This window comes from Streptomyces sp. NPDC057854, from assembly GCF_042797055.1.
Classification (GTDB): domain Bacteria; phylum Actinomycetota; class Actinomycetes; order Streptomycetales; family Streptomycetaceae; genus Streptomyces.
On record NZ_JBHVMF010000010.1, the window covers coordinates 225,338 to 266,061 of the forward strand.

34 protein-coding genes and 1 pseudogene (1 of these 35 cut by a window edge) are annotated in these 40,724 nt (G+C 74.4%); 19 read left to right on the forward strand and 16 right to left on the reverse strand.

From position 1 onward, the window contains the following. The 3 genes from ACFVQZ_RS17220 to ACFVQZ_RS17230 form a co-directional block, all read right to left on the reverse strand. Positions 1-177, reverse strand: the start of a protein-coding gene (locus ACFVQZ_RS17220; protein ID WP_030492900.1) for a branched-chain amino acid ABC transporter substrate-binding protein. The gene continues 1,068 nt to the left of window position 1, outside the view; the window shows 177 of its 1,245 coding nt (coding positions 1-177); its start codon is at positions 175-177; its stop codon lies off the left edge, out of view. Between the two features lie 750 nt (positions 178-927). Next, complete coding sequence (locus ACFVQZ_RS17225) at positions 928-1,431, reverse strand: hotdog fold thioesterase (protein WP_036413751.1); 504 nt, start codon at positions 1,429-1,431, stop codon at positions 928-930. Positions 1,432-1,495: 64 nt separating this feature from the next. Next, a complete protein-coding gene (locus ACFVQZ_RS17230; RefSeq protein WP_030492898.1) occupies positions 1,496-3,784 on the reverse strand; it encodes an FdhF/YdeP family oxidoreductase in 2,289 nt (762 codons plus the stop codon). A 134-nt stretch (positions 3,785-3,918) separates the two neighbouring features. Here ACFVQZ_RS17230 and polA point away from each other — a divergent pair, with 134 nt between their 5' ends. Together polA and ACFVQZ_RS17240 are read left to right on the forward strand one after the other, a co-directional pair. Then, positions 3,919-6,630 (forward strand): DNA polymerase I, encoded by a 2,712-nt coding sequence (polA, locus tag ACFVQZ_RS17235; RefSeq protein ID WP_383623334.1) that lies wholly within the window; start codon positions 3,919-3,921, stop codon positions 6,628-6,630. 486 nt (positions 6,631-7,116) lie between these two features. Beyond that, a pseudogene (locus ACFVQZ_RS17240) lies at positions 7,117-7,446 on the forward strand (serine hydrolase); the annotation flags it as partial. A gap of 157 nt (positions 7,447-7,603) precedes the next feature. Here ACFVQZ_RS17240 and ACFVQZ_RS17245 read toward each other — a convergent pair. Continuing rightward, entirely contained in the window at positions 7,604-8,560 is a 957-nt protein-coding gene (locus ACFVQZ_RS17245; protein ID WP_383623337.1) for a DUF4184 family protein, read from the reverse strand. Between the two features lie 254 nt (positions 8,561-8,814). On the opposite strand from ACFVQZ_RS17245, the gene ACFVQZ_RS17250 reads away from it, so the two are divergent. The 3 genes from ACFVQZ_RS17250 to ACFVQZ_RS17260 all read left to right on the forward strand — a co-directional run bounded on the left by ACFVQZ_RS17250 (position 8,815) and on the right by ACFVQZ_RS17260 (position 12,090). Next, positions 8,815-10,728, forward strand: coding sequence for a lytic murein transglycosylase (locus ACFVQZ_RS17250; protein WP_383623340.1), 1,914 nt, complete (start codon positions 8,815-8,817; stop codon positions 10,726-10,728). Between the two features lie 168 nt (positions 10,729-10,896). Continuing rightward, positions 10,897-11,037 carry an SPW_0924 family protein gene (locus tag ACFVQZ_RS17255; RefSeq protein WP_107049178.1) on the forward strand — a complete coding sequence of 47 codons (141 nt, stop codon included), beginning with the start codon at positions 10,897-10,899 and terminating at the stop codon, positions 11,035-11,037. Between the two features lie 9 nt (positions 11,038-11,046). After that, positions 11,047-12,090, forward strand: a complete 1,044-nt coding sequence (locus ACFVQZ_RS17260; protein WP_383623343.1) for a DUF3068 domain-containing protein — start codon at positions 11,047-11,049, stop codon at positions 12,088-12,090. On the opposite strand, the gene hrpB is transcribed toward ACFVQZ_RS17260, so the two are convergent. Both hrpB and ACFVQZ_RS17270 read right to left on the reverse strand, forming a co-directional pair. Beyond that, positions 12,074-14,629: an ATP-dependent helicase HrpB gene (gene hrpB, locus ACFVQZ_RS17265; protein WP_383623346.1), complete on the reverse strand. Its 2,556-nt coding sequence runs from the start codon at positions 14,627-14,629 to the stop codon at positions 12,074-12,076. The two genes, ACFVQZ_RS17260 and hrpB, sit on opposite strands and share 17 nt — an antisense overlap. 100 nt (positions 14,630-14,729) lie before the next feature. Further along, positions 14,730-15,575, reverse strand: coding sequence for a class I SAM-dependent methyltransferase (locus tag ACFVQZ_RS17270; protein WP_030492891.1), 846 nt, complete (start codon positions 15,573-15,575; stop codon positions 14,730-14,732). 364 nt (positions 15,576-15,939) lie between these two features. On the opposite strand from ACFVQZ_RS17270, the gene rpsA reads away from it, so the two are divergent. From rpsA to ACFVQZ_RS17290, 4 genes are all read left to right on the forward strand, one after another. Beyond that, the gene (rpsA, locus tag ACFVQZ_RS17275) at positions 15,940-17,442 is read left to right on the forward strand and encodes a 30S ribosomal protein S1 (RefSeq protein ID WP_030492890.1); all 1,503 of its coding nucleotides are present in this window, start codon (positions 15,940-15,942) and stop codon (positions 17,440-17,442) included. Between the two features lie 168 nt (positions 17,443-17,610). Further along, entirely contained in the window at positions 17,611-18,549 is a 939-nt protein-coding gene (locus ACFVQZ_RS17280; protein WP_383623350.1) for a PAC2 family protein, read from the forward strand. Between the two features lie 31 nt (positions 18,550-18,580). Then, a complete protein-coding gene (gene coaE / locus ACFVQZ_RS17285; protein ID WP_383623353.1) occupies positions 18,581-19,186 on the forward strand; it encodes a dephospho-CoA kinase in 606 nt (201 codons plus the stop codon). 57 nt (positions 19,187-19,243) lie between these two features. Continuing rightward, on the forward strand, positions 19,244-19,612 hold the full coding sequence (locus ACFVQZ_RS17290) for a tetratricopeptide repeat protein (RefSeq protein ID WP_030492887.1): 369 nt from the start codon (positions 19,244-19,246) through the stop codon (positions 19,610-19,612). Between the two features lie 16 nt (positions 19,613-19,628). On the opposite strand, the gene ACFVQZ_RS17295 is transcribed toward ACFVQZ_RS17290, so the two are convergent. Together ACFVQZ_RS17295 and ACFVQZ_RS17300 are read right to left on the reverse strand one after the other, a co-directional pair. Next, entirely contained in the window at positions 19,629-19,898 is a 270-nt protein-coding gene (locus ACFVQZ_RS17295) for a DUF6343 family protein (protein WP_383623356.1), read from the reverse strand. A 112-nt stretch (positions 19,899-20,010) separates the two neighbouring features. After that, a complete protein-coding gene (locus tag ACFVQZ_RS17300) occupies positions 20,011-20,343 on the reverse strand; it encodes a hypothetical protein (protein ID WP_030492885.1) in 333 nt (110 codons plus the stop codon). A gap of 232 nt (positions 20,344-20,575) precedes the next feature. Here ACFVQZ_RS17300 and ACFVQZ_RS17305 point away from each other — a divergent pair, with 232 nt between their 5' ends. The 3 genes from ACFVQZ_RS17305 (at position 20,576) to ACFVQZ_RS17315 (ending at position 25,646) form a co-directional block, all read left to right on the forward strand. Then, complete coding sequence (locus ACFVQZ_RS17305) at positions 20,576-23,419, forward strand: DEAD/DEAH box helicase (protein ID WP_383623359.1); 2,844 nt, start codon at positions 20,576-20,578, stop codon at positions 23,417-23,419. Next, complete coding sequence (locus ACFVQZ_RS17310) at positions 23,416-24,696, forward strand: SWIM zinc finger family protein (RefSeq protein ID WP_030492883.1); 1,281 nt, start codon at positions 23,416-23,418, stop codon at positions 24,694-24,696. Before ACFVQZ_RS17305 ends, ACFVQZ_RS17310 begins: the two co-directional genes overlap by 4 nt. A 173-nt stretch (positions 24,697-24,869) precedes the next feature. Then, positions 24,870-25,646, forward strand: coding sequence for a chaplin (locus tag ACFVQZ_RS17315; protein WP_383623362.1), 777 nt, complete (start codon positions 24,870-24,872; stop codon positions 25,644-25,646). Between the two features lie 45 nt (positions 25,647-25,691). On the opposite strand, the gene ACFVQZ_RS17320 is transcribed toward ACFVQZ_RS17315, so the two are convergent. Genes ACFVQZ_RS17320 through ACFVQZ_RS17335 form a run of 4 tightly spaced genes read right to left on the reverse strand, consistent with a single transcriptional unit; the run spans position 25,692 to position 28,181 of the window. After that, complete coding sequence (locus ACFVQZ_RS17320; protein ID WP_383623365.1) at positions 25,692-26,444, reverse strand: DUF2293 domain-containing protein; 753 nt, start codon at positions 26,442-26,444, stop codon at positions 25,692-25,694. A gap of 11 nt (positions 26,445-26,455) precedes the next feature. Next, positions 26,456-26,914: a hypothetical protein gene (locus ACFVQZ_RS17325; RefSeq protein WP_383623368.1), complete on the reverse strand. Its 459-nt coding sequence runs from the start codon at positions 26,912-26,914 to the stop codon at positions 26,456-26,458. 58 nt (positions 26,915-26,972) lie between these two features. After that, on the reverse strand, positions 26,973-27,350 hold the full coding sequence (locus tag ACFVQZ_RS17330) for a MerR family transcriptional regulator (protein ID WP_383623371.1): 378 nt from the start codon (positions 27,348-27,350) through the stop codon (positions 26,973-26,975). A gap of 12 nt (positions 27,351-27,362) precedes the next feature. Continuing rightward, positions 27,363-28,181 (reverse strand): SDR family NAD(P)-dependent oxidoreductase, encoded by an 819-nt coding sequence (locus ACFVQZ_RS17335; RefSeq protein WP_383623374.1) that lies wholly within the window; start codon positions 28,179-28,181, stop codon positions 27,363-27,365. Positions 28,182-28,252: 71 nt separating this feature from the next. Here ACFVQZ_RS17335 and ACFVQZ_RS17340 point away from each other — a divergent pair, with 71 nt between their 5' ends. Continuing rightward, on the forward strand, positions 28,253-28,900 hold the full coding sequence (locus ACFVQZ_RS17340) for a uridine kinase (RefSeq protein WP_383623377.1): 648 nt from the start codon (positions 28,253-28,255) through the stop codon (positions 28,898-28,900). Here the strand turns inward: ACFVQZ_RS17340 and ACFVQZ_RS17345 are convergent. Continuing rightward, the gene (locus ACFVQZ_RS17345) at positions 28,892-29,818 is read right to left on the reverse strand and encodes a carbohydrate kinase family protein (RefSeq protein ID WP_383623380.1); all 927 of its coding nucleotides are present in this window, start codon (positions 29,816-29,818) and stop codon (positions 28,892-28,894) included. The two genes, ACFVQZ_RS17340 and ACFVQZ_RS17345, sit on opposite strands and share 9 nt — an antisense overlap. After that, the gene (locus ACFVQZ_RS17350) at positions 29,815-30,735 is read right to left on the reverse strand and encodes a pseudouridine-5'-phosphate glycosidase (protein WP_030492875.1); all 921 of its coding nucleotides are present in this window, start codon (positions 30,733-30,735) and stop codon (positions 29,815-29,817) included. Before ACFVQZ_RS17350 ends, ACFVQZ_RS17345 begins: the two co-directional genes overlap by 4 nt. Positions 30,736-31,022: 287 nt before the next feature. Here ACFVQZ_RS17350 and ACFVQZ_RS17355 point away from each other — a divergent pair, with 287 nt between their 5' ends. After that, positions 31,023-31,382 (forward strand): cupin domain-containing protein, encoded by a 360-nt coding sequence (locus tag ACFVQZ_RS17355; RefSeq protein WP_383623384.1) that lies wholly within the window; start codon positions 31,023-31,025, stop codon positions 31,380-31,382. A gap of 11 nt (positions 31,383-31,393) precedes the next feature. Here ACFVQZ_RS17355 and ACFVQZ_RS17360 read toward each other — a convergent pair whose 3' ends face one another. Then, positions 31,394-32,692, reverse strand: coding sequence for an MFS transporter (locus ACFVQZ_RS17360; protein ID WP_383623387.1), 1,299 nt, complete (start codon positions 32,690-32,692; stop codon positions 31,394-31,396). Between the two features lie 78 nt (positions 32,693-32,770). After that, a complete protein-coding gene (locus ACFVQZ_RS17365; RefSeq protein ID WP_051787426.1) occupies positions 32,771-33,325 on the reverse strand; it encodes a methylated-DNA--[protein]-cysteine S-methyltransferase in 555 nt (184 codons plus the stop codon). A 271-nt stretch (positions 33,326-33,596) separates the two neighbouring features. On the opposite strand from ACFVQZ_RS17365, the gene ACFVQZ_RS17370 reads away from it, so the two are divergent. From ACFVQZ_RS17370 to ACFVQZ_RS17390, 5 genes are all read left to right on the forward strand, one after another. Further along, on the forward strand, positions 33,597-34,493 hold the full coding sequence (locus tag ACFVQZ_RS17370; RefSeq protein WP_030492871.1) for an MHYT domain-containing protein: 897 nt from the start codon (positions 33,597-33,599) through the stop codon (positions 34,491-34,493). A gap of 72 nt (positions 34,494-34,565) precedes the next feature. Then, a complete protein-coding gene (gene uvrB, locus ACFVQZ_RS17375) occupies positions 34,566-36,713 on the forward strand; it encodes an excinuclease ABC subunit UvrB (protein WP_030492870.1) in 2,148 nt (715 codons plus the stop codon). A gap of 109 nt (positions 36,714-36,822) precedes the next feature. After that, positions 36,823-37,401, forward strand: a complete 579-nt coding sequence (locus ACFVQZ_RS17380) for a TerD family protein (RefSeq protein ID WP_030492869.1) — start codon at positions 36,823-36,825, stop codon at positions 37,399-37,401. 120 nt (positions 37,402-37,521) lie between these two features. Then, a complete protein-coding gene (locus ACFVQZ_RS17385) occupies positions 37,522-39,429 on the forward strand; it encodes a TerD family protein (protein ID WP_030492868.1) in 1,908 nt (635 codons plus the stop codon). 254 nt (positions 39,430-39,683) lie between these two features. Then, on the forward strand, positions 39,684-40,688 hold the full coding sequence (locus tag ACFVQZ_RS17390) for a TerC/Alx family metal homeostasis membrane protein (RefSeq protein WP_030492867.1): 1,005 nt from the start codon (positions 39,684-39,686) through the stop codon (positions 40,686-40,688). The last annotated feature ends 36 nt before the right edge of the window (positions 40,689-40,724 follow it).

Sequence of the window (40,724 nt, forward strand, 5' to 3'; positions counted from 1 at the left end):
GAGGGCCGAGAGCTCACCGGTGAGCGGGGCGTCCAGACCGATGGTGACGGTGATGCCGCCGCCCTCGCCGGAGCCGTCGCCGCCCTTGCCCTTGTCGTCGCGCGAACCGCAGGCGGTGAGGGTGAGCGCTCCCGCGGTGACCGCGGTGGTGAGTATGAGCAACGAACGGTTTCGCACGAAGGGTCCTTTCCCTGGCGCGGCCCCCTCTGCCGAGGCGGTGCCGTGGAGCTGCGGAGCAAGAGGTGCCGTTGGTGACTGCCGGGCCGTACTGAGTGCTGGTACGAGGCCGTGCACGAGGTCGCGCCCAGTGGCGCGGTGACTGGCGGTGACTCTAGGCGCAGGTGGGGAGGGTCGGGGAGCGGCGAGTGAAGGATGTGACTGTCTTGTTATGCCGACGGGGGGAGCGGGGCTGAGAGGTCCATCCAAAACCGGGCATAGCGGCGTGTAACAAGGTGTTCACATGCTGAGAACGCCCAGTTCCGCTAAGGGGCTTGAGGGAATCTTGGTACTGACGGGAAACTTCGCCGGCTCTCCGGATATCGGACGGGGCGCCCGAACTGAGCGGACGGATGTCAAGCGCCGGACCCCTGTGGGCGCCTCCTGGCGGCGATCACGGAGCGTGACGGAAGGAGGGGTGGCGACTCGGCCGCGGGACGCCCCCCGGGTGCGGCCGGAACCCCTCGCTTTCGAACGTACCTCCGAGGCTGGGGAGTTGGGAGGGGCTGGCGTGAAACCGCCCCGGGGGGACGGCAATTGAAGCGCATGGTGACCGCGCGTCCCCTGGCGGCCCGTCACCGGGAACGCCGGAGGGGGCGGTACGCCTCCGCGTACCGCCCCCTCCGGGCGTGCTGTGCCGGTGCGCCGGCCGGTGCGGGCCCAGCGCGGGCCGGTGCCGGCTCAGATGCCGGCTCAGGCTAGGGTGCCGGCTCAGGCGCCGGCGATCTTGCCCTCCTGCGGCAGGTTGCCCGCGTCCAGCGGACCGATCTCCCGCAGCATGCAGGTCAGGCGCGCCGAGCAGACCCGGCGGCCCTCCTCGTCGCTGATGACGATCTCGTACGTCGCCGTCGACCGCCCGCGGTGCACCGGCGTCGCCACACCGGTCACCAGGCCGCTCCGGGCCCCGCGGTGGTGGGTGCAGTTCAGGTCCACGCCTACCGCGATCTTGGACGAGCCGCCGTGCAGCATCGACCCCACAGAGCCCAGCGTCTCCGCGAGCACGGCCGAGGCGCCGCCGTGCAGCAGCCCGTACGGCTGGGTGTTGCCCTCCACCGGCATCGTGCCGACGACCCGCTCCGCCGACGCCTCCAGGATCTGCACGCCCATCCGGTTCCCGAGGTGGCCCGCCGAGAACAGCGCCGGCAGGTCCACGCCGAGCGCGGCGTACTCGTCGATGACCTCCTGCGGGAACTTCACATGCTGCTGCTCACCCATGGCCCGGCTCCGTTCGTCCTCGTACGGCTGATCCTGTCCGCCCACCCGCTCCCTGAGCAAGCGCTTAGACGGACGGTGGCGCAGATTCTTCCAGACGCACGACCACGGACTTGCTCGCGGGGGTGTTGCTGACGTCGGCCGTCGACTCCAGCGGCACCAGCACGTTCGTCTCCGGGTAGTACGCCGCCGCGCAGCCCCGCGCCGTCGGATAGTGCACCACCCGGAAACCGGGCGCCCGCCGCTCGACGCCGTCCGACCACTCGCTCACCAGATCCGCGTACTGCCCGTCCGCGAACCCCAGCGCCGCCGCGTCCTCCGGGTGCACCAGCACCACCCGCCGGCCGCCCCGGATCCCGCGGTAGCGGTCGTCCAGGCCGTAGATCGTGGTGTTGTACTGGTCGTGCGAGCGGAGCGTCTGGAGGAGTAGCCGGCCCTCCGGCACCCGCGGGTACTCCACCGGCGCCGCCGTGAAATTGGCCTTGCCGGTCTTCGTCGGGAAGCGCCGCTCGTCCCGGGGCGCGTGCGGCAGCGCGAAACCGCCGGGGTTCGCCGCCAGCCGCGCGTTGAAGTCCTCGAAACCGGGCACCACGCGCGCGATCCGGTCCCGCACCGCCGCGTAGTCCGCCTCGAACGCTTCCCACGGCGTCCGCGACCCCTCGCCCAGCACCGCCCGCGCCATCCGCGCCACGATCGCCGGCTCCGACAGCAGGTGCGGGCTCGCCGGCGGCAGGTTGCCGCGCGAGGCGTGCACCAGGCCCATCGAGTCCTCGACCGTCACGAACTGGCGGCCGCTCTTCTGCACGTCCTTGTCCGTGCGCCCCAGCGTCGGCAGGATCAGCGCCCGCCGGCCGGTCACCGCGTGCGAACGGTTCAGCTTGGTCGACACGTGCACGGTCAGCCGCGCGTTGCGCATCGCCGCCTCGGTGACCTCGGTGTCCGGGGTCGCGCCGACGAAGTTCCCGCCCATCGCGAAGAAGACCTTCGCCTCGCCGTCCCGCAGCGCCTGGATCGACCGCACCACGTCGAAGCCGTGGTGGCGCGGCGAGACGATCCCGAACTCCTTGTCCAGCGCGTCCAGGAACGCCGGCGCCGGGCGCTCGAAGATGCCCATCGTCCGGTCGCCCTGCACGTTCGAATGCCCGCGCACCGGGCACACGCCCGCGCCCGGCCGGCCGATGTTCCCCCGGAGCAGCAGCAGGTTGACCACCTCGCGGATGGTCGGCACGGAATGCTTGTGCTGGGTCAGGCCCATCGCCCAGCAGACGATCGTCCGCTCCGAGGCCAGCACCATCTCCAGCGCCCGCTCGATGTCCGCGCGGGACAGCCCCGTCGCCGCGAGCGTCTGCGTCCAGTCGGCCTCCGCGGCCGCCGCGCGGAACTCCTCGAAGCCGTGGGTGTGGTCCCGTACGAACTCCTCGTCGACGGCGCCGGGCGTCTCCAGGACCAGCTTGTTCAGCAGCCGGAAGAGGGCCTGGTCGCCGCCGATCCGGATCTGGAGGAACAGGTCGGTGAGCTTCGCGCCCTTCAGCATGCCCTGGGGGGTCTGCGGGTTCTTGAACCGCTCCAGACCCGCCTCCGGCAGCGGGTTCACCGAGATGATCCGGGCGCCCCCGGCCTTCGCCTTCTCCAGCGCCGACAGCATCCGCGGGTGGTTCGTGCCCGGGTTCTGCCCCGCCACGATGATCAGGTCCGCCCGGTGCAGGTCCTCCAGGGAGACGCTGCCCTTGCCGATGCCGATCGTCTCGGTCAGCGCCGAGCCCGAGGACTCGTGGCACATGTTCGAGCAGTCCGGCAGGTTGTTGGTGCCGAACTCGCGGGCGAAGAGCTGGAGCAGGAACGCGGCCTCGTTGCTGGTCCGGCCCGAGGTGTAGAAGAGCGCCTCGTCGGGGGAGGAGAGCGCGGTCAGCTCCTCCGCGAGGATCGCGAAGGCCCGCTCCCAGGTCACCGGCTCGTAGCGGTCGGCGCCCTCCGGCAGGTACACCGGCTGGGTGATCCGGCCCTGCTGCCCCAGCCAGTACCCGCTCTTCTCCGCCAGCTCCGCGACCGGGTGCGCGGCGAAGAACTCCGGCGTCACCCGCCGCAGCGTCGCCTCCTCGGCGACCGCCTTCGCCCCGTTCTCGCAGAACTCCGCCAGGTGCCGCTTGTCCCCCTCGGGCCAGGCGCAGCCCGGGCAGTCGAAGCCGTCCTTCTGATTGACCTTGAGGAGGGTACGCGCGGTGCGGACCGCGCCCATCTGCTCCTGCGCGATCCGCAGGGTGTGCCCGATGGCGGGCAGGCCGGCGGCGGCGTGCTGCGGCGGCGTGACCTGCGGTGCGTCCTGGACCGGGTCTCCGGCCGGCGGCTTGCTGACCATCGCGCTCTCCCTTGAGCGATCACCTGGGCGATCATCGTGCGGCGTACGTCTCCGATCCTGTCACGCGCCACCGACAGTCCGGCACCCCCGCCGGTGTGGACGGGATTGTCAGCGGTCCGTGGCAGGATCGTCGTGTGGCCGAGACAGCATCGAAGAACCCCGCAGACACCCGTCCCCGCCTGCTCCTCATGGACGGGCACTCGCTCGCGTACCGGGCGTTCTTCGCGCTGCCCGCGGAGAACTTCACCACCGCGACCGGGCAGCCCACCAACGCGATCTACGGCTTCGCGTCCATGCTGGCGAACACCCTGCGCGACGAGGCGCCCACGCACTTCGCCGTCGCGTTCGACGTGTCCCGCAAGACGTGGCGCTCGACGGAGTTCCCCGAGTACAAGGCGAACCGCTCCAAGACCCCCGACGAGTTCAAGGGGCAGGTGGAGCTGATCGGCGAACTCCTCGACGCGATGCACGCGCCGCGGTTCGCCGTCGACGGCTTCGAGGCCGACGACGTCATCGCCACCCTGGCGACCCAGGCCGAGGCCGAGGGCTTCGAGGTCCTGATCGTCACCGGCGACCGGGACTCCTTCCAGCTGGTCAGCGACCACACCACGGTGCTGTACCCCACCAAGGGCGTCTCCGAGCTGACCCGCTTCACCCCGGAGAAGGTGCAGGAGAAGTACGGCCTCAGCCCCTCCCAGTACCCCGACTTCGCGGCGCTGCGCGGCGACCCGTCGGACAACCTGCCCGGCATCCCCGGCGTCGGCGAGAAGACCGCCGCCAAGTGGATCAACCAGTTCGGCTCCTTCGCGGAGCTGGTCGAGCGCGTCGACGAGGTCAAGGGCAAGGCGGGGCAGAACCTCCGGGACCACCTGGAGTCCGTCAAGCTCAACCGCGTGCTCACCGAGATGGTCCGGGACGTCGAGCTGCCGAAGACCGTCGCCGACCTGGCCCGCGCGCCGTACGACCGCAAGGCCGTCGCCCTCTTCCTCGACACCCTGGAGATCCGCAACCCCTCGCTGCGCGAGCGCCTCCTCGCCGTCGACCCGGGCTCCGCCGAGGAGGCCGCGCCGGCCCCCGCCCCCGGCGTCGAGCTGGACTTCACCGTCCTCGGCTCCGGCGAGCTGGCGCCCTGGCTGGCCGCCCACGGCGGGCAGCCCCTCGGCGTCGCCACCGTCGACAGCTGGGCGCTGGGCACCGGCAGCGTCTCCGAGGTCGCCCTGGCCGGCCCCGGCGGCGAGGCCGCCTGGTTCGACCCGAGCGAGCTGGACGAGGCCGACGAGCGGGCCTGGTCCGCCTGGCTCGCCGACCCGGAGCGGCCGAAGGTCCTGCACAACGCCAAGGGCGCGATGCGGGTCTTCCCCGAGCACGGCTGGAGCGTCGCCGGCGTCACCATGGACACCGCGCTCGCCGCGTACCTGGTCAAGCCCGGCCGCCGCTCCTTCGCGCTGGACGCCCTCTCCCTGGAGTACCTCGGCCGCGAGCTCGCCCCCGCCGCCGCCTCCGAGGGGCAGCTCGCCTTCGGCGCCGACGACCACGCCGAGGCCGAGGCGCTGATGACCCAGGCCCGCGCGGTCCTCGACCTCGGCACCGCCTTCGAGTCCAAGCTGGACGAGGTCGGCGCCCGCGGGCTGCTGCACGACGTGGAGCTGCCCACCTCCGTCCTCCTCGCCCGCCTGGAGCGGCACGGCATCGCCGCCGACCGCGACCACCTGGAGGCCATGGAGCAGCAGTTCGCCGGGGCCGTGCAGCAGGCCGTCAAGGAGGCCCACGCCTCCGTCGGCCACGAGTTCAACCTCGGCTCGCCCAAGCAGCTCCAGGAGGTCTTCTTCGGCGAGCTGAACCTCCCGAAGACCAAGAAGACCAAGACCGGCTACACCACGGACGCCGACGCGCTCGCCTGGCTGGCCGGCCAGACCGAGCACGAGCTGCCGGTCATCATGCTCCGCCACCGCGAGCAGGCCCGGCTGCGCTCCACCGTCGAGGGCCTGATCAAGACCATCGCCGCCGACGGCCGGATCCACACCACCTTCAGCCAGACCGTCGCCGCCACCGGCCGCCTCTCCTCCACCGACCCCAACCTGCAGAACGTGCCGGTGCGGACGGACGAGGGCCGCGCCATCCGGCACGGCTTCGTCGTCGGCGAGGGCTTCGAGTCCCTGATGACCGCCGACTACAGCCAGATCGAGCTGCGCGTCATGGCCCACCTCTCCGAGGACGAGGGCCTGATCGAGGCGTTCACCTCCGGCGAGGACCTGCACACCACCGTCGCCTCGCAGGTGTTCGGCGTCGAGCGGTCCGCCGTCGACGCAGAGATGCGCCGCAAGATCAAGGCGATGTCGTACGGCCTCGCCTACGGCCTGTCCGCCTTCGGCCTCTCGCAGCAGCTGAACATCGACCCGGCCGAGGCCCGCGTCCTGATGGACACCTACTTCGAGCGCTTCGGCGGGGTGCGGGACTACCTGCGCCGGGTCGTCGACGAGGCCCGCGCCACCGGCTACACCGAGACCATGCTCGGCCGCCGCCGCTACCTGCCGGACCTCAACAGCGACAACCGCCAGCGCCGCGAGGCCGCCGAGCGGATGGCGCTGAACGCCCCCATCCAGGGCACCGCCGCCGACATCGTCAAGGTCGCCATGCTGGGCGTCGACCGGGCCCTCACCGAGGCCGGCCTCACCTCCCGGATGCTCCTCCAGGTCCACGACGAAATCGTGCTCGAGATCGCCCCCGGCGAGCGCGAGCGGGTCGAGGCCCTGGTCCGCGAGCAGATGTCGGCCGCCGCCGACCTCCGCGCCCCGCTCGACGTGTCCGTCGGCGTCGGCCCGGACTGGGACTCCGCCGCGCACTGACCCCACGGCACTCCCCGTGCCGCTCCACCGGTGGCCGCACCCCCGCGACGGGGTGCGGCCACCGGCGTGTGCGCCAGGTGGAGCAGCCGGAGGGCGGGCCGACGGGGGCGCTCCCGAGACTGGGGTGTGATCATCATCCGCCGCCCCCGGCTGTGCGGCTGGGCCCTGTGCGGCGCCCTGCTCGGCACCCTCGCCGCCGCCCTGCCCGCCGAGGCGCAGCGGGCGCCCGCCGTCTGCTCCTCGACCCGCGATCCGGCCCTCGCCGCCCGGCTCTCCCGGGACATCGCCGCCGCGCTCGACGGCCGCGCCGGCATGGTCGCCGTCGCCGTCCACGACCCCGCGCGCGGCCTGCGCTGCCGGCTCGGCGACACCCGGCCGTACGACGCCGCCAGCGTCGCCAAGGTCCTGATCATGCACGCCGTCCTCGGCCGCGCCGCGGAGCTCGGCCGGGCGCCCACGGCCCTGGAGTCGCAGCGCCTGGAGGCGATGATCACCCGTTCCGACAACGACGCGGCCGGCGCGCTCTGGCGGGGCCTCTCCCGCGCCCGCCTCGACCGCGTCCTGCGCGAGGCCGGTGCCCGCGACACCGTCCCCGGCCACGACCGCTACTGGGGCCTCACCCGCACCACCGCCCGCGACCAGCTCGCCCTGCTCGCCGCCGTCTCCCGCCACCCCCGGGCCCTCACCCTCATGGGCCGGGTCGTGGCGAGCCAGGCGTGGGGCGTCACCGCCGGCGCGCCCCGCACGGTGAGGGTGCACCTCAAGAACGGCTGGCTGCCCCGCGCCACCCACGGCTGGCGCGTCCACAGTGTCGGCATCGTCCGCGGTACGGGCTCCGCCGCGCGGACCGTCGACTACCGGATGGCCCTCCTCAGCCACGACCAGCCGTCCATGGCGACGGGCGTCCGCACCCTGGAGCGGGTCGCCGCCGCCGTCCACCGCCGGCTCTCCGGCACCCCCGCCGCCCGCGGCTTCACCCCGGAGTCCCGGATCGGCGAACACCCGGACGGGAGCGCTCCGTGCGGCCGGCCGGGTCTCCTTCCGCCGACGCCTCCGGACCAGGGACGGGCGCCGCTCCCGGACCTCGCCGCCGGGCGGCTTCCGAACCTCGCCGCCGGGCCGCCCCCGGGCCTCGTAGCCGGGCGGCGAGCCCGTACAGCAGCAGTCCCGCGAAGAGCCCCGCGCCCGCCCCGAAACAGGCGGTCGGGATGATGTCGAGGGGGTTCTCGATCCGGTCCCAGCCCCAGTACGCCGCCCAGCGCAGCACCCGGTGCGCGATCCCGGCCAGCACGCAGCCCCCGATGAGCAGCAGCGCCGCCCGCCGCCCGCGCCGCCCCGGCACGGGCACGTCGGCGGACGCCCGCGTCCCGGCCGGCACCGACCGCAGCGCCCGGGCCGTGAACCAGCCGAGCAGCCCCAGCGCCAGCGCCGAACCCCCGTACTGCGCGTACAGGTAGACCGGGAACCCGGCCACGACCTCCGCCAGGAACGGGAGGGTCCGGGTGCCCCACCGGTCGATGTGGGTGAAGGTGTCCCAGACGACGTGCGTGGCCGCGCCGATCGCCGCCGACCCGGCGAACGCCAGGGCCAGCGCGGCCGGGTGCCGCCCGCGCCACGGCCGGCCGCGCACCACCGAGTGCACCGGCCCGCGCCACCGCTCCGGCAGCAGCCCCACCAGCGGCTCACGGACCGTCAGCCAGAGCCCCACCAGGACGGCGGCGAGGAGCACGTCGACGGTGACGATCCCGGCGGGGGAGTGGGTCACGTCCCCGAACTCCATCGCCCCGGGCAGCGCCGTCGCCGCGTAGTAGGTGAGGTCCGGTGCGAAGCTGCCGGCGACCAGGGCGGAGGCGACGAGCGGTCCGCGCGCCGTGCCGTCCCGCCGCAGTCCGGGCAGGACGGCGGCGGCGTGGCTCAAGGTGAAGGGCACGGAGGGAACCTCCCGGTCGTACGGATGATCGGCCCGCACGACAAGAGGTACCGCGCCGCCCGCGCGGTTCCCCGCCGGCCTCCCGGACCCCGGAGTGCGGACCTCCGTGTCCGGCCACCGGGAGACCAAGGGGTGACGAAAGCGTGAAACCCGGTCAGCTGCTGGTGTTCTGTGTTACGGACATCGCATAGGGTCGCCTGAGGCCACGCGCGGGGAGCGTGCGGCCGCAGTCGATCCGGGGAGGGGAGCACGGTATGGCAGCGCAATTCGGCCGCCGCCTGCGCAGGGGCGCCACGAGTGGAGCGATCGTGGCGGCCGCGGTCGCGGCGCTCGCCGCGTCGCAGGGTCCGGGAGCGATCCCGCCGCCGACCGACAACCTCAACGGCGACCAGGCGATCGGCGCCGGCGACGCCACCAGCCCGGCCGGCGGCGTCAACGGCGGCTCGGCGACCGGCGACTCGCCGTACTACACCGACCTGCCGCCGCTGAACCCGCCGAACCTGCCCGGCATGCTGCCGGTCTCGCCGCAGCTGCCGGTCGTCACCGGCCCCGCCGCGGCCGGCATACCCGCGACGGTGCTCGCCGCCTACCGCCGCGCCGAGGCGTCGGTTCGGGCCACCGACCCCACCTGCAACCTGCCGTGGCAGCTCCTCGCCGGCATCGGCAAGGTCGAGTCCGGCCAGGCCCGCGGCGGCCGGGTCGACGGCAACGGCACCACCCTCTCCCCGATCCTCGGCCCGGTCCTCAACGGCGTCGGCTTCGCCAACATCTCCGACACCGACGACGGCGCCTTCGACGGCGACACCACCCACGACCGCGCCGTCGGCCCCATGCAGTTCATCCCGTCCACCTGGGCCTCCTGGGGCCAGGACGCCAACGGCGACGGGAAGAAGGACCCCAACAACATCTACGACGCCGCCCAGGCCGCCGGCATGTACCTGTGCGCCGGGGACCGGAACCTGGCCATCAAGGCCGACCTCGACCGGGCGATCCTCAGCTACAACCGCTCCACCGAGTACCTCAACACCGTCCTCTCCTGGTTCGACTACTACGGACGCGGCGCCCACACCGTCCCGGACGGCACCGGCGTCCTCCCGGTCGACCGCAGCGACCGGCCGACCGGCGGCAGGCCCGTCCGTCCGTCCGGCCCCGACCCGACCGGCTCCCCGTCCCCGAGCACCGGCCCGTCCCAGGGCAAGCCGTCGACGAAGCCCACCGAGCCGGCCCCGACGACACCGCCGACGTCGCCCACGCCGTCGCCGAAGCCCACCCAGCCGACCCGGCCGTCGAACCCGCCGACCACCGACCCGGCCCGCCCGCCGGCCGGCAAGCCCGTCGAGGTCCCGCCGACGCTCCGGGTCTCCCGCCTCACGCCCGGCACGGCGGCGCTGACCGCGGTCACCGACAGCACCTTCGCGCAGGCCGCGACCGTCACCGCCGTGGACACCGCGGGCCGCCCGGTCGCCGGCGTCAGCGTCCGCTTCGAGCTGCCCGCCACCACCGACGCCCGCTTCCCCGCCGGCGCCACCACGGTCACCGTCACCTCGGACGCGCGGGGCGTCGCCAAGGCCCCCGCCCTCCGCGCCGGCGCGAAGGCCGGGTCCTTCACCCTCCGCGCCACCGTCCCCGGCCGCTCCCTGCCGGCCGCCGAACTGAAGGCGACCGTCGAGGTCCGCAAGGCCGACGCCCTCGCCCGGATCGGCGACACCGCCCTGACCGCCCGCACCGGCGCCGGCTACGGCCCCGTCACCGTCGAGGCCCGCCTCGCCGGCGCGCTCGCCGCCGGCGTCACCGTCACCGCGGTGGTCGCCGACTCGACGGCCGCGGCGACCCAGAGCGCCGACGGCCCGTCCTTCGGCAAGGACCCCGCGGGCAACCCGATCCGCACCAAGGTCGTGAAGACCGACTCCCAGGGCCGCCTGACCCTCACCGACCTCGTGGCCGGCGAGAAGGCCGGCGAGTACGTCCTCTGGCTCACCGCGCCCGGCGGCGGCACCCTGAAGCTCACGCTCACCGTCACCGCCCCGGCCCCCACCCAGCCGCCCACGACCGAGCCGACCCCGGACCCGGCCCCGACGACCGACCCCACGCCCAGCACGCCGGAGTCCACGACGGCCTCAGCGACCCCGTCGGCGGCCCCCTCCACGAGCCCGTCGTCCACCGGCTGACCACCCGCACCACCCCTCCTCCGCGCCGCCCCCGCCGCGTCCCTCCCGGGACGCCGGGGGCGGCCCGCGTTTCACCCCGTCCCGCCACGAGCTGTTCTCATCTCACGGTCGCGTTGCTACGGTGCCCCCTCCCTGACGGCCCATCAGTTAACTTGCCGGGAGGCCGACATGCGCGCCCTCGTCGCCGCAGCCATCGGACTCGTACCCGTCCTCCTCTTCGTCCTGCTCGTCTCCGTGGTCGACCTGCCGCCCGACGGCCCCACCTCGCCCCGCCCCCTGCTCACCGCCGACCCCGGCCCGAAGAAGTAGGGAGCCCCCGTGCGCCGCCGAGCCAGTCTCGTCCTCCTCTCCCTCGCGGTCTTCCTCGCCGCCATGGCCCCCACCCTGCGCTGGTACGCCTTCCCCCGGCTGGCCAAGATCCCGCCGAACCAGTACCAGGAGATGGTCCTGGAGGCCCGCCCCGCGACCCTGCTCGACTACGGCACCCTCAAGGCCCGCGAGGTCGAGAAGATCACGATCGTCCAGACGCTCAAGGGCAACGTCGAGGAGTCGAAGCGGATCGAAGCCGGCACCGACCGCGACGTCGTCGTCTGGGACGGCCTCTCCTACGTCATGGGCCCCGACGGCACGATGGTCTCCAAGATCCCCGAGCGGTACATCTTTGACGCGCACACCCAGGACCCCGTGAACGCCCCCGGCGAGATGGTCGACGGCGACCCGGTCAAGCGCGAGGGCATCGAGTTCAAATGGCCCTTCCTCACCGAGAAACGCGATTACCTCTACTTCGACGCCCAGACCCGCACCTCGTCCCCCATCCACTACGCGGGCACCCGCACCTTCCGCGGCCTGGACGTCTACTACTACGAGCAGACCATCCCCTGGACCCGCGTCCCCATGCCCAAGACCATGCCGGTCGAGGGCATCACCCCCGACGTCATCGCGACCATGGGCCTCACCCGCTGGTACACCACCAAGCGGATGTTCTGGGTCGAGCCCGTCACCGGAGCCCCCGTCAACGGCGAGGAGATCCACACCGAGGAGCTGCGCGGCACCAAGGCCCTCACCGGCAAGGACACCGTCACCGTCTTCTCCGGCCACGTGAAGATGCGCGAGGACTACATCGCCGACACCGTCGAGCTGGTCTCCGCCAACCGCACCACCGTCCTCCTCCTCGTCTCCCGGCTTCCGTGGACCTTCGCCGTCCTCGCCCTCCTCCTGCTCGCCGCCTCCCTCTGGCTGGAGCACCGCTCCCGCCGCCCCGCCCCCGGAACCGCCCCGAAGAGCAGCCCGGCGCACCCTCCGACGACGTCCCCGGCGACGGGACCGGCGGCGCCCCCGGGGCCCGTCACCCCTCCCGTCTGAGCCGCGCGCTCGTGTGCCGCGTCGGCTCCGCCGAGGAAGGGTCCTCCGGCCACGGATGCTTCGGATACCGCCCCCGCAGCTCCGCCCGCACCGCCCGGTAGCCGTCCCGCCAGAACGACGCCAGATCCGCGGTCACGGCCGCCGGCCGCCCGGCGGGGGAGAGCAGGTGCACCAGCACCGGCACCCCCGCCACCGTCGGCGTCCCGTCCAGCCCGAACATCTCCTGCAGCTTCACCGCCAGCACCGGCCGCCCCTCCCCGTACGCCACCCGGATCCGCGACCCGCTCGGCACCTCGATCCGCTCCGGGGCCAGCTCGTCGAGCCGCCCCGCCTCACCCGACGCCCACGGCAGCAGCCGCCGCAACGCCTCACCGGCGTCGATCCGCCCCAGATCCGCCCGCCGCGCCGCCCGCGACAGCTCCGGCTCCAGCCACTCCTCGGCCCGCTCCACCAGCGCCTCCTCCGACACGTCCGGCCACGCCCCGCCGACCGCCTCCCGCAGGAACGCCAGCCGCTCCCGCAACTCCACCGCCTCCCGGCTCCACCGCAGCAGCCCCGTCCCCTCCCGCCGCAGCCCGTCGAGCAGCGCCTCCCGCACCAGCACCGGATCCGCCGCCGACCCCAGCGGGCGCACCGTCAGCTCCACCGCCCCCAACCGCTCCACGGACCGCGCCACCACATCGCCGTCCTCCCAGCGCACCTCCTCACCGGCCCGGAACAGATGCCCAGCCGCCCGGCGCGCCACGGACTCGTCCACCACCGCCGCCAGCCGCACCCGCGCCGTCGCGTCCCGGGCCGTCCGGTCCGCCACCGCCACCGCCAGCCACGGCGCCGACCGCAGCCCCGACCCCTCGCCGAGCCGCGCCCCGCTCCCGGACACCATCAGATGCCCGCCCCGCTCCCGCAGCCGCGCCACCCGCTCGGGGAACGCCAGCGCCGTCACCACCCCCGCCACCCGGTCCTCCCCTTCAGCACCCGGCCCGTCCTCACGCGCTGCGCCCCCGGCCCCCGCCGACGCCGCCGCCCGCTCCAGCCGGCGCACCTCCGCCCGCCAGCGCGCCCCGTACCCGTCCCCGCCCCGCCGGGCCGCGCGCCAGGCGGCCGTCAGATCGTCCCCGTACTCCCGGGGCGGCTCCTCGCTCAGCAGGGCCACCACCTCGGCGGCTCGCCGCACTCCCACCTCGGCCGCCCCGTCCAGCAGCGCCCGGCCCAGCCGCGGGTGCAGCCCCAGCCCGGCCATCCGCTCCCCGCGCGCCGTCGCCCGCCCCGCCGCGTCCACCGCGCCGATCGCCTCCAGCACCGAGCGCGCCGCCGCCAGCGCCCCGCCCGGCGGTGCGTCGAGCAGCGCCAGGCCCTCCGCCGCCGGATCGCCCCAGCAGGCCACTCGCAGCGCGAACCCGGTCAGATCCGCGATCCGGATCTCCGGCGACGGGAACCGCGCCCGGCCGCTCTCCTCCGCCTCCGACCAGCACCGGTACACCGTGCCCGGCGCCTCCCGGCCCGAACGCCCCGCCCGCTGCGTCGCCGCCGCGGCCGACACCGGCACCGTCGCCAGCGACCCCAGTCCCCGGGCGTGATCCATCCGCGGCTCCCGGGCCAGCCCCGCGTCCACCACCACCCGCACCCCCGGCACGGTGAGGCTCGACTCCGCTACCGACGTCGACAACACCACCCGCCGCCGCCCGCCCGGCCCCGCGCCCCGCAGCACCGCGTCCTGCACCGCCGCCGGAGCCCGCCCGTGCAGCTGCAGCACCTCCGCGTCCATCCCCTCCAGCAGCCCCGCCGTCCGCGCGATCTCCCCGGTGCCGGGCAGGAAACACAGGACGTCGCCCTCGTGCCGCGCCAGCGCCTCCCGCACCGTCGCCGCCACGTGCCGCAGCAGCGCCGGGTCCACCCAGGTGCCGTGCGCCGGCCGGATCCCCGCGGGCGGCGGCACGTGACGCACCGCGAACCCGTGCCCCTCGCCCTCGCTGCGCACCACCGGCGCCGGCCCGCCGCCCTCCTGGGAGGTCAGCAGCCGCGCCCACGCCTCCGCGTCGCTGGTCGCCGAGGCCGCGACGAGCCCCAGCTCCGGCCGCAGCGCGGCCCGTACGTCCACCAGGAACGCCAGCGCCGTGTCCGCGTCCAGATGCCGCTCGTGGCACTCGTCGAGCAGCACCACGTCCACCCCCGCGAGCTCGGGGTCCCGCTGGAGCCGCTGGAGGAGGACGCCCGTCGTCACCACCTCGACCCGGGTCGCCGGCCCGGCCCGCCGCTCGCCGCGCACGGAGAAGCCGACCGCCCCGCCGACCTCCTCGCCCAGCAGCCACGCCATCCGCGAGGCCGCCGCCCGCACCGCCATCCGGCGCGGCTCGGCCACCAGCACCCGCCGCTCCGGCCCGTCCCCTATGAGCCCCGCGAGCGCGAGCGGCACCAGCGTGGTCTTGCCGGTGCCGGGCGGCGCGTGCAGCACCGCCGTGCCGCGCTCGTCGAGCGCGGCCAGCAGCTCGGGAACGGCATGGCGGACGGGAAGCAGATCGAGTACGTCGTGTCGGATCACGCACTCAGTCTCGTACGCGACGAAGAAAAGGCGGGCCGCGTTATCCACAGGCCCGCCCATAAGTAGGACAGTCAGACTTCTCTCTGCTCTGTAGGCCCCGTCAGCGCCCGTCCTCGCGCTCGCACACGAAGATCGCCGTGCCCGGGATCAGATTCCCCCGCAGCGGCGACCAGCCTCCCCACTCCTGGCTGTTCCACGCCGGCCACTCCGGCTCGACCAGGTCCACCAGCCGGAAGCCCCCGGCCACCACGTCCCGCACCCGGTCCCCGAGCGTCCGGTGGTGCTCCACGTACACCGCCCGCCCCGACTCGTCCTGCTCGACGTACGGCGTGCGGTCGAAATAGGAGGCGGCGACCGACAGGCCCTCCGGCCCCGGCTCGTCCGGGAACGCCCAGCGGATCGGGTGCGTCACCGAGAACACCCACCGGCCGCCCGGCCGCAGCACCCGCCACACCTCGCGGAACACCCGCACCGGATCGGCCACGAACGGCACCGCCCCGTACGCCGAGCACGCCAGGTCGAACGAGCCGTCGCGGAACGGCAGCGCCCCCGCGTCCGCCTCCACCAGCGGCACCTCCCCGCCGATCCGCAGGGCGTGCTGGAGCTGCCGGTGCGACAGGTCGAGCGCCACCGGCCGTGCGCCCCGCGCCGCCAGCCACCGCGAGCACTGCGCCGCGCCCGCGCCGATCTCCAGGACGTCGAGCCCCTTCAGCCCCTCCGCCGGCCCGAGCAGTCCGGCCTCGGCCTCGTCCAGCCCCTCCGGACCCCACACGAACCGGTCGTCGCCGAGGAAGGCGCCGTGCTCCGTCTGGTACTCGTCGGCGTTCCGGTCCCACCAGCCGCGGCTCGCCCGGCTGCTCTCCGCGTCCCCCGCGTCACGCCGGGTCGCCTCCGCCTCCTCCTCGCCCGAGGAGAAGGGGACTTCGTGTGCGTACTCTTGGTTCATCTCGCCCGTCGATGTAGTTTGCGCTCAGTGCCGCCCTCCGGCGGACCCCGCCGATGAGGCGCGGATGGACACGGCCGACCCGAACCGGCATGAGTTGTGCCGGGTTTGCGCGGTTCTGTCCCGGGTGCGCGCTTCGCGCATTGACCCTGTCCGGCCGCCCCCGTATGCTAAAGGTTGCGCTGCGGGCCTGCGCGCCTCAGACGGAGCAGGCCGCGCTCGCACCTGTTGCAGTCCCCTCGGTTTACGAGGCGCCCCCGACCCGTCGGAAGGCGCTTCATCAGCTGTCCGGCTTCTTCAGTGCGATACGGGCTCTCGGCGTAGCAGTACCTACGACTTTCTGTCCGTAACCGGAGCCCTTTCCCACATGACGAGCAGCACCGAGACCACCGCCACCACCCCGCAGGTTGCGGTCAACGACATCGGTAACGAGGAAGCCTTCCTCGCCGCGATCGACGAGACGATCAAGTACTTCAACGACGGCGACATCGTCGACGGCGTCATCGTGAAGGTCGACCGGGACGAGGTCCTGCTCGACATCGGTTACAAGACCGAAGGTGTCATCCCGAGCCGCGAGCTCTCGATCAAGCACGACGTCGACCCCAACGAGGTCGTCAAGGTCGGCGACGAGATCGAGGCCCTTGTTCTCCAGAAGGAGGACAAGGAAGGCCGCCTGATCCTCTCGAAGAAGCGCGCCCAGTACGAGCGTGCCTGGGGCACCATCGAGAAGATCAAGGAAGAGGACGGCATCGTCACCGGTACCGTCATCGAGGTCGTCAAGGGTGGTCTCATCCTCGACATCGGCCTCCGCGGCTTCCTCCCGGCCTCCCTGGTCGAGATGCGTCGTGTCCGCGACCTCCAGCCCTACGTGGGCAAGGAGCTCGAGGCGAAGATCATCGAGCTGGACAAGAACCGCAACAACGTGGTCCTGTCCCGCCGCGCCTGGCTGGAGCAGACCCAGTCCGAGGTCCGCCAGACCTTCCTCACGACCCTCCAGAAGGGTCAGGTCCGCTCCGGCGTCGTGTCCTCGATCGTCAACTTCGGTGCCTTCGTGGACCTGGGCGGCGTCGACGGTCTCGTCCACGTCTCCGAGCTGTCCTGGAAGCACATCGACCACCCGTCCGAGGTCGTCGAGGTCGGCCAGGAGGTCACCGTCGAGGTTCTCGACGTGGACATGGACCGCGAGCGTGTCTCCCTGTCGCTGAAGGCGACGCAGGAGGACCCGTGGCAGCAGTTCGCCCGCACCCACCAGATCGGCCAGGTCGTCCCCGGCAAGGTCACCAAGCTGGTTCCGTTCGGTGCGTTCGTCCGCGTCGACGAGGGCATCGAGGGCCTGGTCCACATCTCCGAGCTGGCCGAGCGCCACGTGGAGATCCCGGAGCAGGTCGTCCAGGTCAACGACGAGATCTTCGTCAAGGTCATCGACATCGACCTCGAGCGTCGCCGGATCTCGCTGTCCCTGAAGCAGGCCAACGAGTCCTTCGGTGCCGACCCGGCGTCGGTCGAGTTCGACCCGACCCTGTACGGCATGGCCGCGTCCTACGACGACCAGGGCAACTACATCTACCCCGAGGGCTTCGACCCCGAGACCAACGACTGGCTCGAGGGCTACGAGACCCAGCGCGAGGCGTGGGAGGCCCAGTACGCCGAGGCGCAGGCGCGCTTCGAGCAGCACCAGGCCCAGGTCATCAAGTCCCGCGAGGCCGACGAGGCCGCCGCTGCCGAGGGTGGCGCCGCCGCTCCGGCCGGTGCCTCGGCGGGCGTGTCCGGTGGCTCCTACTCCTCGGAGTCGGACGACAGCGCCGGCGCCCTGGCGTCGGACGAGGCCCTCGCCGCCCTGCGCGAGAAGCTCGCCGGCGGCCAGAGCTGAACAGCTCGCACCGCTGAGCGGCACTAGCCGCCAGTAGCACACCGGGGCCCGCTCCCTTCCGGGGGAGCGGGCCCCGGTCGCGTTTCCGGCCCAGGAACCGCCCGCCGCCGGGAATGACCTTGCCCCCCGGGGGCGTTCTCCCCGAAGACGCGAGGAGGAGCGGTAACCGTGCTTGATCCCCAGGATTTGTACGAGTGGGACGCCAAGGGCCTGGCCGTGGTCGATCTGGCCCTGGCGCAGGAGTCGACCGGACTGGTCATGCTGTACCACTTCGACGGCTACATCGACGCCGGAGAGACCGGCGAGCAGATCGTCGAGAACGTCCTCGACACCCTGCCGAACCAGGTGGTCGCCCGCTTCGACCACGACCGGCTGGTCGACTACCGCGCCCGCCGCCCCCTGCTGACCTTCCGGCGCGACCGCTGGACCGCGTACGAGACGCCGGCCATCGAGGTCCGCCTCGTCCAGGACGCCACCGGCGCCCCCTTCCTCGTCCTCTCCGGCCCCGAGCCGGACGTCGAGTGGGAGCGCTTCGCCGCCGCCGTCGCCCAGATCACCGAACGGCTCGGCGTCCGGCTCGCCGTCAACTTCCACGGCATTCCCATGGGCGTCCCGCACACCCGGCCCGTCGGCCTCACCCCGCACGGGAACCGCACCGACCTCATGCCCGGCCACCGCAGCCCCTTCGACGAGGCCCAGGTGCCCGGCAGCGCCGAATCCCTCATCGAGTACCGGCTCACCGAAGCCGGCTTCGACACGCTCGGCGTCGCCGCCCACGTCCCCCACTACGTGGCCCGCTCCCCGTACCCGGACGCGGCGCTCACCGCCCTGGAGGCCGTCACCGCCGCCACCGGGCTCGTCCTCCCCGGCGTCGCCCACGCACTGCGCACCGAGGCCCGCCGCACCCAGACCGAGATCGAGCGCCAGATCGGCGCGGGCGACGAGGAGCTGGTCGCCCTGGTCCAGGGCCTCGAGCACCAGTACGACGCGATGGCCGGCGCCGAGACCCGCGGCAGCCTCGTGGCCGAACCCGTCGACCTGCCCTCCGCCGACGAGCTGGGCCGCGAGTTCGAGCGCTTCCTCGCCGAACGCGAGGGCGACGCCTAGCCCCGCGCGGCCAGGGCCTAAGCTGCCGCCCATGCTGAAGGTGGGCCTGACCGGCGGAATCGGCGCCGGCAAGAGTGAGGTGTCGCGGCTTCTCGTCTCGTACGGGGCCGTGCTGATCGACGCGGACCGGATCGCCCGTGAGGTCGTCGAACCCGGAACGCCGGGGCTCGCCGCCGTCGTGGCGGCCTTCGGGGACGGTGTCCTCACCGAGGAGGGCACCCTGGACCGGCCCAAGCTCGGCTCCCTCGTCTTCGCCGACGCGGAGCGGCTGGCCGCGCTCAACGCGATCGTGCACCCCCTCGTCGGGGCCCGGTCGGCCGAACTGGAGAGCGCGGCGGCCCCCGGGGACGTGGTCGTCCACGACGTACCGCTCCTCACCGAGAACGGCCTCGCGCCGCTCTACGACCTCGTCGTCGTGGTGGACGCCTCGCCCGAGACCCAGCTCGACCGGCTCGTACGGCTCCGGGGCATGACCGAGGACGAGGCCAGGGCCCGCATGAGCGCCCAGGCCGGCCGTGCGGACCGGCTCGCGATCGCGGACCTCGTGATCGACAACGACGGCCCGCTCGACGCCCTGGAACCGCAGGTCCGGAAGGTGTGGGACGAGCTGGCGCGCCGGGCGGGCGGGACCGCGTAGCGCCCGGGACCACCGCTTCCGGTGTTCCCGGGCCGGAAGATGGGAAGGATGCAGTTCATGGCCGAGAGAAATCCGGAGACGCACGTCATCGACTTCCGTGCCGCGGAACAGCTGCTGGCGGCGCGGGACCCGCGGGGTGCCGTGAAGCTGCTGGACTCGGTCATCGCCGAGCACCCGGAGAACACCGCCGCCCGCCTCCTGAGGGCCCGGGCCTTCTTTGCCGCGGCCCAGCTGAGACCCGCGCAGCTGGAGTTCGAGCTGGTGCTGGAGCGCGAGCCGGACAACGCGTTCGCGCACTTCGCCCTGGCCCGCACGCTGCAGCGCTCCGGACAGGAGGACCGGGCCACCCGGCACTTCCGCCTGGCCGCCGCGCTCGACCCGCGGCCCGAGTACGTCCGCGCGGCCGGCTTCGGCGCCGAGGACTGACCACCGGGGCCGCCAGTCAGCGGCCCCGTCCGCCGCGGTCCGGCTCGTACGGCGGGACGTCCCGGCCCGGCTGCCAGTGCGGGCCCTGCCGCAGATGGCGCAGAACCATCGACATGTCGACCGCGACCACCAGGAACAGCGCCCCGCAGGCCGCCGCCCAGCCGGGACGGCCGACCAGCGCGAACACCATCGTGCCGAAGACCGCCCACACCATCCCCCAGGCACTCAGCCAGAACCGCAGCCGCAGCGTGCTGCGCGCGGTGGCCGGCTCGCTACCGGTACGCATGACGGCGCCCTCTTCCGTCCGATCCCTGTGGACCCCTCCGGCGCCTACCCGCCAGGAGGCGAACCGAACGGCGGCGGGAGCGGCAGCGGCGGGGCGGGACGCCGGGGCCGGGTCAGTGCACGAGGGAGTAACTGCGCCAGGGCAGGCTGCCCGGCGCGATCGAGTCGGCGCTGTTCGTCGGCAGATAGATCGTCTCCTCGCCCCGGCAGTGCGGGGTCCGGTACAGGACCAGGTCCACCAGCGTGCCGTTCTCGACCCGCGTCGCCCCCAGCGGCATCCGGTGGCAGCCCCTCACCGGCGGGCTCATCACCCGCACCACCTTCTCCCCGCGGGTCTCGTAGGTGACGGGGCCGACGGCGGTGCGGCCGAGGCCGGAGCAGCCCGCGACCGTGAGCGTGAGCAGCACGGCCCCGGTGGCGGTCGTGAGACGCCGGCGAACGGACATGGCGGATCCCCTTCGGTCGGGCGAGCGAGGCGGTCGGCGGCAGCCCCAGCGGCGGAAAAGACCTGGTCGACGCCACCCTCCCGCCCCCGGCGGTCGCTGTCATCCGCTGTTGGGCCGGTCGGGGGAGGCGCGCCCCGGGCCCGTTGTCAGACCCCGCCCGTAAGGTCGTTCTCACCGGCACGGAAGCGTCGTGCCGGCGCGGAGCGACCCCGGACGAAGGGAGGGCGGCACCATGACGGAGCGCTGGACGGCGTGTGCGGCCGTCTTCCTGCCCGCCGCGCTGCCCCGCGACGGCCGGATCGCCCTGTGGTCCCCGGACGGCACCGCTCTCCCCGAGCCGGGTGGTCTCGCCGGGGCGGAGCCCGCCCGCCTCACGGTCGCCCGCCGGCACGGCAGCGGCGCCCGCGGCCGGGAGGTCCCCGCCGTGACCCTGCCGGTGGCCGCCGCCCTGCCGCTGCTCGTCACCGCCCGGCACAGCCCGGCCGCCCACCCCGCCACCGCCTGCTGGGGCGCCGCCGCCCTGCTCGCCCTCCACCTCGTCGCCCGGGGCCGGCTGCTGCCCGGGCTCACCGCCGACGACCTGGACGCCTGGCGGGCCGGACCGCTCGACGCCGAGGACATCGCCCACCTGCGGGCCGTCGCCGCCGCGATGCCGTACGAGGCGCACGCCGTGCCCGTCGCCGGCCCGGGCCCGCTCGGGCTGCCCGAGCCGGAGGCGCTTGTGCGGGCCTTCCTGGACGCGGTCGCCGACACCCTGCCCCGTACGCCCGCCGCCGTGCACGCCGTCGGGGCCCCCTTCGCCGCCACCGCGCCGCAGCACCTGCCCGGGGCGCGGGCCTGGGCCGCGGAGGCCGCCGCCGGCATGGACGCCGGGGTGCGGATCTCGCTCCGCCTCGACCTGTCCGCGGCGGAGCTCTTCGACGCCGCCGACGAGGCCGAGGGCGGTCCCGAGCGGCAGGCCGCCGCCGCGATCCTCCAGGTGCACAGCCTCGCCGACCCGACCCTCGTCATCGACGCCTCCGCCCTGTGGGCGGGGGAGGGCGAGCACTTCGGCCCCCGCGCCCGCATCGACGCCCTCCTCGCCGTGCGCCGCGCCGCCCGGATCTGGCCGCCGCTCGGCCGCCTCCTGGAGCGGGACGCGCCCGACGTCCTCTCCCTCTCCGAGGCCGAGCTGTACGAGCTGCTGGGCCCCGCCGCGGCCCGGCTCGCCGACGCGGGGGTCGCCCTGCACTGGCCGCGCGACCTGGCCCGCTCGCTCAGCGCCTCCGCCGTCGTCCGCCCCGCCCGGTCCGCGCCCGGCTCCGCCACCGACGGCACCAGCTTCTTCGACAGCACGGAGCTGCTCCGCTTCGACTGGCAGCTCGCCCTCGACGGCGATCCGCTCACCCCGCGCGAGATGGACCTCCTCGCCGAGGCCCACCGTCCCGTCGTCCGGCTCCGCGACCGCTGGGTCGTCGTCGACCCCGACCTCGTCCGCAAGGCCCGCAAGCGCGAACTGGGCCTGCTGGAACCGGTCGACGCCCTCGCCGCCGCCCTCACCGGCAGCGCCGAGGTGGACGGCGAGACCGTGCCCGCCGTGCCCGTCGGCGCGCTCGCGGACCTCCGCGACCGGCTGCTGGCCGGTCCCGAGGCCGCCGAGCCGCCCGCCGGTCTCACCGCCACCCTGCGGGACTACCAGCTCCGCGGCCTCGCCTGGCTCGACCTGATGACCTCCCTCGGTCTCGGCGGCTGCCTCGCCGACGACATGGGCCTCGGGAAGACCGTCACCGTCCTCGCCCTCCACCTCCGCCGGGCCCGCCGCGAGCCCACCCTCGTCGTCTGCCCCGCGTCCCTCCTCGGCAACTGGCAGCGGGAGGCGGCCCGGTTCGCCCCCGGGGTGCCCGTCCGCCGCTTCCACGGCGCCGCCCGCGACCTCGGCGACCTCGACGGCGGGATCGTGCTCACCACCTACGGCACCCTGCGCACCCGCGCCGACCGGCTCGCCGAGCGGTCCTGGGGGATGATCGTCGCCGACGAGGCCCAGCACGTGAAGAACCCGTTCTCGGCGACCGCCAAAGCACTCCGCACCCTGCCCGCGCCCGCCCGCGTGGCCCTCACCGGCACGCCGGTGGAGAACAACCTCTCCGAGCTGTGGGCCATCCTCGACTGGACCACCCCTGGACTCCTCGGCCCGCTCAAGGCGTTCCGCTCCCGCCACGCCCGCGCCGCCGAGAACCGCGAGGAGCTGGAGAACGAGGAGGCGGTGGAGCGGCTCGCCCGGCTCGTCCGCCCCTTCCTGCTGCGCCGCCGCAAGTCCGACCCCGGCATCGTCCCCGAACTGCCGCCGAAGACAGAGTCCGACCACCCGGTGCCGCTCACCCGCGAACAGGCGTCGCTGTACGAGGCGGTGGTCCGCGAGACCCTGGGCCAGATCGAGGCCGCCGAGGGAATGGCCCGGCGCGGCCTGGTGATGAAGCTGCTGACCTCGCTCAAGCAGATCTGCAACCACCCCGCCCAGTACCTCAAGGAGGACGCCCCGCGCGGCGCCGGCACCGCCCGTCTCGCCGGCCGCTCCGGCAAGCTCGCCCTCCTCGACGAACTCCTCGACACCATCCTCGCCGAGGGCGGCTCCGTGCTCGTCTTCACCCAGTACGTGACGATGGCGCGGCTCCTCGCCGACCACCTCGCCGCGCGGGGCGTCACCAGCCAGCTCCTGCACGGCGGCACGCCCGTGGCCGAGCGGGAGCGGATGGTCGACCGCTTCCAGGCCGGCGAGGTGCCGGTCTTCCTGCTCTCCCTCAAGGCCGCCGGCACCGGGCTCAACCTCACCCGCGCCGGCCACGTCGTCCACTACGACCGCTGGTGGAACCCGGCGGTCGAGGACCAGGCCACCGACCGCGCGTACCGCATCGGCCAGACCCAGCCCGTGCAGGTCCACCGGCTCGTCACCGAGGGCACGGTCGAGGACCGCATCGCCGAACTGCTCCGCGGCAAGCGGGCCCTGGCGGAGGCCGTCCTGGGCTCCGGCGAGGCCGCCTTCACCGAACTCACCGACCGCGAACTGGCCGACCTGGTCTCCCTGAGGAGGTCCGCGTGAACCGCCCCGCGTCCCGGGCCGCCCGCCCCGCCCGCCCGGCCGGCCCGCGCCATGACGACCGCCGCCGCACCTTCCCGGCCGTCCCGCCCCGCGAAGCCTCCGACGGGCGCTTCGCCGCCACCTGGTGGGGCAACGCCTGGGTGGCCGCCCTGGAGCGCACCGCGCTCGACCAGGCCCGCCTCGGCCGCGGCCGGGCCTACGCGGAGCGCGGCCACGTCGACGCCATCACCGTAACCCCGGGCCGGGTCGTCGCCTATGTGCACGGCAGCCGGATCCGGCCGTACCGCACCGAGATCCGGATGCGGACCCTCGGCGACGACGGCTGGGAGCTGTTCCTCGACGAGGCCGCCGCCCGGCCCGAGCACATGGCCGCCCTCCTCGACAAGGAGGTCCCGCACGCCCTGGAGGCCGTCGAGGGGCTGCTGCCCGCCCCCGGCGACCTGCTGCCCGACTGCTCGTGCCCCGACGACGGCTTCCCCTGCAAGCACGCCGCCGCCCTCTGCTACCAGGCCGCCCGGCTCCTCGACGAGGACCCGTTCGTCCTCTTCCTGATGCGGGGCCGCGGCGAGGGCGAGCTGCTCGCCGAGCTCTCCCGGCGCAACGCGGTCCGGTCCGCCGCCGAGTCCGCGCCCACCGCGCCGGCCCTGCCCGCCGTACCCGCGCGGGACGTGCTGGCCGCCCCCGGTCCGGTGCTGCCGCTGCCCCCGCCGCTGCCGCTCCCGGACCGGCCGGGCCGCCCCGCCGTCTTCCCGCCGGACCCGCACGCCCCGGACCCGCTCGCGCTCGACCTGCTCGCCGGGGAGGCCGCCGCCCGCGCCCACGCGTTCCTCGCCACCGGGCACGACCCGGTCGCCGACCTCACGCCGTGGCAGGACGCCGTCCGGCTGGCCGCCGCCCACCCCGGCTCCGGGCTCACCGCCTCCACCCGCGCGCTCTACCGGGACCTCGCCGACGCGCTCGACCGGACGCCGACCGACCTCGCCCGCGCCGTCGCCGCCTGGCGCCAGGGCGGCGCGGCGGGGCTCGCGGTCCTGGAGGAGCCCTGGGACCCGCCCGCCGGCCCGTTCGACCGGGCGAGACCCGCGCTCCTCGCCGCCGACTTCCCTGCGTTCCGCCCCTGGCGCAACCGCCTCTCCACCGACGCGCTGCAACTCCGGCTCGGCAAGGACGGCTTGTGGTACCCGTACGAATCGGACCGCGGGCGCGAGGACTGGTGGCCGCGCGGCGTGCCCGACGCCGACCCGGTCGGAGCCCTCACCGAACTCCTGGGCCGCTAGCGGACGCAGGGGTCACCACTCGAACGGTGCCTCCCTCGAACGGGTGAAACCCGCCGACGGCCGGATCCGGCAGACGCGTTCGTGGCGTTTATTCCGGTACGGGCACTCGCCCGTGCAACTCCGGAAGGCAGGAAGCCATGAGGCAGATGCGCCGAAGTGGTCTGGCCACACTGTTGGTCACAGGTGGTGCGCTCGCGCTGTCGGCGGGCGCCGCCCACGCGGACTCGGGCGCCGAGGGTGCCGCGGTCGGCTCGCCGGGAGTCGGCTCCGGCAACACGATCCAGCTGCCGGTCCACGTACCGGTCAACCTCTGCGGGAACACGGTCAACGTGGTCGGGCTGCTCAACCCGGCCGCGGGCAACACGTGCGCCAACACCTCGGCCCCGGCCGGGGACTCCCGCGACGCGGGCCCCGGCCGCACCCACAAGGACGAGGCCGCGACCCCGCGCGGCGGCGAGCAGGCCGACACCCGCGGCGGCGCGGTCGACGGCGGCGGGAGCAACGGCGGTGGCGCCACCGCCGAGAGCCACGCCGAGGGCTCCCCGGGCGTGCTGTCCGGGAACGGGATCCAGCTCCCGATCGACATCCCGGTCAACGTCGTCGGCAACTCGGTCAACGTGGTGGGCATCGGCAACCCGGCCGTGGGGAACACCGGGGTCAACAACCCGGGCACCCCCGAGGAGCCGCAGGTCGAGGTCCCGACCCCGCGCCCGCAGACCCCGGTGCGCAACGTGCCGCCGAAGCCGGTCGCCGAGCAGGAGAAGCCGGAGGCTCCCGCCCCGGCGCCCGTTCCGGTCCCGGCCCCCGCCCCGCAGGGCGAGGCCGACGTCTCGTCGCTCGCCGCCACCGGCAGCGAGAGCGTCGGCTACGCCGCCGCGGGCAGCGCCGCGCTCCTTCTCGGCGGCGCGCTGATGTACCGCCGCGCCCGCCGCGCGGCCGACCAGGTCTGACCCGGACCTCCCCCGCCGGGACCGGCCCCGCTGGCGTCCGAGCCGTCAGCGGTCCGCCCGGCCCGGCGTTCCCTCCGCGCCCGTCGTGCCCGCCGCGTCCGGCACGCCGGGCGCGCCCGCGTGCCCGGGTCCCGGCGACCGGGGCGCCCGCCACGACCGGAGCACCGTCTCGATGGCCGGGCCGACCGTCGTACGGGCCCGGTGGCGGGGGACGCCGCTCATCAGCAGCGTGTCGTACGGCGTGTCCAGGTGCCGTACCGAGGCGCGGACCGCGGCCGTCACCGCGCCCGGGTCGAGGGCCCGTCCGGCGGCCGTCCGGCCCACCCGGCCGCTGCCCTTCGCCGACGCGTGGCCGGCGATCTCGGCCGCCCGCTCCGGCGGCATCGCCGGGAAGAGCCGCAGGATCTCGGCCCGCAGGGCCTCGGTGATCCCGGAGTCCCGCACCGCCCGCCGCTCCGCGTCCCGGGCGCGGCGACGGGCCCGGGCGTCCGCGTCGGCGAGGCAGGCCGCCTCCGCCTCCGCGAGCGCCGCCTCCTCGACGAGCAGCCCCTGCCGCTCGTACCGGGTGCGCCGCCGGTTGTGCCGCACCACCACCGCCCACAGGGTGCTGCGCTCCCGGGCGCGCCGGGTGAGCGCGGTGTCGCCCCGGCGCAGGAAGACCAGGTGCCCCAGGTCGGCGCAGTCCAGGCAGACCGGCCGGCCGTACTCGACGATCATCCGCTCCAGCGGTCCCTGCCGGCACTCCGAGCAGCGGCGGCGGCGCAGCGGCTCGACGACGACGGGGGCGACGAGGTCCACGGCCGCCGTCCTCAGCGCAGTCCGGGCGCGGCGGCCGAGATGAACCGGGACAGGGCCTCCTTGGCCTCGTCGGAGCGGCGGGCCCGTTCGGCGGTGCCGATGGCCTCGTGCATGCAGTGGGTCTGCTCGAAGGCGGCCTCGGCGAGCCGCCGGAGTTCGGTGTCGTCGCAGATCAGCTGGACGCGGAAGAGGGCCTGGCGGGCGGCGGTCCGCTGCCGGTAGGAGGCGTGCCGGGACTCCTCGGCCTCCTCGGAGCCGGGCTCCTCGACGGCCCGGAACCAGCGGTCGTTCTGGCTGTGGCGGTATTCGACGACGGCGCCGGCGAACGCGCTGTAGGTGGCGATCCGCTCCTGGCGGAGTTGTTCGTTCCGGGCGAGTGCCGCCGTGCGCAGGGTCATCCGTCCTTGGAACCAGTGGGTGGCGATCACGCCGAGAAGCGTGCCCGCCACCGCTATCAGCGCTACGTCCATGACCGGTGGTCCTCCCCCTAGACGTTCCGACCGTCCGAAGATCCTTCGGACCGTCAGATCATGGCATTCCGGGGGCGATCGCGTCACGGGGCGCCCGTTCCGCGAGCGCCGCCGCCAGCCGGTCGCGGGCCGCCGTCTGCGCCGCGATCCGCGCGTCGAGCACCGCGAGCCGCTCCCGGGCGATCTCCAGGCCGGCGGCGGAGGGCGGCACCGACGGCAGGTCACCGTCGAGACACGAGCGGAAGGCCGCGATGTCGTCGAGGGTGAGCCCGGCGTCGAGGAGGTAGCGGATGTTGGCGACGCGGACCACCGCGCCCTCCTCGTAGACGCGGTAGCCGTTGGCCGCGCGGGTCGAGGAGAGGAGGCCCGCCTGTTCGTAGTGGCGCAGCGACCGCGCCGACATGCCCGTCCTGCGGGCCAGTTCACCGATGCGCACCCGCCAGTCGTATCACGCCACCAGCGCGCCCCCGTCGACGGCGAGGACGGCCCCCGTGACGAAGGCGGCCTCGGGCGCGGCGAGCGCGGTGACCGCCCAGGCGATCTCCTCGGGCCGGCCGATCCGTCCGAGCGGGGTGTGGGCCCGCTGCCACTCCCGGGTCTGCCGCCGCTGCTCCGGCGTCAGGCCCATGTGGTCGGCGATCGGGGTGTCCACGGCGCCGGGGGCGACCGCCGCCACCCGGATGCCGGCGGGTGCGAGCTCCACCGCCCAGCAGCGGGTGAGCGTCTCCAGCGCGCTCTTGGTCGCGGGATAGACGGAACTGGCGGGCCAGCCGCGCTGTCCGATCGTCGTCGTCACGTTGACGATCACGCCCCGGGAGGCGCGGAGCGCGGGGACGGCGGCCTGGGTGAGCAGCACGGGCGCGACCAGGTTCGTCTCCAGGAGCGGGCCGATCACGGCCTGGTCGAGGGTGCCGAGCGGGCCGCCGCCCGCGACGGCCGCGTTGTTGACGAGGACGTCGAGGCGGCCGTGGCGGTCGAGGACGCTCCGGATCAGGTCCGCGGGCACGCCGTCGGCGGTGATGTCGGCGGGGTGCGGGTGGATGGCGGCGGGGGCCTCGGCGGCGGTCTCCCGCAGCGGCCCGGGCCTGCGGCCCACGGCGACGACGGTCGCGCCCTGCCGTGCGAAGGCGCGCGCGGTGGCCCGGCCGATGCCGGTACCGGCACCGGTGACGAGCACGACCCTGGGGGAGCCGGCGGCGGGGGAGGCCGGGGCAGTGGCGGTCGTGGCAGGGGCGGCGGTGGTGGCTGTGGTGGCTGCGGTGTCCATAGAGCCGATGCTGGAACGTTGACGCCGGTGTCAAGGTCAAGCCGGAGCGGGCGCGGGGCAGAATGGGGCGGATGCGATACGAGGCGATCACCTGGGGCCGGATGGCCGGGCGGCTGGCGCGGCACGTGGACCGGCTCGCGCCCGGCGACGGCGGCGAGCGGCTGAAGGTCGCCGTGGACGGCGCCCCCGCCGCGGGCGGCGAGGAGCTGGCCGGGCTGCTCGCGGAGCAGCTGCGGGACCGCGGGCGTCCGGTGTGCGTCGTGGGGACCGGGGGGTTCCTGCGGCCCGCGTCGCTGCGGTTCGAGCACGGCAGGCGGGACCCCGACGCGTACTACGAGGGCTGGACCGACACCGGCGCCCTGTGGCGGGAGGTCTTCACCCCGCTGGAGCCCGGCGGCGACGGGCGGATCCTGCCCGACCTGTGGGACCCGGTGAAGGACCGGGCGACCCGCAGCCCCTATGTGACGCTGCCGCCCGGCGGTGTCCTGCTGCTGCACGGCCCCTTCCTCCTCGGCCACTGGTTCCCGTTCGACCTGAGCGTCCATCTGCGGCTGTCGCCCGCCGCTCTCGCCCGGCGCGCCGAGGAGTCCTGGACGCTGCCCGCGTTCGTCCGGTACGAGACGGAGGCCGACCCGGTGGGGACCGCCGACGTCGTCGTCCGGGCCGACGACCCGCGGCACCCGGCGTGGACCGGGCTCGGCGCGCTGGGCTCAGACTGACGGCGGCCGGCCGCCGACGAGCGTGACGGCCTCGGCGCCGGCCGCGCACCCCGCCCGGGCCGCCTCCGCCGGATCGGCGCCCGCGAGCCGCGCGGCGAGGAACGCGCCGGTGAACGCGTCGCCCGCGCCCGTCGAGTCCACCCTCCGCTCCGGTGGCACGGGCGGGGCCGCCACCCGCGCCGTGACCGCCCCGGCCTCGGCGACCAGCGCGCCGGCCGCGCCCAGCGTCACCACGACCAGCGGCACCCGGCGGCTCAGCCGCCGCGCCGCCGTCTCCGCGTCCGCCGCGCCGGTGAGCAGCCGGGCCTCGTCGGCGTTGGGCAGCAGCACGGAGGCGTCCGCCACGGCCGCGAGGAACCGCTCCGGGCCCAGCTCCGCCAGGAAGCCGGCCGAGGCCGGGTCCACGCTCACCGGTCGCCCGGCCGCCCGGGCGTCCCGCAGGGCGAGGAGCGCCGCCGCCCGGCTCGACGGGGCGAAGAAGAGGTAGCCGGAGAGGTGGACCGCCGCCACGCCGTCGAGGAGTCCGGGGGACCAGTCGGCGGGGCAGAGGCGGAGCACGGCGCCGCTGTCCGTCAGGAAGGTCCGCTCGGCGGCCTCGTCGACCAGGGCGATCACGGTCGCCGTGGGCGCCTCCGGGTCGGGTATCAGCAGCGGGCGGACACCGGCCGCGACCAGCGCCCGCTCGTGCCAGGCGGCCGCGTCGCCGCCGACCCGGCCGAGGAGCCGTACCTCCCGGAGCCCCGAACGCGCCGCCCAGCAGGCGGCGTTGGCCCCCGCTCCGCCCGGCAGGGTGTGGATCGAGGCCGCCGTGTCCGTCGCCGGCGCGAGCGGGGTCCGGTGCCGGGCCACCACGTCCGTGACGACGTCCCCGACGACCAGCAGCGCCCCGTCCCGCCGCCGCTCCCCGGCGTCCGTCACCGCTCGCCCGCGGCGTACGCCCCCGCGATCTCCGCCGCGAGCCGCACATTGCCCCGCACCGCCGCCAGGTTGGCCTCCAGGGACGCGCCGTCCGTGTGGGTGGTCAGGTACTCCAGCAGGAACGGCGTCACCGCCTGCCCGGTGATGCCCTTCTCCTTCAGCGCGGCGAGTCCCTGCGCGAGCACCCGGTCGTGCAGTGCCGGGTCCAGCTGCTCCGACTCCGGCACCGGGTTGGCCACGATCAGCGCCGACCAGGGCCGGCCCAGCGCCTCCCGCGCCCGTATGACGGCGGCGACCTCCGCCGGGCTGCGCAGCGTCCAGTCGACCGGCTCCCCGGAGGAGGAGAGGTAGAAGCCGGGGAAGGTCTCCGTGCCGTACCCGGCGACGGTGACGCCCAGGGTCTCCAGGCGCTGGAGCGTCGCCGGCACGTCGAGGATCGACTTCACGCCCGCGCACACCACGGTGACGCCCACCTCGGCGAGCAGCCGCAGGTCGGCGGACTCGTCCTGGGTCTCGCGCCACTCGCGGTGCACGCCGCCGAGCCCGCCGGTGGCGAAGACCCGTATGCCCGCCGCGTCCGCGAGCCGGGCCGTCGCCGAGACGGTGGTCGCCCCGGTGGCGCCGGTGGCGAGCGCGGGCGCGAGGTCCCGGTGGCCGAGCTTGCGCACCGACGGGTCCTCCGCGATCCGGGTCAGCCCTGCCCGGTCGAGGCCGATCCGGGCGACCCCGTCGAGCACGGCGATGGTGGCGGGCACGGCGCCCCGGTCCCGTACCGACTCCTCCAGCTCCACGGCCACCGCCAGGTTCCGCGGGCGCGGCAGGCCGTGGGCGATGATCGTCGATTCGAGGGCGACGACGGGCCGGCCCTCGCGGAGCGCGTCCCGTACCTCTTCGGACACCAGTGTGGTCGTGGTCATGGTCCATGTCTGGGCCGCCCACGCACCCCGCAAACACCTCTGGCGAGCTCCCGCCACCCCCCTTTCGCACGGGGGTGCGAGTGGGGTACGGATTCGGTTCCCGGACGTCTGGCCGGCGGTGCCGCTCCGCCGCGCACCCCGCCCGGGCGGCGGGCGGGAGCCCGCTGCGGAATCCGTCGTCCGCAGCCCGGGGGAGCAACGTCCCTGGTCAGAGCCGTGAACGGAGGGAATCGTTCCGTAGTCCCGGTGTCCCGGGCCGCGTGCGAGCCCCGCTACAGTCACCGCCCATGACGACACACGACCTGCCCTCCTTCGCCGTCCACATCCCCGACGCCGAGCTCGAGCCCGAGCCGCTCGACCCCGGCCAGATCGTGTCCGGCACCCCCGAGGTGACCGGCAAGGTGCTGTGGGAGTCCGCCGACGGCAAGCAGCTGCGCGGCATCTGGCAGATCACCCCCGGCGTCGTCACCGACACCGAGGCGAACGAGCTCTTCGTCGTCGTCAGCGGCCGGGCCACCGTCGCCGTCGAGGGCGGCGCCACCCTGGAGATCGGGCCCGGCGACGCCTGCGTCCTGCGCGAGGGCGACCGGACCACCTGGACCGTCCACGAGACCCTGCGCAAGGCGTACCACATCACCTTGCCCTGACCGGCCTCGGCTCAGGCCCTGCGGAGCACGCCCCGCAGGGCCAGGGCGCCCACCGGCAGCAGCAGACAGGCCGCGAGCGCGTTGAGCGGCCCGTAGCCCGCCTGGGAGACGATCACACCGGCCGCCAGGCCGCCGAGGCCCGCCGCCGTGTTCATCACCGTGTCCGACAGGCCCTGGACGGCGGCGCGCGCCGCCTGCGGCACCGAGTCCGTCAGCAGCGCGGAGCCCGCCACCAGACCGGCCGACCACCCCAGGCCCAGGACGAACAGACCGACCGCGACCCGGGTGTGGCTCGCCCCCGCCGTCCCGGCCAGCAGTGCCGCGAGCGCCAGCAGCCCGACCGCGAGACCGATCACCGACAGACGGCCCAGCCGGTCCGCGAGCCAGCCCATGACCGGCGAGAACGCGTACATGCCCGCGATGTGCACGCTGATGACCAGGCCGATCAGCTCGATCCCGGCCCCGTGGTGGGTGAGGGCCACCGGCGTCATCGACATGATCGACACCATCACCGTCTGCGAGGCGGCCACCGTGACCAGGGCGATCCGCGCCTGCGGCGACGCGCCCACCGCGCGCAGCCCGGCCCGCAGCGACCGGTTCTCCGGCAGGTCCGCCGCCGCGCCCTCGTCCGCCGCGGCCAGCGCCCGCGCCGTCAGCAGCGGGTCGGGCCGCAGCAGCACCGCCACCACCAGCGCCGAGACCACGAACACCACCGCGGCCCACAGGAACGGGCCCGCCGCCACCGGGATGCCCAGACCGGAGACGCTGCGCCCGGCCGGCGCGGCGATGTTCGGCCCCAGGACCGCGCCGATCGTCGTCGCCCACACCACCGTCGAGATGGCCCGTGCCCGCCGGTCCGGCTCCGCCAGGTCGGCGGCGGCGAACCGGGCCGCCAGATTGGCCGAGGACCCCGCCCCGAAGCCCACCAGGCCCGCCAGCAGCACCGCGAAACTGCCCACGACCGCGCCCAGCACCGCGACCGCGGCCCCCAGCGCGCCCAGCAGATAGGCCAGCACCAGACCGGCCCGCCGGCCCCGGCGCGCCATCAGCGCCGCCAGCGGCATCGCGAGCAGCGCGGGCCCGGCCACCGTGGCCGTCGAGGCGAGCCCGGCCAGCGCGTCCGTACCGCTCACCTCGGTGGCGAGGACGGCGGCGAGCGCCACACCGGTCGCGATCCCGAGCCCGCCGAGGATCTGGGTGACGACGAGCACCGCCTGGACCCGGCGGCGCAGCTCCGGGAGGGCGACGGCGTCGGGCGTGACGGATATCCCGCCGGCGGCGGTGTCAGGGGTGTCGGGCGTTTTGGTCACTACCGGAGTGTGCCAGTCCCTCCGGCCGAGGGGAACGCCCCCGGGTCAGTACAGCGGCTCCGGCAGCACGCCCCCGGGTCAGAACAGCGGCTCCGGCAGCACGCCCTCCAGCGCCAGGAGTCTCCGCTTCGTCTCCAGCCCGCCGCCGAACCCCCCGAGGCCGCCGGCGCTCTCCACCACGCGGTGGCACGGCACCACCACCGGCAGCGGATTGGCGCCCATGGCCGCGCCCACCGCCTGCGCCGCCGCCGGCTGCCCGACGCGCCGCGCCAGCTCGCCGTACCCGACCACCGTCCCGTACGGCACCCCGGCCGCCAGCTCGCGCAGCACCTGGCGGTTGAAGCCGGTCGCCAGCGACCAGTCCAGCGGCAGGTCGAACGCCCGCAGCCCGCCCGCGAAGTACCGCTCCAGCTGCCGCACCGGCTCCGCCAGCAGCCCCGTGGCGCACTCGACGGCCACGGCGCCCAGCTGCCCGGCGAGCCGCGCCGCCATCCGCTCCCGGCGCGCGTCCTCCGCGTGGAACCCGACCTGCACGAGCCCCCGCCCGGTCGCCGCCAGGAAGAGCGGCCCGATCCCGCTCCCCACCACCGTCCACTCGGCGGTGACGCCCCGCGCCCCGTCCTCGATCTCCATGCCCTCACCGTACGGCCCGGCACCGACAGCCCCGCCCCGCGCGGAGCCGCCACCGACGACCTCCGGCCAGAACCGCCGATCGGCGGCGAACCGGCGGCGCTCCCCCCTCCGCAGGTCACGGACCGGTCTCGCTCCGGTCTCACGACCGGAAAATCCCCGGTCAGGTGCTCACCGAACCCGCGACGGGCCATAATCTCGCCCCGATAGCACTACTCAGCGGTACCGACTGTTTTCGGACGTCCATGCGCCAGGGGTGGGAGGGCACACGCTCATGCAGGGCACGGTCGACGGATTCAGCTACGGGATCGTCACGCCGGTGGCGGCCTTCCTCATGGCCTGCCTCGGCGGCGCCCTGGGGCTGAGATGCACGACCCGCTCGCTGCGCCACCAGGAGTCCTTCAAGGCCGGCTGGCTCGCGCTCGGCTCCACCTCCATCGGCACCGGCATCTGGACCATGCACTTCATCGCCATGATGGGCTTCTCGGTCCGGCAGGCGCCGATCGACTACGACCGGCCGATCACCTTCGCCAGCCTCGGCGTCGCCGTCGTCATGGTCGGCATCGGCATCTTCATCGTCGGCTACCGGGGCGCCACGGCGCTCACCCTCGTCACCGGCGGCACCATCACCGGCCTCGGCGTGGCCACCATGCACTACCTCGGGATGGCCGGGATGCGGCTGCCCGGACGGATCGAGTACGACACCCTCACCGTCGCCCTCTCCGTGGTCATCGCCGTCGTCGCCGCCACCACCGCCCTCTGGGCGGCGGTCTCCGTCCACGGCTTCCTCGCCAGTCTCGGGGCCAGCCTCGTCATGGGCGTCGCCGTCAGCGGCATGCACTACACCGCCATGGCGGCCGTCACCGTCCACCTGCACGCCGCGCCCGCCGCGGGCAGCGCCGCCACCGCCGGCTCGCTGCTGCTGCCCATGCTGATCGGCCCCGCCGTCTTCCTCATCCTGGCCGCCGTCGTCGTCATGTTCGACCCGCTGCTCGTCATGGGCGACCCCGACTGGCAGCGCGCCCCCGCCCGCTCCCCGTACCGCCCCGGCGTCCCCGCGCCCCGGTACGTCCCCGGCTACGGCGAGCCCGCGAACTGGACCGCCCGCCCCGCCGGCCGCGGCTCCCGCCGGTCCGCCGCGCGCGGCGGACACCGCTCCGAGGACTGGTGACACCGGACCGCCGCGCCCCGGCCGTGCGGCGATCACCCCCCGACTGTCGGTGCCGGGTCGTACGGTGGTGGCATGCGGCCCGTTTCCAAGATCGAACGTTCGGTGGCGCCCTTCGAGGTCGTCTCCCCCTACCAGCCGAGCGGTGACCAGCCCGCGGCCATCGCCGAGCTGGACAAGCGCATCCGCGCCGGCGAGAAGGACGTCGTCCTCCTCGGCGCCACCGGCACCGGCAAGTCGGCCACCACGGCCTGGATGATCGAGAAGCTCCAGCGCCCCACCCTGGTGATGGCGCCGAACAAGACCCTGGCCGCGCAGCTGGCGAACGAGTTCCGCGAGCTCCTGCCGAACAACGCCGTCGAGTACTTCGTCTCGTACTACGACTACTACCAGCCCGAGGCGTACGTCCCCCAGTCGGACACCTACATCGAGAAGGACTCCTCGATCAACGAGGAGGTCGAGCGGCTGCGCCACTCCGCCACCAACTCGCTGCTCACCCGCAGGGACGTGGTCGTCGTCGCCTCCGTCTCCTGCATCTACGGCCTCGGCACCCCGCAGGAGTACGTGGACCGCATGGTCCCGCTCAAGGTCGGCGAGGAGATCGACCGCGACCAGCTGCTCCGCCGCTTCGTCGACATCCAGTACACGCGCAACGACCTCGCCTTCACCCGCGGCACCTTCCGGGTCCGCGGCGACACCATCGAGATCTTCCCCGTGTACGAGGAGCTCGCCGTCCGCATCGAGATGTTCGGCGACGAGATCGAGGCGCTCTCCACCCTCCACCCGCTGACCGGCGAGATCATCAGCGAGGACCAGCAGCTGTACGTCTTCCCCGCCAGCCACTACGTCGCCGGCCCCGAGCGCATGGAGCGGGCCGTCAACGACATCGAGCGCGAGCTCGAGGGACGGCTGGCGGAGCTGGAGAAGCAGGGCAAGATGCTGGAGGCCCAGCGGCTCCGCATGCGCACCACCTACGACATCGAGATGATGCGCCAGATCGGCTCCTGCTCCGGCATCGAGAACTACTCGATGCACTTCGACGGCCGCGAGCCCGGCTCCCCGCCCAACACCCTCCTCGACTACTTCCCCGAGGACTTCCTCCTCGTCATCGACGAGTCGCACGTCACCGTGCCGCAGATCGGCGCCATGTACGAGGGCGACGCCTCCCGCAAGCGGACCCTCGTCGACCACGGCTTCCGGCTCCCCTCCGCGCTCGACAACCGCCCGCTGAAGTGGGAGGAGTTCCAGGAGCGGATCGGCCAGACCGTCTACCTCTCCGCCACCCCCGGCACCTACGAGCTGTCCCGCTCCGACGGCTTCGTCGAACAGATCATCCGCCCCACCGGCCTCGTCGACCCCGAGGTCGTCGTCAAGCCCACCGAGGGCCAGATCGACGACCTGGTCCACGAGATCCGGCTGCGCACCGAGCGGGACGAGCGCGTCCTCGTCACCACCCTCACCAAGAAGATGGCCGAGGACCTCACCGACTACTTCCTGGAGCTCGGCATCCAGGTCCGCTACCTGCACAGCGACGTGGACACCCTGCGCCGCATCGAGCTGCTGCGCGAGCTGCGCTCCGGCGAGTACGACGTCCTCGTCGGCATCAACCTGCTCCGCGAGGGCCTCGACCTGCCCGAGGTCTCCCTCGTCGCCATCCTCGACGCCGACAAGCAGGGCTTCCTGCGCTCCGGGACCTCCCTCATCCAGACCATCGGCCGCGCCGCGCGGAACGTGTCGGGCCAGGTCCACATGTACGCCGACACCATCACCCCGGCGATGGCGCAGGCCATCGACGAGACCAACCGGCGCCGCGAGAAGCAGGTCGCCTACAACAAGGAGCACGGGATCGACCCCCAGCCGCTCCGCAAGAAGATCAACGACATCGTCGCCACCATCGCCCGCGAGGAGGTCGACACCGAGCAGCTGCTCGGCACCGGCTACCGGCAGGCGAAGGACGGCAAGGGCGCCAAGTCCCCGGTGCCCTCGCTCGCCGCGCACGCCCCGAAGGCCGGCAAGGCCGCCAAGGCCGGCGCCAAGGGCGGTGCGGCGCTGGAGCTGGGCGACCGGCCCGCCGCCGAACTCGCCGGGGTCATCGAGGAGATGACCGAGCGGATGCGCGCCGCCGCCGCGGAGCTCCAGTTCGAGGTGGCCGCCCGGCTGCGCGACGAGGTCGCCGAACTCAAGAAGGAGCTGCGTCAGATGAAGGAGGCGGGACTGGCGTGAAACGGGGGCGGCCCGGTGTGTTGCAAGACCGACACAAAACCGGGCCGCCCACGGCACGTTGTCAGTGGCCCTGCGTAGGGTGCTGCCACAACGACGAGAGGGGCAGCGCGTGACGGTCAACATGACCAAGGGGCAGGCCATCAGCCTGGAGAAGCAGGGCGGGGGCAGCCTCACCCAGGTGCGGATGGGACTCGGCTGGCAGGCCGCGCCCCGCCGGGGGCTCTTCGGCTCGCGCACCCGCGAGATCGACCTGGACGCCTCCGCGGTGCTCTTCGCCGAGAAGCAGCCGGTGGACGTCGTCTTCTTCCGCCACCTGGTCAGCGACGACGGCTCCGTCCGCCACACCGGGGACAACCTCGTGGGCGGCGTGGGCCAGGGCGGCGACGACGAGGCCATCCTGGTCGACCTCCAGCGGGTGCCCGTCCACATCGACCAGATCGTCTTCACGGTGAACTCGTTCACCGGGCAGACCTTCCAGGAGGTGCAGAACGCCTTCTGCCGGCTCGTCGACGAGACGAACGGGCAGGAGCTGGCGCGCTACACCCTGGACGGCGGTGGCCAGTACACCGCGCAGATCATGGCGAAGGTGCACCGCGCCGGCTCCGGCTGGCAGATGACGGCCCTGGGCAACCCGGCCAACGGCCGCACCTTCCAGGACCTGATGCCGGCGATCCTGCCGCACCTCTAGAACGACCGGCGGGGGCCGCACGGCACCGCGCCACCGCACCGCAGCTCCCGACGGGCACCGGCCCGCCGGGAGCTGCCCCGCATGACCGACCGAACAGCGCCGAGGGGAAGCAGAGTCCAGATGACGGCCGAGCTGGTCCGGGGGCAGAACCACCCCCTGCCCGACACCCGACTCGAACTCCGGGTGTCCGCAGGGCACCCGGTCGTCGCCGGGGCCACCCTCGGCGACGAGCACGGCCAGGTCGCCGGCGCCGAGTGGATCGCCCACCCCGGCGCCCCCGTGCGGCCCGGGGTCGAGGTGCCCGGCGGGGCCGCCGCCGAGCACCGCATCGCCGTGGACCTCGCCGCCCTCCCGGACTCCGTCCACCGCCTCTCCGTCCTCCTGGCCCTGCCGCCGGGCGCGGACGGCCCGGCCCGCTTCGGCACCGCCGCCGCCCCCTTCGTGTCCGTCGACGGCCCGGCGGGCGCCGCGGTCGCCACGTACACCATCACCGGCCTCGACCGGGAGTCCGCCGTCGTCGCCCTGGAGCTCTACCGTCGCCAGGGCGCCTGGAAGGTCCGCGCCGTCGGACAGGGGTACGAGGGCGGGCTCGCCGACCTCCTCGCCGACCAGGGCGCCCCGGACGCCGCCGGGCTCGCCGCCGCCGTCCTGGACGCGGCCGCCCCCGCCGGCGCCTCCGTGCCGCCGCCCCTCGTCCCCGAGACCGCCACCGCCGCGCACGACACCGCAGGCGCCTCAGGCACCACCGGCACCTCGGACACCACCACCATCAGCTACGCCCACCCCGGCCGCCGCCCCGCCTCCCCGCCCGCCGCCGAGCAGCCCCGGCCCGGCCCGGCCGCCGGCACCGGAGCCGTACCGCCGCAGCCCGCCGCGCCGCCGGCCGAGGCCCGTCCGGCGCCCGTCGCCGGGGACGCCACCGGCTGGACCATGGACGAACGGCTCTACAACCAGGTGTGGGGGATGTTCGAGGACCTGGCCCGGACCGTCGCCGCCTACCGCAGCGCCCGCGACTTCGCCGACCACCGCCTCGACCGCGCCATCGACCAGGTGCTCGCCGACCCCGCCACCCGCGTCGGCAGCGCCGGCGACGCCGCCCGGGCGCAGGCCCGCGCCGGCCACGAGGAGCTGATGAGCCGCGCCCAGGAGGCCCTCGACCGGGACCTCGCGCAGCTCACCGCCGAGTCCGAGGTCGTCGAACCCGCCCTGCCGGCCGCCTACGCCCGCTGGGACAACCCCGTCTGGCACGCCTACCGCGTCCCGGAGGAGCCGCCGATGGCCGTCCGCCTCGGCGACCTCCACCTCCCCGAGCGGGCCGCCCTCCGCATCCCCTTCCTGGTCCGCCTCCCGCTGGAGCGCGGGCTCTGGATCGACGCCGGACCCGGCCGGACCTCGGCGGCCGGCCTGCTCGACGAGGCCGAGCTGCGCCGGCTCGCCCTGGACAGCGCCGTCGCGCACACCGCCCGGCTGCTCGCCGCACACCCCGCCGGCGGGCTCACCGTCCATGTGCTCGACCCGGCCGGCAGCGGCGCCGCCGCCTTCGGGCCGCTGGTCGAGACCGGCGTCCTGGCCGCCCCGCCGGCCCGGGGCGCGGCCGGGGTCGGCGCCGTCCTCGGGCAGCTCACCGAGCGGGTGGACCTGTTGCAGATGGCGGTGCGCGGCGACGCCGCCGAGGACCTGCCGCCCGGCTTCGACGCCTCCCGGCAGCTGCTCGTCGTCCACGACTTCCCGCACGGCTTCGACGACCGGGCCGTCACCCGGCTGCGCTACCTCGCCGACGAGGGCCCCTCCGTCGGCGTCCACCTGCTGATGGTCGCGGACCGGGCGGACGCCGCCGCGTACGGACCGGTGCTCGACCCGCTGTGGCGCTCGCTGCTCCGGCTCACGCCGGTGCCCGACGACCACCTCGCGGACCCCTGGGTCGGCCACGCCTGGACGTACGAGCCGCCGACGGTCCCGCCGGGCAGCGCGGTGCTCTGGCAGGTCCTCGGTCAGGTCGCGGAGGGCCGGCGGCGCCACCTCGGCTGAAGCGACGCTGACCTGCGGTTTTGAGCCCTCTTTACCCTCTCCTTTACCTTCTCTTGGTTTTTCGGGTACGCTCTTCTGAGCGGAGGGGAGTACTCCCTGCATGCGGCGTACCCGTCAATACGGACGGATCAAGGACATCCGGTCCCGGGGCGCCGGCCCGGCAGTCGCGCGAGCGGCCCCGGGTGGAAGAGACCTCCGGCAGCGACGACGCTGATCAGTAGCCGTACGAAGCCGGAGGCGCAGTGGACGTTTCGATGACCATCTGGGTGGCGACCGTTCTCGGTCTGTCCGCCCTCATCGCGATCGACTTCTTCATCGGGCGCAAGCCCCATGACGTGTCGATCAAGGAAGCCGGAATCTGGACCGTGGTCTGGATCGCCCTCGCCGTCCTCTTCGGCGTCGGTGTCACGATCTGGGGCGGCGGCCAGGCGGGCGGAGAGTTCTTCGCCGGCTTCATCACGGAGAAGTCGCTCAGCGTCGACAACCTCTTCGTGTTCATCCTCATCATGGCGAAGTTCGCCGTGCCGACCCACCTCCAGCAGCGGGTGCTGCTGATCGGCGTGCTCATCGCCCTCGTCCTGCGGGCGATCTTCATCGCGGCCGGCGCCGCGATCATCGCCAGCTTCTCCTGGGTCTTCTACCTCTTCGGCGCCTTCCTCATCTACACCGCCTGGAAGCTCGTCAAGGAGGCCATGGCGGACGAGGAGGAGGACGACTGGGACGAGAACCGCCTGCTGAAGTCCATCGAGAAGAAGTTCGGCGTCGCGGACCGCTACCACGGCACCAAGCTCTTCATCGTGGAGTCCGGCAAGAAGGTCATGACGCCGCTCCTGGTCGTCATGCTCGCCATCGGCATGACCGACGTGCTGTTCGCGATGGACTCGATCCCCGCGATCTTCGGCCTGACCCAGGACCCGTACATCGTCTTCACCGCCAACGCGTTCGCGCTGATGGGTCTGCGCCAGCTGTACTTCCTCCTCGGCGGCCTGCTCAAGAAGCTGGTCCACCTCAGCTACGGCCTGTCGGTGATCCTCGGCTTCATCGGTGTGAAGCTGGTGCTGCACGCGATGCACGAGTCCGGCCTGCACGTCCCGGAGATCTCCATCCCGCTCTCCCTCTCCGTCATCTGCGGCGTGCTGGTCGTCACCACCATCACCAGCCTGATCGCCTCCAAGAAGCAGTCGGAGAAGGCCGCCCTGGAAGCCGCCGGGAACGACGGCGAGGGCAGCGACAGCAGCAAGGACAGCGTCGGGGCCTGACCCGCACCCCGCGACGCGAGACGGCGACGGCCGGCC

What these genes read in the sequence shown, in the direction of transcription:
- ACFVQZ_RS17390 (WP_030492867.1), top strand. Translation starts at nt 39,684, where the DNA reads ATGACCATCTGGGTGGCGACCGTTCTCGGTCTGTCCGCCCTCATCGCG.
- ACFVQZ_RS17365 (WP_051787426.1), bottom strand. Translation starts at nt 33,325, where the DNA reads ATGGAGATCGAGGACGGGGCGCGGGGCGTCACCGCCGAGTGGACGGTG.
- ACFVQZ_RS17355 (WP_383623384.1), top strand. Translation starts at nt 31,023, where the DNA reads ATGACGACACACGACCTGCCCTCCTTCGCCGTCCACATCCCCGACGCC.
- ACFVQZ_RS17340 (WP_383623377.1), top strand. Translation starts at nt 28,253, where the DNA reads ATGCGATACGAGGCGATCACCTGGGGCCGGATGGCCGGGCGGCTGGCG.
- uvrB (WP_030492870.1), top strand. Translation starts at nt 34,566, where the DNA reads ATGCGGCCCGTTTCCAAGATCGAACGTTCGGTGGCGCCCTTCGAGGTC.
- ACFVQZ_RS17255 (WP_107049178.1), top strand. Translation starts at nt 10,897, where the DNA reads ATGCGCGCCCTCGTCGCCGCAGCCATCGGACTCGTACCCGTCCTCCTC.
- rpsA (WP_030492890.1), top strand. Translation starts at nt 15,940, where the DNA reads ATGACGAGCAGCACCGAGACCACCGCCACCACCCCGCAGGTTGCGGTC.
- ACFVQZ_RS17250 (WP_383623340.1), top strand. Translation starts at nt 8,815, where the DNA reads ATGGCAGCGCAATTCGGCCGCCGCCTGCGCAGGGGCGCCACGAGTGGA.
- ACFVQZ_RS17305 (WP_383623359.1), top strand. Translation starts at nt 20,576, where the DNA reads ATGACGGAGCGCTGGACGGCGTGTGCGGCCGTCTTCCTGCCCGCCGCG.
- coaE (WP_383623353.1), top strand. Translation starts at nt 18,581, where the DNA reads ATGCTGAAGGTGGGCCTGACCGGCGGAATCGGCGCCGGCAAGAGTGAG.
- ACFVQZ_RS17335 (WP_383623374.1), bottom strand. Translation starts at nt 28,181, where the DNA reads ATGGACACCGCAGCCACCACAGCCACCACCGCCGCCCCTGCCACGACC.
- ACFVQZ_RS17370 (WP_030492871.1), top strand. Translation starts at nt 33,597, where the DNA reads ATGCAGGGCACGGTCGACGGATTCAGCTACGGGATCGTCACGCCGGTG.
- ACFVQZ_RS17300 (WP_030492885.1), bottom strand. Translation starts at nt 20,343, where the DNA reads ATGTCCGTTCGCCGGCGTCTCACGACCGCCACCGGGGCCGTGCTGCTC.
- ACFVQZ_RS17225 (WP_036413751.1), bottom strand. Translation starts at nt 1,431, where the DNA reads ATGGGTGAGCAGCAGCATGTGAAGTTCCCGCAGGAGGTCATCGACGAG.
- ACFVQZ_RS17290 (WP_030492887.1), top strand. Translation starts at nt 19,244, where the DNA reads ATGGCCGAGAGAAATCCGGAGACGCACGTCATCGACTTCCGTGCCGCG.
- ACFVQZ_RS17295 (WP_383623356.1), bottom strand. Translation starts at nt 19,898, where the DNA reads ATGCGTACCGGTAGCGAGCCGGCCACCGCGCGCAGCACGCTGCGGCTG.
- ACFVQZ_RS17325 (WP_383623368.1), bottom strand. Translation starts at nt 26,914, where the DNA reads ATGGACGTAGCGCTGATAGCGGTGGCGGGCACGCTTCTCGGCGTGATC.
- ACFVQZ_RS17350 (WP_030492875.1), bottom strand. Translation starts at nt 30,735, where the DNA reads ATGACCACGACCACACTGGTGTCCGAAGAGGTACGGGACGCGCTCCGC.
- ACFVQZ_RS17385 (WP_030492868.1), top strand. Translation starts at nt 37,522, where the DNA reads ATGACGGCCGAGCTGGTCCGGGGGCAGAACCACCCCCTGCCCGACACC.
- ACFVQZ_RS17230 (WP_030492898.1), bottom strand. Translation starts at nt 3,784, where the DNA reads ATGGTCAGCAAGCCGCCGGCCGGAGACCCGGTCCAGGACGCACCGCAG.
- ACFVQZ_RS17270 (WP_030492891.1), bottom strand. Translation starts at nt 15,575, where the DNA reads ATGAACCAAGAGTACGCACACGAAGTCCCCTTCTCCTCGGGCGAGGAG.